General features: G+C 71.2%; 50 protein-coding genes, 1 tRNA gene and 1 pseudogene (1 of these 52 cut by a window edge). 34 read left to right on the forward strand and 18 right to left on the reverse strand.

The annotated features are described in order from the left end of the window. The first annotated feature begins 153 nt into the window (after nt 1-153). From trpC to Cba03nite_RS02310, 5 genes are all read left to right on the forward strand, one after another. A complete protein-coding gene (gene trpC, locus Cba03nite_RS02290; protein WP_203741395.1) occupies nt 154-1011 on the forward strand; it encodes an indole-3-glycerol phosphate synthase TrpC in 858 nt (285 codons plus the stop codon). Between the two features lie 64 nt (nt 1012-1075). After that, nucleotides 1076-2290, forward strand: coding sequence for a tryptophan synthase subunit beta (trpB, locus tag Cba03nite_RS02295; protein WP_203741141.1), 1215 nt, complete (start codon nt 1076-1078; stop codon nt 2288-2290). Further along, nucleotides 2287-3066, forward strand: a complete 780-nt coding sequence (gene trpA / locus Cba03nite_RS02300; protein ID WP_203741143.1) for a tryptophan synthase subunit alpha — start codon at nt 2287-2289, stop codon at nt 3064-3066. Before trpB ends, trpA begins: the two co-directional genes overlap by 4 nt. Before the next feature lie 161 nt (nt 3067-3227). After that, on the forward strand, nt 3228-4274 hold the full coding sequence (gene lgt / locus Cba03nite_RS02305; RefSeq protein WP_239125400.1) for a prolipoprotein diacylglyceryl transferase: 1047 nt from the start codon (nt 3228-3230) through the stop codon (nt 4272-4274). A 5-nt stretch (nt 4275-4279) separates the two neighbouring features. Then, nucleotides 4280-5482 (forward strand): FAD-dependent oxidoreductase, encoded by a 1203-nt coding sequence (locus Cba03nite_RS02310; protein WP_203741147.1) that lies wholly within the window; start codon nt 4280-4282, stop codon nt 5480-5482. Between the two features lie 394 nt (nt 5483-5876). Here Cba03nite_RS02310 and Cba03nite_RS02315 read toward each other — a convergent pair whose 3' ends face one another. Continuing rightward, on the reverse strand, nt 5877-6737 hold the full coding sequence (locus Cba03nite_RS02315; protein ID WP_239125401.1) for a mechanosensitive ion channel family protein: 861 nt from the start codon (nt 6735-6737) through the stop codon (nt 5877-5879). A 567-nt stretch (nt 6738-7304) separates the two neighbouring features. Here Cba03nite_RS02315 and gltB point away from each other — a divergent pair. Both gltB and Cba03nite_RS02325 read left to right on the forward strand, forming a co-directional pair. Continuing rightward, nucleotides 7305-11909 carry a glutamate synthase large subunit gene (gene gltB, locus Cba03nite_RS02320; RefSeq protein ID WP_373315714.1) on the forward strand — a complete coding sequence of 1535 codons (4605 nt, stop codon included), beginning with the start codon at nt 7305-7307 and terminating at the stop codon, nt 11907-11909. Next, nucleotides 11902-13371 (forward strand): glutamate synthase subunit beta, encoded by a 1470-nt coding sequence (locus tag Cba03nite_RS02325; RefSeq protein WP_203741151.1) that lies wholly within the window; start codon nt 11902-11904, stop codon nt 13369-13371. The genes gltB and Cba03nite_RS02325 overlap by 8 nt, the downstream gene beginning before the upstream one ends. A gap of 66 nt (nt 13372-13437) precedes the next feature. On the opposite strand, the gene Cba03nite_RS02330 is transcribed toward Cba03nite_RS02325, so the two are convergent. The 6 genes from Cba03nite_RS02330 to Cba03nite_RS02355 form a co-directional block, all read right to left on the reverse strand. After that, the gene (locus tag Cba03nite_RS02330; RefSeq protein WP_203741153.1) at nt 13438-13983 is read right to left on the reverse strand and encodes a hypothetical protein; all 546 of its coding nucleotides are present in this window, start codon (nt 13981-13983) and stop codon (nt 13438-13440) included. A 396-nt stretch (nt 13984-14379) separates the two neighbouring features. Next, nucleotides 14380-14523, reverse strand: coding sequence for a hypothetical protein (locus tag Cba03nite_RS02335; protein ID WP_203741155.1), 144 nt, complete (start codon nt 14521-14523; stop codon nt 14380-14382). An 11-nt stretch (nt 14524-14534) separates the two neighbouring features. Continuing rightward, the gene (locus Cba03nite_RS40195) at nt 14535-14873 is read right to left on the reverse strand and encodes a helix-turn-helix domain-containing protein (protein ID WP_275411529.1); all 339 of its coding nucleotides are present in this window, start codon (nt 14871-14873) and stop codon (nt 14535-14537) included. Continuing rightward, the gene (locus Cba03nite_RS02345; protein ID WP_203741157.1) at nt 14866-15120 is read right to left on the reverse strand and encodes a hypothetical protein; all 255 of its coding nucleotides are present in this window, start codon (nt 15118-15120) and stop codon (nt 14866-14868) included. Before Cba03nite_RS02345 ends, Cba03nite_RS40195 begins: the two co-directional genes overlap by 8 nt. Then, a complete protein-coding gene (locus Cba03nite_RS02350) occupies nt 15120-15599 on the reverse strand; it encodes a hypothetical protein (protein WP_203741159.1) in 480 nt (159 codons plus the stop codon). Before Cba03nite_RS02350 ends, Cba03nite_RS02345 begins: the two co-directional genes overlap by 1 nt. Further along, nucleotides 15596-16228: a sigma-70 family RNA polymerase sigma factor gene (locus Cba03nite_RS02355; RefSeq protein WP_203741160.1), complete on the reverse strand. Its 633-nt coding sequence runs from the start codon at nt 16226-16228 to the stop codon at nt 15596-15598. The genes Cba03nite_RS02350 and Cba03nite_RS02355 overlap by 4 nt, the downstream gene beginning before the upstream one ends. A 526-nt stretch (nt 16229-16754) precedes the next feature. Here Cba03nite_RS02355 and Cba03nite_RS02360 point away from each other — a divergent pair. From Cba03nite_RS02360 to Cba03nite_RS02385, 6 genes are all read left to right on the forward strand, one after another. Next, nucleotides 16755-17108: a hypothetical protein gene (locus tag Cba03nite_RS02360; protein WP_203741162.1), complete on the forward strand. Its 354-nt coding sequence runs from the start codon at nt 16755-16757 to the stop codon at nt 17106-17108. Between the two features lie 20 nt (nt 17109-17128). After that, the gene (locus tag Cba03nite_RS02365; protein ID WP_203741164.1) at nt 17129-18043 is read left to right on the forward strand and encodes an LLM class flavin-dependent oxidoreductase; all 915 of its coding nucleotides are present in this window, start codon (nt 17129-17131) and stop codon (nt 18041-18043) included. A 178-nt stretch (nt 18044-18221) separates the two neighbouring features. Continuing rightward, entirely contained in the window at nt 18222-19679 is a 1458-nt protein-coding gene (gene pyk, locus Cba03nite_RS02370) for a pyruvate kinase (RefSeq protein ID WP_203741166.1), read from the forward strand. Between the two features lie 53 nt (nt 19680-19732). Beyond that, nucleotides 19733-20611 (forward strand): acyl-CoA thioesterase, encoded by an 879-nt coding sequence (locus Cba03nite_RS02375; RefSeq protein ID WP_203741174.1) that lies wholly within the window; start codon nt 19733-19735, stop codon nt 20609-20611. A gap of 143 nt (nt 20612-20754) precedes the next feature. Further along, nucleotides 20755-21189, forward strand: a complete 435-nt coding sequence (locus Cba03nite_RS02380; protein WP_203741176.1) for an RrF2 family transcriptional regulator — start codon at nt 20755-20757, stop codon at nt 21187-21189. A gap of 115 nt (nt 21190-21304) precedes the next feature. Then, nucleotides 21305-22207: a sulfite exporter TauE/SafE family protein gene (locus tag Cba03nite_RS02385; RefSeq protein ID WP_203741178.1), complete on the forward strand. Its 903-nt coding sequence runs from the start codon at nt 21305-21307 to the stop codon at nt 22205-22207. Between the two features lie 115 nt (nt 22208-22322). Here Cba03nite_RS02385 and Cba03nite_RS02390 read toward each other — a convergent pair whose 3' ends face one another. Together Cba03nite_RS02390 and Cba03nite_RS02395 are read right to left on the reverse strand one after the other, a co-directional pair. Next, on the reverse strand, nt 22323-23078 hold the full coding sequence (locus tag Cba03nite_RS02390) for a transcriptional regulator (RefSeq protein ID WP_203741180.1): 756 nt from the start codon (nt 23076-23078) through the stop codon (nt 22323-22325). Nucleotides 23079-23127: 49 nt separating this feature from the next. Continuing rightward, a tRNA-Leu gene (locus Cba03nite_RS02395) sits at nt 23128-23201 on the reverse strand. 102 nt (nt 23202-23303) lie between these two features. On the opposite strand from Cba03nite_RS02395, the gene Cba03nite_RS02400 reads away from it, so the two are divergent. From Cba03nite_RS02400 to polA, 12 genes are all read left to right on the forward strand, one after another. Continuing rightward, complete coding sequence (locus Cba03nite_RS02400; RefSeq protein ID WP_155374664.1) at nt 23304-23915, forward strand: ANTAR domain-containing response regulator; 612 nt, start codon at nt 23304-23306, stop codon at nt 23913-23915. 34 nt (nt 23916-23949) lie between these two features. Continuing rightward, nucleotides 23950-25128 carry a hypothetical protein gene (locus Cba03nite_RS02405; RefSeq protein ID WP_203741182.1) on the forward strand — a complete coding sequence of 393 codons (1179 nt, stop codon included), beginning with the start codon at nt 23950-23952 and terminating at the stop codon, nt 25126-25128. A 174-nt stretch (nt 25129-25302) separates the two neighbouring features. Then, the gene (locus Cba03nite_RS02410; protein WP_203741184.1) at nt 25303-26463 is read left to right on the forward strand and encodes a branched-chain amino acid ABC transporter substrate-binding protein; all 1161 of its coding nucleotides are present in this window, start codon (nt 25303-25305) and stop codon (nt 26461-26463) included. Nucleotides 26464-26579: 116 nt separating this feature from the next. After that, nucleotides 26580-27533 (forward strand): branched-chain amino acid ABC transporter permease, encoded by a 954-nt coding sequence (locus Cba03nite_RS02415; RefSeq protein WP_203741186.1) that lies wholly within the window; start codon nt 26580-26582, stop codon nt 27531-27533. Next, entirely contained in the window at nt 27530-28681 is a 1152-nt protein-coding gene (locus Cba03nite_RS02420; RefSeq protein WP_203741188.1) for a branched-chain amino acid ABC transporter permease, read from the forward strand. Before Cba03nite_RS02415 ends, Cba03nite_RS02420 begins: the two co-directional genes overlap by 4 nt. Beyond that, nucleotides 28674-29453, forward strand: coding sequence for an ABC transporter ATP-binding protein (locus Cba03nite_RS02425; protein WP_203741190.1), 780 nt, complete (start codon nt 28674-28676; stop codon nt 29451-29453). Before Cba03nite_RS02420 ends, Cba03nite_RS02425 begins: the two co-directional genes overlap by 8 nt. Further along, complete coding sequence (locus Cba03nite_RS02430) at nt 29443-30153, forward strand: ABC transporter ATP-binding protein (RefSeq protein ID WP_203741192.1); 711 nt, start codon at nt 29443-29445, stop codon at nt 30151-30153. The genes Cba03nite_RS02425 and Cba03nite_RS02430 overlap by 11 nt, the downstream gene beginning before the upstream one ends. Nucleotides 30154-30296: 143 nt before the next feature. Further along, nucleotides 30297-31187, forward strand: a complete 891-nt coding sequence (locus Cba03nite_RS02435) for an ABC transporter substrate-binding protein (protein WP_203741194.1) — start codon at nt 30297-30299, stop codon at nt 31185-31187. Between the two features lie 3 nt (nt 31188-31190). Further along, on the forward strand, nt 31191-32168 hold the full coding sequence (locus tag Cba03nite_RS02440; RefSeq protein WP_203741196.1) for an amino acid ABC transporter permease: 978 nt from the start codon (nt 31191-31193) through the stop codon (nt 32166-32168). Continuing rightward, a complete protein-coding gene (locus tag Cba03nite_RS02445; protein WP_275411530.1) occupies nt 32165-32938 on the forward strand; it encodes an amino acid ABC transporter ATP-binding protein in 774 nt (257 codons plus the stop codon). The genes Cba03nite_RS02440 and Cba03nite_RS02445 overlap by 4 nt, the downstream gene beginning before the upstream one ends. A 110-nt stretch (nt 32939-33048) precedes the next feature. Further along, on the forward strand, nt 33049-33432 hold the full coding sequence (locus Cba03nite_RS02450) for a PPOX class F420-dependent oxidoreductase (protein ID WP_203741198.1): 384 nt from the start codon (nt 33049-33051) through the stop codon (nt 33430-33432). A gap of 191 nt (nt 33433-33623) precedes the next feature. After that, a complete protein-coding gene (polA, locus tag Cba03nite_RS02455; protein ID WP_203741200.1) occupies nt 33624-36293 on the forward strand; it encodes a DNA polymerase I in 2670 nt (889 codons plus the stop codon). Nucleotides 36294-36450: 157 nt separating this feature from the next. Here the strand turns inward: polA and Cba03nite_RS02460 are convergent, their stop codons facing one another. The 4 genes from Cba03nite_RS02460 to Cba03nite_RS02475 form a co-directional block, all read right to left on the reverse strand. Then, entirely contained in the window at nt 36451-36957 is a 507-nt protein-coding gene (locus Cba03nite_RS02460; protein ID WP_239125403.1) for a gluconokinase, read from the reverse strand. 170 nt (nt 36958-37127) lie between these two features. After that, a complete protein-coding gene (locus tag Cba03nite_RS02465) occupies nt 37128-38306 on the reverse strand; it encodes a S8 family peptidase (protein WP_373315716.1) in 1179 nt (392 codons plus the stop codon). Nucleotides 38307-38474: 168 nt separating this feature from the next. Further along, nucleotides 38475-39983 (reverse strand): amino acid permease, encoded by a 1509-nt coding sequence (locus tag Cba03nite_RS02470; protein ID WP_203741205.1) that lies wholly within the window; start codon nt 39981-39983, stop codon nt 38475-38477. A gap of 127 nt (nt 39984-40110) precedes the next feature. Beyond that, entirely contained in the window at nt 40111-40935 is an 825-nt protein-coding gene (locus Cba03nite_RS02475; RefSeq protein ID WP_203741403.1) for a class I SAM-dependent methyltransferase, read from the reverse strand. 353 nt (nt 40936-41288) lie between these two features. Here Cba03nite_RS02475 and rpsA point away from each other — a divergent pair, with 353 nt between their 5' ends. Then, complete coding sequence (rpsA, locus tag Cba03nite_RS02480; protein ID WP_203741207.1) at nt 41289-42770, forward strand: 30S ribosomal protein S1; 1482 nt, start codon at nt 41289-41291, stop codon at nt 42768-42770. A gap of 200 nt (nt 42771-42970) precedes the next feature. Next, a pseudogene (coaE, locus tag Cba03nite_RS02485) lies at nt 42971-43558 on the forward strand (dephospho-CoA kinase); the annotation flags it as partial. Between the two features lie 136 nt (nt 43559-43694). Here coaE and Cba03nite_RS02490 read toward each other — a convergent pair. After that, nucleotides 43695-45449 carry a hypothetical protein gene (locus Cba03nite_RS02490; protein WP_203741218.1) on the reverse strand — a complete coding sequence of 585 codons (1755 nt, stop codon included), beginning with the start codon at nt 45447-45449 and terminating at the stop codon, nt 43695-43697. Nucleotides 45450-45837: 388 nt separating this feature from the next. Between Cba03nite_RS02490 and uvrB the strand changes: the two genes are divergently transcribed. Further along, nucleotides 45838-47988, forward strand: a complete 2151-nt coding sequence (gene uvrB / locus Cba03nite_RS02495) for an excinuclease ABC subunit UvrB (RefSeq protein ID WP_203741220.1) — start codon at nt 45838-45840, stop codon at nt 47986-47988. Between the two features lie 87 nt (nt 47989-48075). Here the strand turns inward: uvrB and Cba03nite_RS02500 are convergent, their stop codons facing one another. Next, complete coding sequence (locus Cba03nite_RS02500; RefSeq protein ID WP_203741222.1) at nt 48076-48720, reverse strand: hemerythrin domain-containing protein; 645 nt, start codon at nt 48718-48720, stop codon at nt 48076-48078. A 192-nt stretch (nt 48721-48912) separates the two neighbouring features. Here Cba03nite_RS02500 and Cba03nite_RS02505 point away from each other — a divergent pair, with 192 nt between their 5' ends. From Cba03nite_RS02505 to Cba03nite_RS02515, 3 genes are all read left to right on the forward strand, one after another. Next, nucleotides 48913-50985: an endo-1,4-beta-xylanase gene (locus tag Cba03nite_RS02505; RefSeq protein WP_239125404.1), complete on the forward strand. Its 2073-nt coding sequence runs from the start codon at nt 48913-48915 to the stop codon at nt 50983-50985. A gap of 245 nt (nt 50986-51230) precedes the next feature. Beyond that, nucleotides 51231-52100 (forward strand): GNAT family N-acetyltransferase, encoded by an 870-nt coding sequence (locus Cba03nite_RS02510; protein WP_203741224.1) that lies wholly within the window; start codon nt 51231-51233, stop codon nt 52098-52100. 235 nt (nt 52101-52335) lie between these two features. Further along, nucleotides 52336-52509: a hypothetical protein gene (locus Cba03nite_RS02515; protein ID WP_203741226.1), complete on the forward strand. Its 174-nt coding sequence runs from the start codon at nt 52336-52338 to the stop codon at nt 52507-52509. A gap of 94 nt (nt 52510-52603) precedes the next feature. On the opposite strand, the gene Cba03nite_RS02520 is transcribed toward Cba03nite_RS02515, so the two are convergent. From Cba03nite_RS02520 to Cba03nite_RS02530, 3 genes are read right to left on the reverse strand one after another with little or no spacing between them, the layout of a single operon-like run. After that, nucleotides 52604-53245: a hypothetical protein gene (locus Cba03nite_RS02520; protein ID WP_203741227.1), complete on the reverse strand. Its 642-nt coding sequence runs from the start codon at nt 53243-53245 to the stop codon at nt 52604-52606. Between the two features lie 45 nt (nt 53246-53290). Then, nucleotides 53291-54031, reverse strand: a complete 741-nt coding sequence (locus Cba03nite_RS02525) for an alpha/beta hydrolase (RefSeq protein WP_239125405.1) — start codon at nt 54029-54031, stop codon at nt 53291-53293. Between the two features lie 10 nt (nt 54032-54041). Continuing rightward, nucleotides 54042-54341, reverse strand: coding sequence for an antibiotic biosynthesis monooxygenase family protein (locus tag Cba03nite_RS02530; protein ID WP_203741228.1), 300 nt, complete (start codon nt 54339-54341; stop codon nt 54042-54044). 57 nt (nt 54342-54398) lie between these two features. Between Cba03nite_RS02530 and pnuC the strand changes: the two genes are divergently transcribed. The 3 genes from pnuC to Cba03nite_RS02545 form a co-directional block, all read left to right on the forward strand. Further along, entirely contained in the window at nt 54399-55028 is a 630-nt protein-coding gene (pnuC, locus tag Cba03nite_RS02535) for a nicotinamide riboside transporter PnuC (RefSeq protein ID WP_203741229.1), read from the forward strand. Further along, the gene (locus tag Cba03nite_RS02540) at nt 55025-56098 is read left to right on the forward strand and encodes an AAA family ATPase (protein WP_239125406.1); all 1074 of its coding nucleotides are present in this window, start codon (nt 55025-55027) and stop codon (nt 56096-56098) included. Before pnuC ends, Cba03nite_RS02540 begins: the two co-directional genes overlap by 4 nt. 247 nt (nt 56099-56345) lie before the next feature. Further along, on the forward strand, nt 56346-57149 hold the 5' portion of the coding sequence (locus tag Cba03nite_RS02545) for a TerC family protein (protein WP_203741231.1). The gene runs 204 nt beyond the window's last position; only the first 804 of its 1008 coding nucleotides appear in the window; it begins with the start codon at nt 56346-56348; its stop codon lies beyond the right edge, outside the window.

A 57149-nucleotide genomic window follows, 5' to 3' on the forward strand; every position in this document is an offset into this window, starting at 1 on the left:
TGCATGCCTGAGCAGCCAGCGGGTCGTCCATCGCACGTCACCGGGTGCGGCATTATGCACTAGCCCATCAGGTGAGGCACGCCATACCCCGTTCACCTTGCGCGTGCGGCGGGTGCCTAGCATCTGCCCATGGCATCCGACGAGCTGAGCAGCATGGAGCCAGGCGAGCCGGCCCCGAGCGCATCGATGCGAGACCACGGCGGCAGCGTGCTCGACGAGATCATCGCGGGGGTCCGTGAGGACGTCGAGGCGCGCGAGCGCCTGGTCTCCATGGACGAGATCAAGAAGCGCGCGGCGGCGGCCCCGCCGCCCCTGGACGCGTACGCGGCGCTGCGCCGCGCGGGCGTCGGCGTGATCGCCGAGGTGAAGCGCTCGTCGCCCAGCAAGGGTGCGCTGGCGGAGATCCCCGACCCGGCCGAGCTGGCCGCGGAGTACGAGGCGGGCGGTGCCCGCGCGGTCAGCGTGCTGACCGAGGGCCGCTGGTTCGGCGGCTCCCTGGACGACCTCGCGGCGGTCCGCGCCCGCATCGGCATCCCGGTGCTGCGCAAGGATTTCGTCTGCTCGACGTACCAGGTGCACGAGGCGCGCGCGTTCGGCGCCGACCTGGTGCTGCTGATCGTCGCGGCGCTGGAGCAGAAGGTGCTGTCCGGGCTGCTCGACCGCATCGAGTCGCTGGGCATGACCCCGCTGGTCGAGGTGCACACCGAGGAAGAGGCCGACCGCGCCCTGGAGGCCGGCGCCCGCGTCATCGGCGTGAACGCCCGCAACCTGCGCACACTGGAGGTGGACCGGTCGGTGTTCGAGCGGATCGCGCCCGGCCTGCCCAACAGCGTCGTCAAGATCGCTGAGTCGGGCGTCCGGGGTCCGCTGGACCTGATCAAGTACGCCTCGGCGGGTGCCGACGCGGTCCTCGTCGGTGAGGGCCTGGTCACCCAGAAGAGCCCGCGCGACGCGGTCGCCGAGCTGGTCAACGCGGGCAACCACCCCGCGACGCCGCGCCCCGCCCGCTGACGCGGACACCCCTCGCCTGACCGCTGCTCGGCCGGAGCGGCGGCTGACGCCGAAGGAGGGGCACATGTTGCCCGACGACCGGGGCCACTTCGGCCCGTACGGCGGCCGGTTCGTCCCGGAGGCGCTCATCGCGGCGCTCGACGAGCTGGACGCGCACTACCGCAAGGCCATGGCCGATCCCGAGTTCACCGGCGAATTCGAGCGGATGCTGCGCGAGTACGCGGGCACCCCGTCCCTGCTCTACGACGCCACCCGGCTGTCGGAGCGGGTCGGCGGCGCGCGCATCCTGCTCAAGCGCGAGGACCTCAACCACACCGGCGCGCACAAGGTGCGCAACGTGCTCGGCCAGGCGCTGCTCACCAAGCGGATGGGCAAGACCCGCGTCATCGCCGAGACCGGCGCGGGCCAGCACGGCGTCGCCAGCGCCACCGCCGCGGCGTACCTGGACCTCGAATGCGTCGTCTACATGGGCGAGGTCGACACCAAGCGCCAGGCCCTGAACGTGGCCCGGATGAAGATGCTCGGCGCCACCGTCATCCCGGTCACCACCGGCTCGAAGACGCTCAAGGACGCGATCAACGAGGCGCTGCGCGACTGGGTCACCAACGTCGACGAGACGCACTACCTGCTGGGCACCGCGGCCGGGCCGCACCCGTTCCCGGCGATGGTGCGCGACTTCGTGCGCGGCATCGGCGTCGAGGCGCGGGCGCAGTGCCTGGAGAAGACCGGCGCGCTGCCGGACGCGGTCGCGGCCTGCGTCGGCGGCGGCTCCAACGCCATCGGCATGTTCCACGCCTTCGTGCCTGACGCGGACGTGCGCCTCTACGGCTTCGAGGCGGGCGGCGACGGCGTCGAGACCGGCCGCCACGCCGCCAGCATCACCGGCGGCAGCCACGGCGTGCTGCACGGCTCCCGCTCGTACCTGCTGCAGGACGAGGACGGCCAGACCATCGAGTCGCACTCGATCTCGGCCGGCCTGGACTACCCGTCGGTCGGCCCCGAGCACGCCTGGCTGCACGACCAGGGCCGGGCGCGCTACCAGCCGGTCACCGACGCCGAGGCGATGGACGCGTTCGCGCTGCTGTGCCGCACCGAGGGCATCATCCCGGCGATCGAGAGCGCGCATGCGCTGGCCGGCATGCTGCGCGAGCTGCCCGCGCTGCGCGCCGAGCTGGGCCGGGAGCCGACGGTCATCGTGAACCTGTCCGGCCGCGGCGACAAGGACATGCACACCGCGGGTGAGTACTTCGGGCTGTTCGACGGGGATGTGATCGGGTGAACGTCACGACTGCCTACGAGAAGGCGCGGGCCGAGGGCCGGGCGGCGCTGGTGGGCTACCTGCCCGCCGGGTTCCCGTCGGTGGCCGGGGGCATCTCCGCGGTCAAGGCGATGATCGAGGCCGGGGTGGACCTGGTGGAGATCGGCCTGCCGTACTCCGACCCGGTCATGGACGGACCCGTCATCCAGCGCGCCACCGAGCAGGCGCTGGCGGGCGGCGTACGCACCCGCGACGTCATCGCCACCGTCGAGGCCGTGTCCGGCGCGGGCGTGCCCGTGCTGGTGATGAGCTACTGGAACCCGATCGAGAAGTACGGCGTCGACGCGTTCGCCCGCGACCTCGCCGGGGCCGGCGGCGCCGGGCTGATCACGCCCGACCTCATCCCCGACGAGGCGGACGAGTGGCTGGCCGCCTCGGACCAGCACCACCTGGACCGGGTGTTCCTGATCTCGCCCTCGTCGACCGACGAGCGCATCGCGATGACCGTGCGGCACTGCCGCGGCTTCGTGTACGCCACCGCGGTCATGGGCGTCACCGGCGCCCGCGACGCCACCTCCACCGCCGCGCCGACCCTGGTCGCCCGCGCCAAGAAGGTCTCCGGCACCCTCCCCGTCGGCGTCGGCCTGGGGGTACGCAGCGGCGTCCAGGCCGCCGAGGTGGGCGCCTACGCCGACGGCGTCATCGTCGGCAGCGCCCTCGTCTCCGCCCTCGCCGACGGCGGCGAACCCGCCCTCCGCACCCTCACCCACGACCTCCGGGCGGGCCTCACCCCCTGACCCCCTCTGCGTTGATCATGAACTTAGGGGCGTGTTCGACGGCGTGTCGCCGCCCCTAAGTTCATGATCGATGTCCGTGGCCGTCCCGGGTCATGATCAGCGCAAAGTCGGGGCGGGCGGGGGGTGGGGATCGACGGGCTGGGACGGTAGGGTTTGCGCTCGTGAACCTCGCCTCCATCCCGTCCCCGTCCACGGCGGTCTGGCACCTCGGACCGGTGCCGCTGCGGGCGTACGCGCTGTGCATCATCGCGGGCATCGTGCTCGCCTGCATCGTCACCGACCGGCGGATGCGCAGCCGGGGTGCCCCGCCGTGGGCCGTGCTCGACATCGCCGTCTGGGCGGTGCCGTTCGGCATCGTCGGCGCCCGCATCTACCACGTGCTCAGCTCGCCCGACGCCTACTTCGGCGAGGGTGGCGACCTGGTCAAGGCGCTCTACGTCTGGGAGGGCGGCCTCGGCATCTGGGGCGGCGTCGCGGGCGGCGCGCTCGGCGCCTGGCTGGCCTGCCGCCAGCTCGGCATGTCGTTCAGCTTCGTGGCCGACACCATCGCGGTGGGCCTGCCACTGGCGCAGGCCGTGGGCCGGCTCGGCAACTGGTTCAACAACGAGCTGTACGGCGGCAAGACGGACCTGCCGTGGGGCCTGCAGGTCCACGTCATGTCGGACACCACCCCGGGCCAGGCCATGGTCGGCCCCGACGGCGAGCCGGAACTGCGCGAGGGCCTCTACCACCCGACGTTCCTCTACGAGCTGCTGTGGAACCTCGGCGTCGCGGGCGTCGTGTACTGGCTGGACAAGCGCTACAAGTTCGGCAAGGGCCGGGCGTTCGCGCTCTACGTGATGCTCTACACGCTCGGCCGCGGCTGGATCGAGGCCATGCGCACCGACCCGGCGACCATGATCGGCGGCCTGCGCCTCAACGTGTGGACCTCGATCATCGTGTTCCTGGGCGCGGCGGCGTACTTCTTCCTCGTCAAGGGCGTCCAGGAGTTCCTGATCCCGAACGTCGACGCCGCGGGCGAGCCCGTCAAGGGCTTCCAGACCGTCACCGAGGAGCAGTACCAGGCCTTCCTCGCCGACGGCACCCGCCCGGACGCGGTCGGCGGCCCGTCCGGCGACGCCGGTGACGAGCCGGGCGGCCCGGCGGACGACGCCGAGACGGACGGCCCGGCGGACCTGCCCGCGCAGAAGACCGCGGCGAAGGGCTGAGCCACATGCGCAGCGCGGTGGTGGTCGGAGCGGGCGTCGGCGGCCTCGCCACGGCGGGCGCCCTCGCCCGGACCGGGTGGCGGGTCACCCTGCTGGAGCGCGCGGACCGGCTGCGTGCCGAGCCCGCCGCGCTGCTGCTGTGGCCCAACGCCGTCGCCGCGCTCCGCTCTCTCGGCCTCGGCACCGGGCTCGGCGCCATCGCCACCCCGGTGCCGGTCGGCGGCCTGCGCCGCGCCGACGGGCAGTGGCTGGCCCAGCCCTCCGCGGCGAGCGCCACCGCCACCCCGGTCGTCGTACACGCTGAGGACCTGCACGACACGTTCATCGCCGGGCTCGGCGACCACATCGAGATCCGCACCGGCATCACCGTGCGCACCATGCACGCCCGCCCCGGTGACCGGCCCGCCGTCGGCGACGGCCGGCACACCTGGGAGGCCGACGTCATCGTCGCGGCCGACGGCGCCGACAGCACACTGCGGGCCCGGCTCGCGCCGCAGTCGATCGCGGTCAGCTCCGGCTACGCCGCCTGGCGCGCCGTCATCCCGTGGTATCGCGCGCCCAAGCTGCCCGAGGACCTGGTCCTGGCGGGGGAGACGCTGAGCGGCGGCTACCGCTTCCTGGCCGCCTCGCTGGGCGACCGGGGCAGCTCCGGCGCGTCCAGCCGGGGCGGCATCTACTGGACCGCCACCGTGGCCGGGGCCGCCCGGCCCGAGCCCAAGGCCACCCAGCTGACCCTGCTCAAGCGCTGGTTCGCGGGCTGGCACGCACCCATCTCGGACCTGCTCGCGGCGACCGAGCCGGACGACCTCGTACAGCAGGACGGGCGGCAGCTGCGGCCGCTGCCGTCCGAGCTGGCGTTCCCTGTCGGGACCGGCGGGTTCGCGCTGGTCGGCGACGCCGCGCACGCCATGCCGCACCACCTGGCCCAGGGGGCCGGGCTGGCGCTGGAGGACGCGGCCACGCTGCGCGCCCTGCTGCTGCCGGCGATCCCCGGACCGGGCTGCAACGCGGCGCTGGCGGCGTACTCCGCGGCGCGCCGGGCACGAGCGGCGCAGGTGGTCCGGCAGACCCAGCGCGTCGGCGCGGTGCTCGCCCCACGCGGCAACCTGGTCACCCGGGCTCGCGACCGCGCCTTCGGCGCGCTGGCGCCCCGCGTCCTCGACAAGGCCGCCGCCGTCGCCGCCGACTGGCAACCCCCCACCACCTGACCGGCCCACCCGGCGGCCCTCACCACCCGCCCTCCACCAGCCGCCGCACGATCCCCACGCCGCGCGCCACACCGCCACCCTCGCGCGCCCCGCGCCGTGCCACGCCGCCGCACCCTCGCGCGTCCGGCGCCGCCGCGCCACGCTCGCACGCCCTGCGGCGCGCCGCGCGCCATGATCGCGGGTTCGTGTCGGATTGTGGGGCCGGACCGCAGGTTGTGACACGAGACCGCGATCATCACCAGAACCCTGAGACCCGCCCGCCATGATCGCGTCGATCTTGCGTGAAGTGTTGCCCTTATGGGCGATATGGGCGTGTCGCACCCACAGTTCGCGCAAGATCGGCACGCCAGAGGTGGGGCGGGGTGGGGCTGCGCCGGTGGGAGTCGTTGTCGGGTCAGAGTTCGGGGCCGGGTTTCATGTCGTTGCGGAGGGCGGTGGCCTTTTTGGTGAGGCGGTCGGCGGCCTCCTCGGCGGTGACCTTGGTGCCGGGTTTGACGTCCTGCGGGGTCTCGCCGGGGTATTTGGGCTGGACCATGGTGTCGCCGCGGTCCTTGGTGAGGGCGGCGGCCGTCTGCTGCTCGGCGGCGCGGGCCTTGAGGTGTGCGGACACCCGGGTGCTCTCCTCCTCGATCCGGCCGAGGGCACGTTCCCAGCGGGAGCGCATCGGGCCGATCAGGCCGCCGCCCACGCCGACGATGAGGATGCCGGAGATGGTGGCGAGGATCGCGACGAGCACCGGCGTGGTGATGGTGGTGGCGATGCCGGCCTGGTTGAGCGCGGCGATGGCACCCAGCGCGATGATCGCGACCTGGGCGATCCGGCCCACGGCACGCCCGTACGAGAAGTGCGACAGGGCGTTGCTGATGACGTTGAAGACGGCGTTGGCGATGGCGACCGCCACCACGATGATCACGCAGGCGACGATGAGGCGCGGCAGCCAGGCGATCACGTCGTCGATCAGGTTGCTGATCGGGTTGGGCCCGAACACGCTGAACGCGAGCTGGAACGTGAACAGCAGCAGCGCGTAGTAGACCAGCATGCCCACCAGCCCGCTGGGGGTGTACCGGCCGGTCCAGCGGTCCATGCCGGTGCGCTGGGCCAGGTGGTTGAACCGGGCTTTGGCCAGGCCCTTGTCGACGAGTGAGCCGATCACCTTGGCGATGATCCAGCCGATGACCAGGATGGCGGCGCAGGCGAGGATCTTGAGGCCGATGTACGCCAGCGCACCCAGCGTGACCTGCAGAGTCGGGTTCACGGTCGTCCCCCTCCGTCCTAGCGGACGTGCTCAGCCGCAGACTACGGCGGGGCGGGGACCGGTGATCGCCGTTTCGGATCTAAACATCCATCGGAGCCGCATCCATCGGATGCCGCACTTCGCGGCACAGATCAGCGATCATCGAAGGGCGGCGGCGGGACGTCGCGCGGTTAACCTCTGCGACGCGCCCGACACGCGCGGGAAACGTTTCGGTCACGTGACCGGGCGCAGGTGATCAGCCTGCGGTGGTCCGTCCCTTTACCTACTAACTGGGAAGTAGCTTCTCACCATGTGGACGTGTGATCAATCTGTGTCTGGTGGACACCCAGGCCGTTTAACGTAGACTCAACACTCACAGACTCGTCCCCATACTCGTGCGAACCGCGCGAGGGAGTCCGTGCACCGCTGAACCTGCGGGTTCACTCAAGGGCCGACGTCGTCCCGCTCGGATAGGACCGTTAACGAACCCGGCACGCCCCCGCGCCATCGCCGTCGCGGCTTGCAGGCATTCCACCCGTTCGTGGCCGATACCGAATGATCTCTCTCCCCGTGACGACAGGAGGCCCGGTGGCATCGCCATACCCGCACCCCCTGCAGCCTGGTAAGCCGGCCGCGACGCAGCCTGCCCTGACGGCGGCCCCGGCCGCAGTGGGTCTCTACGACCCCGCCTTCGAGCACGACTCCTGCGGCGTCGCGTTCGTCGCCGACGTGCACGGCCGCCGCAGCCACGACGTGGTCGCCCGGGGCCTGTCGGCGCTGTGCCGGCTGGACCACCGCGGCGCCCGCGGTGCCGAGACCACGACCGGTGACGGCGCGGGCATCCTGCTGCAGGTGCCGGACGCGTTCCTGCGCGAGGTGGTGGACTTCCCGCTGCCGCCCGCCGGCCAGTACGCGACCGGCCTGGTCTTCCTGCCGGTCAACGGCGCCGACGAGGCCCGCGCGCTGACCGTGCTGGAGAAGTACGCACTCGTCGAGGGCGCGCAGATCCTCGGCTGGCGCGACGTGCCGGTGGACGCCGAAGGGCTGGGCGCCACCGCGGAGAACGCGCGCCCGCGCATCCGCCAGGTGTTCCTCAGCGCGCACAGCATCGCCGGGCACCGCTACGGCGAGCCGCTCAGCGGCCTGGAGCTGGAGCGCGTGGCGTACTGCGTGCGCAAGCAGACCGAGCGGGAGACCCGCGAGCGCGGCGTCCCGCTGTACTTCCCGTCGCTGTCCGGCCGGACCATGACCTACAAGGGCATGCTCACGCCGGACCAGCTGGGCACGTTCTTCCCGGACCTGTCCGACCCGCGCGTGGTCAGCGCGATCGCGCTGGTGCACTCGCGGTTCTCGACGAACACGTTCCCGAGCTGGCCGCTGGCCCACCCGTACCGCTTCATCGCGCACAACGGCGAGATCAACACGATCCGGGGCAACAAGAACTGGATGCAGGCCCGCGAGGCGCTGCTGGCCAGCCCGCTGCTGCCGGGCAACCTGCGCCGGCTGTTCCCGATCTGCACGCCGGAGGCGTCCGACTCGGCCAACTTCGACGAGGTGCTGGAGCTGCTGCACCTGGCCGGGCGGAGCCTGCCGCACGCGGTGCTGATGATGATCCCGGAGGCGTGGGAGAACGACCCGGTGATGGACCCCGCGAAGCGGGCGTTCTACCAGTTCCACGCGAGCCTGATGGAGCCGTGGGACGGCCCGGCGAGCGTCGCGTTCACCGACGGCACGGTGGTGGGCGCGGTGCTGGACCGCAACGGCCTGCGCCCGGGGCGCTGGTGGCGCACCGAGGACGGCCTGGTCGTGCTGGGCAGCGAGGCGGGCATGCTCGACCTCGACCCGGCGACCGTCGTCGCCAAGGGCCGCCTGGAGCCTGGCAAGATGTTCCTGGTCGACACCGAGGCAGGGCGCGTCATCTCCGACGAGGAGATCAAGAACGAGCTGGCGTCCGAGGCGCCCTACGCCGAGTGGCTGCACGGCGGGCTGATGCACCTGGAGGGCCTGCCCCAGCGCGAGCACATCGTCTACACGCACGACTCGGTGCAGCGCCGCCAGCAGACCTTCGGCTACTCGGAGGAGGAGCTGAAGATCCTGCTCGCGCCGATGGCGCGGGCGGGCGCCGAGCCGCTGGGCTCGATGGGCACCGACACCCCGATCTCGCCGCTGTCGACCCGGCCGCGGCTGCTGTACGACTACTTCCACCAGATCTTCGCGCAGGTCACCAACCCGCCGCTGGACGCGATCCGGGAGGAGATGGTCACCAGCCTCTCGCTGACCATCGGCCCCGAGGGCAACCTGCTGGACCCGAACGCGTCGAGCTGCCGCCAGATCGTCCTGCCGTACCCGATCATCGACAACGACGAGCTGGCGAAGATCCTCTCCATCGACGAGGACGGCAACCTGCCCGGCTTCAAGGCGGTGCGGGTCTCCGGCCTGTACCCGCTGCGCGACGGCGCGGACGGGCTGAAGGCCCGGCTGACCGAGATCCGCCGGCACGTGTCCGAGGCGATCGAGGACGGCGTGCGCATCCTGGTGCTGTCGGACCGCGACTCCACCGCCGACCTGGCCCCGATCCCGTCGCTGCTGCTCACCGCGGCGGTGCACCAGCATCTGGTACGCGAGCAGACGCGCACCCAGGTCGCGCTGATCGTCGAGTCCGGCGACTGCCGCGAGGTGCACCACGCCGCGGTGCTCGTCGGCTACGGCGCCGCCGCCGTGAACCCGTACCTGGCGTTCGAGAGCGTCGAAGACCTGATCACCACCGGCGCGCTGCCCAACATCGCGCCCGAGAAGGCCGTGCGCAACGTCGTCAAGGCGCTGGGCAAGGGCATCCAGAAGATCATGTCGAAGATGGGCATCTCGACCGTGTCGTCGTACTGCGGCGCGCAGGTGTTCGAGGCGGTCGGCCTGTCCGCGCAGCTCGTCGAGCGCTACTTCACCGGCACCCCGAGCCGCATCCAGGGCATCGGGCTGGCCGAGATCCACGCCGAGGTCGCCGCGCGCCACGCGGTGGCGTACCCGACCAACCCGGCCGAGCAGACGCACCGGCGCCTGGAGGTCGGCGGCGAGTACCAGTGGCGCCGCGAGGGCGAGATCCACCTGTTCAACCCGGAGACGGTGTTCCTGCTCCAGCACGCCACCCGCTCCGGCCAGTACGACGTGTTCCGCCGCTACACCGACAAGGTCGACGCGCTCGCCGCGCAGGCCGGGTCGCTGCGCGGGCTGTTCGCGTTCAAGGACGCCACCCCGATCCCGATCGAGGAGGTCGAGCCGGTCACCGAGATCGTGAAGCGGTTCGCCACCGGCGCGATGTCGTACGGCTCCATCTCGGCCGAGGCGCACGAGACGCTGGCCATCGCGATGAACCGGATCGGCGGCAAGTCGAACACCGGCGAGGGCGGCGAGGACGTCGCGCGCCTGTACGACCCGGCCCGGCGCTCGGCGGTCAAGCAGGTCGCCTCCGGCCGCTTCGGCGTGACCACGGAGTACCTCGTGCACGCCGACGACATCCAGATCAAGATGGCGCAGGGCGCGAAGCCCGGCGAGGGCGGCCAGCTGCCCGGCAACAAGGTGTGGCCGTGGATCGCCAAGACCCGGCACGCCACCCCGGGCGTCGGCCTGATCTCGCCCCCGCCGCACCACGACATCTACTCGATCGAGGACCTGGCGCAGCTGGTGTACGACGTCAAGTGCGTCAACCCCGGCGCGCGGGTGCACGTGAAGCTGGTCAGCGAGGTCGGCGTCGGCACGGTCGCGGCGGGCGTGGCCAAGCTCAAGGCCGACGTCATCCTGATCTCCGGCCACGACGGCGGCACCGGCGCGTCCCCGCTGAACTCGCTCAAGCACGCGGGCACCCCGTGGGAGCTGGGCCTGGCCGAGACGCAGCAGACGCTGCTGCTCAACGGCCTGCGCGACCGGGTCACCGTGCAGGTCGACGGCCAGCTCAAGACCGGCCGCGACGTGATCGTGGCGGCGCTGCTGGGCGCGGAGGAGTTCGGCTTCGCCACCGCCCCGCTCATCGTCGAGGGCTGCATCATGATGCGGGTCTGCCACCTGGACACCTGCCCGGTCGGCATCGCCACGCAGAACCCGGTGCTGCGGGAGCGCTTCACCGGCAAGCCGGAGTTCGTGGAGAACTTCTTCTGGTTCCTCGCCGAGCAGGTGCGCGAGCAGCTGGCGGCGCTGGGCCTGCGCAGCATCGACGAGGCCGTGGGCCGGGTCGACCTGCTGGACCTGGTGCCCGCGACCGAGCACTGGAAGGCGCACGGGCTGGACCTGTCGCCGGTGCTCGCGGTGCCCGGCTCGCCGTACGGCGACGCGCCCCGCAAGGTGCGCGAGCAGGACCACGGCCTGGACGCGTCGCTGGACAACGTGCTGCTGCGCCACGCCGAGCCGGCGCTGGTGGGCGGCACCCCGGTGCGCTTCGACGTGACCGTGCGCAACGAGCACCGCAGCGTCGGCGCGATGCTGGGCGGTGAGGTCGTGCGGCGCGCGGGAGGGGCGGGCCTGCCCGACGGCACCATCGACGTGACGCTGCACGGCACGGCCGGGCAGTCGTTCGGCGCGTTCGTGCCGCGCGGTGTCACGCTGCGCCTGATCGGCGACACGAACGACTACGCGGGCAAGGGCCTGTCCGGCGGGCGGCTCATCGTGCGCCCGGACGCGCGCAGCCCGTTCGCCGCGGAGGACCAGATCATCGCGGGCAACACCCTGCTGTACGGCGCGACCTCCGGTGAGGCGTACCTGCGCGGCCGGGTGGGCCAGCGGTTCGCCGTCCGCAACTCGGGCGCGACCGCGGTGGTCGAGGGCGTGGGCGACCACGGCTGCGAGTACATGACCGGCGGCACCGTGGTGGTGCTCGGCCCGACCGGGCGCAACTTCGCCGCGGGCATGTCCGGTGGCGCGGCGTTCGTGCTCGACCTGGACCCGCTGCTGGTCAACCGGGAGCTGGTGGACCTCGGCGAGGTGGACGAGGTCGCGGCGGAGGGCCTGTTCGAGCTGGTCGAGCGGCACTTCCAGGAGACGGGTTCGGCGGTGGCGGAGAAGCTGCTGGCCGACTGGGCGGGCAGCGCGGAGCGCTTCACCGCCGTGATCCCGCGCGACTACAAGCGCGTGATCGAAGCCATGCGGGCCGCCGAGGCTGCCGGCCGCGACATCGACGCCGCGGTCATGGAGGTGGCACGTGCCTGACCCGAACGGTTTCCTGCGCTACGGCCGGCGCATGCCGGCCCGCCGGCCGGTCCCGGTGCGCATCATGGACTGGCGCGAGGTGTATCCCTCCGCCGACGACGAGCTGATCCGCGAGCAGGCGGGGCGCTGCATGGACTGCGGCATCCCGTTCTGCCACGAGGGCTGCCCGCTGGGCAACCGCATCCCGGACTGGAACGACCTGGTCCGCACCGGCAACTGGAACGCCGCGATCCAGTCGCTGCACAGCACGAACAACTTCCCGGAGTTCACCGGGCGGCTGTGCCCGGCGCCGTGCGAGGCGTCGTGCGTGCTGGCCATCGCCGACGACGCGGTGACCATCAAGCAGGTCGAGGTCGAGATCATCAACCGGGCGTACGTCAACGGCCGGGTCCGCCCGCAGCCCGCGGCGACCCCGTCCGGCAAGACCGTCGCCGTGGTCGGCTCCGGCCCGGCGGGTCTGGCTGCCGCGCAGCAGCTCGCGCGGGCCGGGCACACCGTGACGGTGTACGAGCGCGACGACGCGATCGGCGGCCTGCTGCGCTACGGCATCCCGGACTTCAAGCTGGAGAAGCACCACATCGACGCCCGGGTCGAGCAGCTGCTGGCCGAGGGCGTCACCTTCCGCACCGGCGTGAACGTCGGGGTGGACGTGCCCGCCGCGCAGCTGCGCGCCGAGCACGACGCGGTGCTGCTGGCCACCGGCGCGCTGGCCGGCCGCGACACGGACACCCCGGGCCGCGAGCTGTCCGGTATCCACATGGCCATGGCGCACCTGGCGCAGTCCAACGTGGCCGTGGCCGGGGGAGCGCAGCCGGAGATCACCGCGGCGGGCAAGCACGTGGTCATCATCGGCGGCGGCGACACCGGCGCGGACTGCCTGGGCGTCGCCCACCGGCAGGGCGCCGCCTCGGTGCTCCAGCTCGACCGGTACCCGCAGCCTCCCGACGCCCGCGACGAGGCGCGCGACCCGTGGCCGACCTGGCCGTGGATCCTGCGCAACTACGCGGCGCACGAGGAGGGCGGCGAGCGGGCGTTCTCGGTCGCGGTGCAGCGCTTCGTCGGCGACGACCAGGGCCGCGTCCGTGCGATCGTGCTGGTGGACGTCATCGTCGAGCGGGTGAACGGGCGCGGCGTGGTGACCGAGGTGGCCGGCACCGAGCGCGAGGTCCCGGCGGACCTGGTGCTGCTGGCCATCGGCTTCGAGGGCACCGACGCGACCGAGGCGCTGGCGCAGCTGGGCCTGTCGCGCAGCCCGCGGGGCACGGTCGAGTGCGGCCCGGACTGGCAGACCCCGGCCGAGGGCGTCTTCGTCGCCGGCGACGCGCACAAGGGCGCCTCGCTGATCGTGTGGGCGATCGCCGAGGGCCGCAGCGCCGCCGCCGCGATCCACCGCTACCTCGGCGGCGAGGGCAGCCTCCCCGCCCCGGTGGCCCCCTCCTCCCGTCCCCTCATCCCCGCCTGATCCAGAAGGAAGGGCGCCTTCTCCACGGAATTCCGTGGAGAAGGCGCCCTTTTCGATTCTTCAGGTTCAGCGGTGCGCCGGGTCGCGGCCGTTGCCGTTGTTGCGGCGTACCGGGAGCACGGTGACGTTGTCGGCCTGCATCCGGGTCACCACCTCGAACAGCTCCTCCTGGTCCTCGCGCAGCAGTTCCACCATCGCGCTGAGCTTGCCCAGGTCTTCACGGACGTGCAGGTGGGGCACCTCGCCGCCCACGACGTCGCGGCCGGTCGCCTCCTCCAGGATCTTGCTGTACTGCGAGAGCTGCTGGACGATGTCGCTCAGCGCGGTGATCACGATGCGCATGTGCTCGCCGCGCTGGTGGTCGCGGGCCAGCTGGGCGATCTCGTGCTCGCGCAGCCGGTCGACGATGTGCTGGTTGGACAGCGCCACGGCGCCGGCCAGCATCAGCACGACCCCCAGGGCAGTGGCCGCGATGACCCGGGCCATCATGGCCATGTCTTGATCGACGTTCAGCGTGGCGGGCCACACGATCAGGTAGGCCACGAGCACCAGAACGAGGGTGAGGCCCCCCATGCACAGCCAGAACGCCCCACTCTTGACTTTGACAATCACCTGTCTTCCCTTCCGGGACAGCCGGGCGTCGGGCGTACGCGCCGAATATCTACGAGCACTCAGCGTGCGCTGAGAAGTGCCGCGTGCGCTAGTAACAGAGAGCGAATTCATTCACAGCGCCAAATTCTGGACTGCAGGACAACACGCCATCGTCCGGACGTCTCGACTCTGGGCGCTGAGGACATCACCGATTCAAAGAAGACGCATGTTGCAATTCGCACGTGCACGCTACAACTAAAAGTCCGTATAAAAACGACTGTATACCAACGATTCGCCCGTCGCTCATCGTGAGCAACTCAAAGGACATCGAAGCACATTAACGAGTTGTTACATCTAAACGGACAGACCACTGCTGTTTTCCGTCACGGTACGTGATAGTCGATCACTCTGAGGTGATCAGTTCATCAGCGCGAGCATGGTGGTGAACACTCCGAAGGAGACGAACACCCCCAGACCGAACACGACGCCCTCGGTGAACAGGAGCAGCAGCGCGACCATCCTGCGGCCGCCGTGCCGGCGGCGGTAGAGCTCCGTTGCCATGGCCCACCCTCTCAGCGTGGCACCCAGCCGTGCTTGACCAGCAGCGCCGCCACGTCCTCGCGCAGGTACCGGCGGTGCCCGCCGGCGGTGCGGGTGACGCGCAGCAGGCCGCGGTCGGCCCAGCGCTTGACCGTCTTGCGGTCCACCGGCAGCAGCGCGAGCACCTCGGCCGGCGTCATCATCTCGCGGCGGCCCACCCGCACCCCGGCCCCGTCGCGCAGCCCCGCGGCGTAGGTGGCGGCCAGCACCGCCTGCAGCTTCGGGGACAGCTCGTCGCCGTCGTACGCCCGCAACGCCAGCTCCCGCACGTGCGCGGGCAGCCGGGGGACCGGCGCCGTCTGCTCAGACACCGGCGTGCTCCTTCGCTCTGGGGCGGCCCGGCCCGCGTGCCGCGGCGAGTTCGGCATGCAGTGCCACCGCCTCGCCGCGGTAGCGGTCCCGCTCGCGGCACGCGCGCCGGGCCAGTTCCTCGGCCTGCCGTGCCAGCAGGCTCTCCGCGACCAGCGCCGTACGCAGCGCGCTGACCTCCACCCCCGACCGCATGGCCTCCCGGTCGCACAACCGGACCAGCCAGCGGATCCCCCATGTCCAGGTCATCACAGGTACGCCTGCCGCGAGGACGGGACCTGCGGGTACGCCCCGGTGGCGGTGTGCCGTCCGCGGTAGTCGACCGCCGGGTACGGCGGCACCGCGTCCAGATACGCGGTCACCTCGGGGTCGGCCTCCGGCCGGCGCAGCGCCGGCACCGCGGCCGAACCCTGCGCCGGCGCCTGCGTGGGGACCGGATCGCCGGCCGGGCCGGTGGAACGCCACCGGGATCCACCCGGCCGGCGCCGGTTCAGGGCGCGGCGCCAGAACGCGACCACCGCGCGCCGCCGCGCCGCCTGTGCCTGGTCGGGGTCGTCGGCAGCCCACCACTGCCCGTCCCCGTCCGTGACGCCGTCCACCCGGTCGAGGATCAGCTTCGCCTCCTCGACCATCGTCAGCCGCTCCCGTAGCAGGAACAGCGTGGCCGCGAAGCTCACCGCGATCACCGCACCGGTGTAGAGGGTGAGGAACGTCGGTGTGAGCGTCATGACCTGCTCTCCTCGAAACCGTCGGGGAGCAGCCGGCCCAGCATCCGCACCGCGCGGCACTGCAGCGCCTTGACCGCGCCCTCGCTCTTGCCCATGGACTGGGCGGTCTCCGCGGTGGACAGGCCGACCAGGAAGCGCAGCGCGATGCAGCGCTGCTGCGAGGGGTTGAGCTTCTTGACCGCCTCGAGCAGGGCGAGGTTGTTGACGTGGTCCATGGCGACCCGGTCCGGAGCGCCGTCGAGGCTGTACTCCTCCTGGTCGAAGTCGAGGACCTCACCGGTGATCTCGAAGCGGTACCGGCCGGACTTGTAGTAGTCGGCCACGATGTGCCGCGCGATGGTGATGAGCCAGGCGGCGAAGTCCCGTCCCTGCCAGCGCACGCTGCCGATCCGCTTGAGCGCGCGCAGGAAGGTGTCGGACGTCAGGTCCTCGGCGGTGGGGCTGTGCCGGACCCGGAAGTAGATGAAGCGGAAGACCGCGGGGGCGTACTGCGTGTAGATCTTCCCGAACGCCTCGGTGTCGCCCTGCTGTGCGCGCTCGACCAGATCCCAGACGTACGACTGCTCCTCGGGCACCGCCCCAACGGACGAGGTGGTGCGGCTGTCCGGCGTGACCGCGGTCGGGCTCATCCGCGCGACACCCGGCCTTTGTGTGTCATGAGCACGTAACTTGCTCCTCTTCTCAAACGGGGGGATCCCTCGATGGGGCCCGCCGGACCGGGGTTCACGATCCGGCGGGCCCGGGTGGGCCGCCCAGTGCCTTGGGCGGCCCACCGCGAGGGGGGCGCAGCGGCGAACCGCTGCGGCACGGCCGGCGGATCAGTGACGGTGACGCGGTCCGGGCGCGGACCACGTTGTTTGCGGGCGACGCACCGTCATCTGGATCTGTCGGTCCTGTGCTGGTCGTCACGATAACCGTCGTCCATAGGCGACGCAAGTGGCGACGTCCCTGAGCGTCTATTACGCCCTAACGGGTGACTGCTGAAAGCGCTGCCACCCGCTTTAACGGCGTGTTACCAGTACGTGAGACGTCATCTGATTGCGACGCCACGCCTGTAGAACCGCACCGGAATTCGCCGTTAACCTGTTAGGTATGGGCGACGCAGGACGACTGAGACCGCAACCGGTCAGCGAATGGGGCAGATACCTCCGGCGCATGTGCGACCGGCCGGAGTGGTCGGTGGCCAAGCTGGCCCGCGAGTCCGGCATCGCCCGGCAGACGATCTTCGACTGGATGAAGGCCCCCGACGGCGGCGACTCGGTGACCGTCGGCTCGGTGCGGCGCGTGGCCGACGCGCTCGGCGACGACCTGGTCAACGCGCTCGCCGCGGCGGCCGGCGTGCCCGACCGCGAGGCCGACGAGGAGCTGTCCCCGATCCTGCAGTCCGACCTCGATCCGCAGGCCAAGGCCGAGCTGGTCGAATACCTGCGCGGCCTGCGCGAGGCGCAGCGGCACGCCCGCCGCACCGAGATCAGCGCCATGCTCAACCGCCCCAGGAGAGCCGCCTAGCGGCAGGTAGGGTCGGTGCAATGCGAGTGTCGGCGTTGATCCTGCCCGTGTACCCCTGGCGCGAGGGCCGCCACATCTGGCGCGAGGCGGAGGAGCTGGGCTTCCACGCGGCCTACACCTACGACCACCTGTCCTGGCGCACGTTCCGGGACGGGCCGTGGTTCGGCGCGGTGCCGACGCTCACCGCCGCCGCGGCGGCCACGGGGCGGCTGCGCCTGGGCACGATGGTGACCTCGCCCAACTTCCGGCACCCGGTCACCCTGGCCAAGGACGTGATGACGCTCGACGACGTGTCGGACGGCCGGATCACCATCGGCATCGGCGCGGGCGGCGTCGGCTTCGACGCGTCCGTGCTCGGGCAGACCCCGTGGAGCACCGCCGAGCGCACCGAGCGCTTCGAGGAGTTCGTGCCGCTGCTGGACCGGCTGCTCACCGACGGGGACACCACCCACTACGGCAAGCACTACTCGGCGTACGAGGCCCGCATGCTGCCCGGCTGCGTGCAGCGGCCCCGGGTGCCACTCGCGATCGCGGCGACCGGCCCGCGCGGCCTGGCCCTGGCCGCCCGGCACGGGCAGGGCTGGATCACCACCGGCCCGGCCCGCAAGGGCGACGAGACCGACCCCGCCGAGATCCCCGGCATCATCGCGGGCCAGCTCGCGGGCCTGGCCAAGGCGTGCGCCGCGGCCGGGCGCGATCCGGCGGAGCTGTCGCACATCCTGCTGACGGGTTTCACGCAGGAGCACCCGCTGCGCTCGGTGGACGCGTTCGTCGACTTCGCGGGCCGCTACGCCGCGCTCGGCATCGACGAGATCGTCGTGCACCGGCCCGTGCCGGGCACCTGTTTCGACCCCGGCCAGGGCGTCTACCAGAAGCTGCCCGCCGCCGTCGCCGCCGCGTTCGGAACCGATGCGGAGCCTGCTCCGCGGCCTTAATCGGTGCCGGGCACCGAGCGGCCGCTCCGACAGGCTCCCGAGGGGGAGAGGGACAGCCCAGCAGGGCCGAAACCGGGCACTGAACGATCGATCAGTTTCCCGCGTGTATCGCGCATTTGTCGAGACAGTGTCGCCCCGTTGCAACGTAGGTCACATCAGAGGACTAGGCTTGCCCGTCGTGACACGCCGCGCAAAGATCGTCTGTACTCTCGGCCCCGCCACCTGGTCCCCCGAGCGCCTCCGCGGGCTCGTCGAGGCCGGGATGGATGTCGCCCGCATGAACTTCAGCCACGGCTCCCACGCCGACCACGAGCAGGCCTACCTGCGGGTCCGTGAGGTGTCGGCCGCCACCGGCAAGGCTGTCGCGACGCTGGCCGACCTGCAGGGCCCCAAGATCAGACTTGGCAAGTTCGCGGACGGCCCCCACGAGTGGCGTACCGGTGACAGTGTTGTCATCACCAGCGACGACATCCTTGGCACGGCCGACCGGGTCTCCTGTACGTATCGGAAGCTGCCGGCCGAGGTCAAGGTCGGCGACCGCCTGCTCATCGACGACGGCAAGGTCGCCGTCGAGGTGACCGGCGTCAACGGGCCGGACATCCGCTGCCTCGTCATCGAGGGCGGGCCGGTCTCCAACAACAAGGGCGTCTCCCTGCCGAACGTGGCCGTCTCCGTGCCCGCCATGTCCGACAAGGACGCCGAGGACCTGCGCTTCGCGCTGCAGCTCGGCGTCGACCTGATCGCCCTGTCCTTCGTGCGCTCGCCCGAGGACATCAAGCTGGTCCACGCGATCATGCACGAGGTCGGCGTCGTCCGCCCCGTCATCGCGAAGATCGAGAAGCCCGAGGCGGTGGACAACCTCGAGGCCATCGTGGACGCCTTCGACGGCCTCATGGTCGCCCGCGGCGACCTCGGCGTCGAGCTCCCCCTCGACCAGGTCCCGCTGGTGCAGAAGCGCGCCGTCCAGCTCGGCCGCGAGTACGCCAAGCCGGTCATCGTGGCCACCCAGATGCTCGACTCGATGATCGAGAACTCGCGCCCGACCCGCGCCGAGGCCTCCGACGTCGCCAACGCCGTGCTCGACGGCGCCGACGCCGTGATGCTCTCCGGCGAGACCAGCGTCGGCAAGTACCCGGTGCTCACCGTCAGCACCATGGCGAAGATCATCGCGACCACCGAGGCCGGGCAGATCTCCGTGCCCCGGCTGCAGCACGACCCCCGCACCCGCGGCGGCGCGCTCACCGTGGCCGCCTCGCAGATCGCGCGCGCCGTCGGCGCGAAGGCCCTGGTGGCCTTCACCGTCACCGGCGACACCGTGCACCGGCTCGCCCGCCTGCACTGCGAGCTGCCGCTGCTCGCCTTCACCCCCGAGCCGGCGGTGCGCGACCAGCTCGCGCTCTCCTGGGGCGTGGAGACCTTCCTCATGCCGTTCGTGCACCACACCGACGACATGTTCCGGCAGGTCGACGAGCGGCTGCTCAGCCTCGGCCGGGCCAACGTCGGCGACTACGTGGTGGTCGTCGCGGGCAGCCCGCCCGGCACCCCCGGCTCCACCAACACCCTGCGCGTACACCAGCTCGGCTCGCTGGCCATGCCGCAGACCCTGGCGCAGCCCGCGCAGCCTGCCCAGGGCTAGGGTGGGCGCGACCGGGGCGCGCGGCGCGTCCCGCCCGCGCGAACGGACGTGACATGACGGAGCCCATCACCGGCCAGGCCGCCGTGGACAACCTGGTCGAGCTGCTGGATCTGGCCCCGGTCGACGAACTCGTCTTCCGGGGCCAGAACCCGCCGATCGGCCCGCCCCGGGTGTACGGCGGCCAGGTCGCGGCGCAGGCCCTGGTCGCCGGCGGGCGCACCGTCGACCCGTCCCGCCACGTGCACTCGCTGCACGGATACTTCGTCCGGGCCGGTGACATGACCGAGCCCATCGACTACCACGTCGAGAAGATCCGCGACGGCCGCTCGTTCTCCGTCCGGCGCTCCGTGGCCATGCAGCGCGGCAAGCCGATCTTCCTGATGTCCGCCTCGTTCCAGGTGCGCGAGGAGGGGCTGGACCACCACGATCCCGCCCCGTCCGACGTGCCCGGCCCCGACGAGCTGCCCACCATGTCCGACCGGCTCGCGCCGTACCCGGAGCGCCTCGGGATCTGGAAGATCCTGCCCCGCCCCATGGACGTGCGCTACGTCGACGAGCCCGGCTGGGTCCGCCCCGGCAAGCGGGTGGCCAACGACCAGCAGCGCGTCTGGATGAGGCTCGACGGCAAGCTCCCCGACGACCCGCTGCTGCACGCCTGCACGCTCACCTACATGTCCGACCTGACCCTGCTCGACGCGGTGCTGTCCGTGCACGGCGAGGTCTGGGGCCCCGGCGGCGTCATCGGCGCCAGCCTCGACCACGCCCTGTGGTTCCACCGCCCCTTCCGCGCCGACGAGTGGTTCCTCTACGACTGCGCCAGCCCGTCGGCCTCGGGCAGCCGCGGCCTCGCCACCGGCCGCATGTTCACCCGCGACGGCCGCCACATCGCCACCGCGGCCCAGGAGGGCCTGCTCCGCCCCGTCGGGGCGTGAGGCTTCTCTGCCGCGTCGATCTTGCGTGAACTGTGGGTGCGACACGCCTAAACCGGGCAAATGGCTAACAGTTCGCGCAAGATCGATGTGATCATGGCGACGAGTGGGGCAGTGGAGTGATCCAGGCGGGCGATAATCGGGGGATGCGACTGTCCGCCCGCGTCGACTACGCGCTGCGCGCCGTGATCGAACTCGCCTCCGCCGGCGACGGCCCCGTCACCTCCGAGCGCATCGCCCGCGCGCAGGAGATCCCGCCGAAGTTCTGCGAGAGCATCCTGCTGCAGCTGCGCCGCGGCGGCATCGTGTTCGCCCAGCGCGGGCCGGAGGGCGGTTACTGGCTGGCCCGGCCCGCCGAGCAGATCACGCTCGTCGAGGTCATCGAGGTGATCGACGGGCCCCTCGGCTCGCCGCGCGCCGCGCTGCCCGACGCGCCCGGCGCGGTCCAGGCGCTGCAGCGGGTGTGGACCGCGGTGGACGAGTCCGAGCGCCGCATCCTGACGCGGGTCACCATCGCGCACGTGGTCACCGGGGAGCTGCCCGACGAGGTGGCCGCGCAGCTGCCGCTCGCGGCCGGCTGACAGCTACCCGACAGCGCCGGTTCGCCAGAAATTAACAACCGCATCTTGCTTCGCCTACCATTCCTATTAAACTGGTCGGAAATACCGGGTTCAGGGGATCAGTAGGAGGCATGGCGTGCGGAAACTGCTGATCATGGCGCTGGTGGGCCTGGCCGCCCAGCTCGTCGACGGCGCCCTCGGCATGGCGTACGGCGTCACCTCCAGCACTCTGCTCCTCGTCGCCGGCATCTCCCCGGCCACCGCCTCCGCCTCCGTACACCTCGCCGAGGTCGGCACCACCCTCGCCTCCGGCATCGCCCACTGGCGCTTCGGCAACGTCGACTGGCGCGTCGTACGCAACATCGCCCTGCCGGGCGCCGTCGGCGCGTTCGCCGGCGCCACCGTGCTCAGCAGCGTCTCCACCGAAGCCGCCATCCCGTGGACCGCCGGCATCCTGCTCGCGCTCGGCATCTACCTGCTCATCCGCTTCGCCCGGCCGCTGCGGCCCACCCGGCCCCGGCCCCTGCCCACCCGCTTCCTCAGCCCGCTCGGCCTGTTCGCCGGCTTCATCGACGCCACCGGCGGGGGAGGGTGGGGCCCCGTCGCCACGCCCACGCTGCTCGCCTCCGGCAGCATGGAGCCGCGCAAGGTCATCGGCTCGGTCGGCGCGTCCGAGTTCCTCGTCGCGGGTGCCGCGTCCGTCGGCTTCCTCATCGGGCTCGGGTCCGAGGGCTTCGTGCTGCCGACCGTCGCGGCGCTGCTGGTCGGCGGCGTCATCGCGGCGCCGCTCGCCGCCTGGCTGGTCCGGCACGTGCCCGCGCAGCTGCTCGGCGCGTTCGTGGGCGGGCTCATCATCCTGGTGAACACGCGCAGCCTGCTGCGGGTGGCCGGGGTGGAGGGCGAGCTGGGTGTGTACGCGTACCCGCTGGTGGTCATCGCGTGGGCGGTAGCGCTGTCCTTTGCGGTGCGGGCCTGGCGGCGTACCCGCGCAGTCGCTGCGGAGGTCACGCCCGAGCCGGAGCTGGTGCCAGCCGCCTGACCGGCGACAGCCCTTCGACGGGGCCACAGCTTTCGGACTGGATTCCTAGGAAGGTGTACGGGGTGTGCGCGGCGCCATGCCGTGCACACCCCGCCTCGGTAGGGACGCAGTTCTCTCAGGACTTGGGGCCGACGTGCTGGTCGAGCAGGGCGACGGCGTCGCGGCGCGCGACGGACAGCGAGTTGCGGCGGTTGAGCCGCCAGGCGACGCCGAGCAGGTCCAGCGCCCAGCCGGCCAGCCCGAGGATGTCGGCCGACTCGTTGGCGAGCAGGTAGCGCGCGTACTCGTAGGTCTTACCGCGCACGGTGACGCGGTTGATGGAACGGCAGCCGTCGGAGTGGAACAGACCCCGCACGAAGTGGCCGGGCTGCCCGGTGACTACATCGCGCTGCCACGGGTCCAGCGTGATCGGCCGCTCGTGCTTGCGTCCCCGGCCCGCCTGCGGCAGCAGGCACGGCCAGTGTTTGGCGACGCTCTGCACGGTCGTGCAGCCGATCGCGTGCACCCGGGACACGCTGCGGGCGAGCACGACCCGCATCGCTCGTTCGCATTCGTTCATGATCTGTGGGTACGCGTCAGCGCAGGCGATCCGCAGCACCGGCACCCGCGCGCCGATCGCCAGGTACCCGTCGCCTAGATACAGTCCGAGAAGGTAGGCGTAGGCGGCCGCGTCGCCGGGCGGTACGGGCGGCTCCTGGCACCGAGGGCAACGGTCGCGGCTGCGATCGGGCACCGCGTCGGTGGGCATCGACTTGCGGCACCAGACCGACACGGTGTGATAGCGCAGCCCGAGCCTGCGGGACACCTCAGCGATGGTCAGGCCGTTGCGATGGAGTTCGCGGGCAGTGGCACGCACGGACAGCGGATGCACGGACGTCAGTCTGGACGGTGGGTGCGACACGGCGCTGAACTGGGCAAAGTGCCCCCGGTGGGATTCGAACCCACACTGTCGGAGGTTTGAGCTCCGTTCCTCTACCGATTGGGATACGGGGACCGTGGAGTGCGGCAGGCATTAGCGTACCTACTAGGCTGATGCCAGTGACACCCGGATTAGGCGTGTCAAGGTTGGCTCGTTGGTGTGGGGGTAGTGGTTCCGGTGACCGAGAAGCAGGCTGGTGTCGCGCGCAAGCGCGTGCTGATCGCGGAGGACGAGGCGCTGATCAGGCTGGACCTGGCCGAGATGCTCGGCGAGGAGGGCTACGATGTGGTCGGCGAGGCCGGTGACGGCGAGACCGCGGTGAAGCTGGCCGAGGAGCTGCACCCGGACCTGTGCATCCTGGACATCAAGATGCCGATCATGGACGGTCTGGCCGCCGCCGAGCGTATCGCCGGCGCGCGCATCGCCCCCGTGATCATCCTGACCGCGTTCAGCCAGCGGGACCTGGTGGAGCGGGCCCGCGCCGCGGGCGCGATGGCGTACCTGGTGAAGCCGTTCCAGCAGAGTGACCTCGTGCCGGCCATCGAGATCGCGCTGTCCCGGTTCGCCGAGGTGGCGGCGCTGGAGGCGGAGGTCGCCGGGCTCAACGACCGGCTGGAGACCCGCAAGGCGGTGGAGCGGGCCAAGGGCGCGCTGATGACGCAGTACGGCATGAACGAGCCGCAGGCGTTCAAGTGGATCCAGCGCACCGCGATGGATCACCGCCTGACGATGCGCGAGGTCGCCGAGCGGATCATCGTCGAGGCCGCCGCCGCGGAGTCCGCCGAGTAGTGACTCGGGCGCCCGGCGCTCCTACGATCGAGCGATGCGCTTGAATCGGGGGATCGTCGCCGGTGCCGTCCTGCTGGCCGCGCTCGCGGCGTGCACGCAGGCACCGCCCGCGCCGCCGAAGCCGCTGCGCCCTACGTGGGAGGCGGTGTCGCTGCCGCCCGCCCCGGGTGCTCCGGGCCGGGCGCTGCTGCGTGACGCGGTGACCTGCGGTGGCCGCTGGTTCGTGGTGGGCGGGGTGCTGGACGCCGCGGGCGGGACCCGGCCCGCGGCCTGGACCAGCGGCGACGGGCGGGAGTGGGCGACGGTCACGCTCGCGCCGCTGCGCCCCGGCGGGTACGGCGAGCTGTCCGTCCTCTACGCGGCGGGCTGCGCGGACGGCCGGCTGGCCGCGATCGGCGCGAAGAGCGGCGGCGCGCACGGCAATCCCCGGGTGAGCAGCTGGTACACGGCCCAGGGCGGCGCGCTCACGGAGATGACGGCGGCGTACGTGCTGTACGGCGGCAACGACGCGGTGAACGTCGCCCGGGTCGCGGGCGGTCCGCGGGGCTGGGGGATCGCGGGCAACCGGAAGGCGGGTGCGGCGTTCTGGTCCTCGCCGGACGGGACGGACTTCGCCCTGCACGAGGGTGTGCCGGAGCTGGCCGCGGACGAGCGGGGCCGGACGGCGGCCGCGGACGTGCTGGCGGTGGACGGTGGCTGGCTGCTGGTGGGCTCGCTGTCCCGGCCGGGCCGGGTGGACCGGGATGCGCTGGGCTGGACGTCACCCGATGGGCTGACCTGGGCGCGGGTGCCGGGCCCGGCGACGGACGCGTACGAGGAGTTCCAGCGGGTGACCCGCGTCGATGGGGTGCCGTACGCGGCGGGCCTGCGCGGGGACGTGTTCGGGGCGTGGCGGCTGGTGGACGGCGGCTGGCAGGACGCGGGCGGGTTCGGCGTGACGGGCGGGCCGGTGGCCCGGGTGGCCGGGCTGGTCCCGGCGGATGCGGGGCTGCTCGCGCTGGTGGCCGATGAGCTGCGGTTCGGGCTGTGGCTGGGGTCGGCGGGCGGCCGGTGGACCGGCGTGGAGCTGCCGGGGGAGCTGCCCGCGCGCGGGGACGCGGCGGCGGCGGTGGCCGCGGCGGGGCGGCGGGTGGTGCTGCTGGCCGACGACGGGGTAAACAGCCGGGTGTGGATCATGGACCTGGCGCCGGATGTGACAGCTTCGAGCAGGTGACCGCCGTCGGCGACACAAGTAACGGTTGGGTCAACCTGCCAGCGGGGTCTTACCGATTGGGCTGTGACTGGGATAACGTCCCAGCCCAGATCGTGGTACACGGTCTGGTCCGGTGTCCCCGCAGCCACGTCGGCGCAGAGACGGCCGGATCTTCGATGGAGGAGGGTTCCAGCCTTGAGGCAGCAACTCGCACGGGTGCTCGGAGGCGTCGCCGTTCTGGCGCTCGTCGCCGGTGGTGCCGCGGCATGCAAGTCGGACGACGCCACTCCGGGCGCCGGTTCGAAGGTGTGCGACCTGAAGCTCGGTTTCTTCGGCGCCCTGACGGGCGACGCGGCCGGTCTCGGCATTCACATGCGCAATGGTGTCAAGCTCGCGCTTGAGCAGTACAACAAGGACAACGCCGACTGCAAGGTCGCGCTGGAGGAGTACGACTCCCAGGGTGACCCGGCCAAGGCCCCGGCGCTGGCCACCAAGGCCGCCGGCGACACCAAGGTCATCGGCCTGGTCGGCCCGGCGTTCTCGGGTGAGACCGAGGCGAGCCTGGACACCTTCAAGGGCGCCAACCTGCCGATCATCACCCCGTCGGCGACCCGCCCGTCGCTGAGCGACAAGGACTGGGGCGTCTTCCACCGTGGCGTGGGCAACGACCTGGCCCAGGGCCCGGCGGCCGGCCGCTACATCAAGGACGTCCTGAAGGCCGAGAAGGTCTACGTCGTCGACGACCAGTCCGCGTACGGCACGGGTCTGGCCACCGAGGTCGTCAAGGTGCTCGGCACCGTGGCCGGCCAGGACAAGGTCCAGGTCAAGCAGGTCGACTTCGCGGCCACCGTGGCCAAGATCAAGGCCTCGGGCGCGACCGTGCTGTTCTTCGGTGGTTACTACACCGAGGCCGGTCTGCTGCTCAAGCAGGCCAAGGCGGCCGGCTGGAACGGCGTCATGGTCGCCGGTGACGGCGTCAACGACGCGAACTTCATCAAGGTCGCTGGCGACGCTGCCGCCGAGGGCACCGTGCTGACCTGCCCGTGCGCCCCGGCCACCTCGGCCAAGGGCTCGTTCGTGGCGGACTACAAGGCTCTGATCAACGCCGAGCCGGGCACCTACGCCGACGTGTCGTACGACGTCGCCAAGATCTTCCTCGAGGGCATCAAGGCGGGCAAGACCACCCGCGCCGACATGCTGGCCTTCATCGACGGCTACAACGGCACCGGTTCCGCGACCGGTGTGACGTACAAGTTCGAGAAGAACGGCGAGCTCGACCCGACCCAGGTTCTGGTGTGGGCGTTCGAGGTCAAGGGCGGCGCTGTCGTGCCGAAGGTGGAGATCCCGAAGGGCTGACCCGTTCCGGTCGGCTGACCGGTTCGTAATGCCTACGGAAGTCTGATCGTCGTGGCCGGGTGCTGGTTTCACAGTCCCGGCCACGACCCCTTCGGCCCTCATATCAGGAGCACCACGTGGATTTCAGCGAGCTGTTCCGGAACTTTCCGGAGCTCACCACAACGGGGCTGACCCAGGGCGCCATCTACGCACTCGTCGCTCTCGGCTACACCCTCGTCTACGGCGTACTGCGCCTCATCAACTTCGCACACTCCGAGGTCTTCATGGTCGGCACCTTCGCCGCCATGTGGACCTGGAACGCGCTCGGGTTCAACCAGAACCTGTCCCCCTCCGGCGTGCTGATCAGCGCGGGCGTGCTGATCGCGGGCCTGCTGGCCGCGGTCGCGGTGTCGTCGGCGACGGCGGTCGCGGTCGAGCTGACCGCCTACCGGCCTCTGCGTAAACGCAACGCGCCGCCACTGGCGTTCCTGATCAGCGCCATCGGCGCCTCGTTCGTGATCATGGAGATCATCGGTATCGCGACCGACCGCGCGCCGTACGGCAACATGCCGGAACTGGTGTCGAACAAGCCGCTGTTCACGATCCTGGGCGCGGAGATCACGCCGGTGCAGATCGTGATCGTCGTGGGTGCCCTGGTGATGCTCGTCGGGCTGGACTGGTTCATCAACAACACCCGGCTCGGCCGGGGTGTGCGGGCCGTCGCGCAGGACCCGGACAGCGCCGCCCTGATGGGTGTGAACAAGGGCCGCGTCATCGGCCTGGTGTTCCTCCTCGGCGGTGTGATGGCCGGTGTGGCCGCGGTGTTCGCCAACCTCAAGTACGGCTTCACGAAGTTCAACCTGGGCTTCCTGTTCGGCCTGAAGGCCTTCACCGCCGCGGTGCTCGGCGGTATCGGCAACCTGCGCGGCGCCGTGCTCGGCGGCCTGCTGCTGGGCCTGGTGGAGAACTACGCGTCGGCGCTCGTCGGCACCCAGTTCCGCGACCTGGTCGCGTTCGTGGTGCTGATCGCGGTGCTGATGTTCCGTCCCACCGGCATCCTGGGTGAGTCGCTGGGGAGGGCCCGCGCATGACCGACGTGCAGATCAAGAACGGCGCGCCGGAGCCCAGGGGCTTCACCGGCAAGCTGAACGCGATGTCCAAGCCGGGCCGCTGGGCCGCGATCACCGCGCTGGTGGCGCTGTTCTACCTGATGCCGCTGGGCTGGTTCGCCGACCCGCCGGGCTTCTACAACCCGCTGGTGACGTTCAGCTCCGACTTCGGCACGGTGCTGTTCGACGCCGCGATCTTCGTGTTGCTGGCGATCGGCCTCAACGTGGTGGTCGGCTTCGCCGGCCTGCTGGACCTGGGCTACTTCGGCTTCTTCGCCGTCGGCGCGTACGCCATGGCGCTGCTGACCTCGCCGGCCAGCAAGCTGATCACGGACTACCACTGGCTGGACAGCCCGTGGCCGTGGCTGGCGGCGCTGCCGGTGGCGATCGTGATCACGGCGCTGACCGGTGTGCTGCTGGGCTGGCCGACGCTGCGGCTGCGCGGTGACTACCTGGCCATCGTGACCCTGGGCTTCGCCGAGATGATCCGCGTCATCGCGGTGCAGTCGGAGTGGGTGCTCGGCGGCGACCGGGGCATCTCGGCCATCCCGCACCCGCCGGGCGAGATCGGCGGCGAGCCGATCTTCGGCTTCGTCGACCCGAAGCCGTACTACTGGCTGGTGCTCACCGTCATCATCGTGGTGGTGTTCGGGGTGCGGAACCTGGCGCGCAGCCGGGTGGGCCGGGCGTGGGTCTCGATCCGCGAGGACGAGGACGCGGCCGAGCTGATGGGCGTGCCGACGTTCAAGTTCAAGCTGTGGGCGTTCGCGATCGGCGCCACCATCGGCGGCCTGTCGGGCGCGCTGTGGGCCAGCAAGGTCAACTTCATGAACTCGACGACGTTCAGCCTGGAGAACTCGATCCTGGTGCTGGCGGCGGTCATCCTGGGTGGTGCGGGCAGCATCCCGGGCGCGATCCTGGGCGGCTTCCTGGTGGCGTACGTGCCGGAGTGGCTGCGCGGGCTCGGCGGCTTCCTCGGCCTGGACATCAACACCACGGAGTACCGGTACCTGATCTTCGGTCTCGTGCTCATCGTCATGATGATCTTCCGGCCGCAGGGCATCTGGCCCAACCGCCGCCGGGAAGCCGAGATCAAGGACCGTCAGAAGGAGGTGGCCGTCGGTGAGTGAGCGCAAGCCTCTCCTGGAGGTCGACAACGTCACGCTCCGCTTCGGCGGCGTGGTGGCGCTGGATAAGGTGGACTTCACCCTCTACGAGGGCGAGATCCTCGGCCTGATCGGCCCGAACGGGGCCGGCAAGACCACCTGCTTCAACGCCATGACCGGCGTCTACATGCCGACCGACGGCGCCATCCGGTTCCGGGGGCAGCAGATCAGCGGCAAGAAGCGCCACAAGATCACGAAGATGGGCATCGCCCGCACGTTCCAGAACATCCGTCTCTTCCCGGAGATGACGGCGCTGGAGAACGTGCAGGTGGGCGCCGACGCGCACAACCGGGGCAGCGTGCCCAGCGCGATGCTGCGCCTGCCCCGCTTCTGGCAGGAGGAGCGCCGCGGCATCAAGCGTGCCGAGGAGCTGCTGGAGTTCGTCGGCATCAAGGGCCGCACGCACGAGCTGGCCCGGAACCTGCCCTACGGCGACCAGCGCCGCCTGGAGATCGCGCGGGCGCTGGCCACCGACCCGACCCTGCTCTGCCTGGACGAGCCGGCCGCCGGCTTCAACCCGGCGGAGAAGGTAGCGCTGCTCGAGCTGATCCGCAAGATCCGTGACTCGGGCGTGACCGTGCTGCTCATCGAGCACGACATGCGGCTGGTCATGGGCGTGACGGACCGGATCGTCGTGCTCGAGTTCGGCAAGAAGATCGCCGAGGGCACCCCGGCCGAGGTCCGGGACAACCCGAAGGTGGTCGCCGCGTACCTGGGAGTCCCCGATGCTGCTTGAGATCGACAATGTCACGCTGCACTACGGGCGGATCAAGGCGCTGCACGGCATCAGCATCCACGTCAACGAGGGTGAGGTCGTCGCGCTGATCGGCGCGAACGGCGCCGGCAAGTCGACGACGATGCGGGCCATCTCCGGCCTGCGGGCGATCTCGTCGGGCGCGATCCGCTTCCAGGGCGAGGACATCAGCAAGGTCCGCGCGGACCTGCGGGTGGTCAAGGGCATCTGCCAGTCACCGGAGGGCCGGGGCGTGTTCCCCGGTATGACGGTGAAGGAGAACCTGGAGATGGGCGCGTACATGCGCCGCGACAACGCCGCCATCGCCGAGGACATGGAGCGGGTGTTCACCCTGTTCCCGCGGCTCAAGGAGCGCATCAAGCAGGCGGGCGGCACCCTGTCCGGCGGCGAGCAGCAGATGCTCGCCGTGGGCCGGGCGCTGATGGGCCGGCCGAAGCTGCTGCTGCTCGACGAGCCGTCGATGGGCCTGGCGCCGATGCTGATCCAGCAGATCTTCAACATCATCACGGAGATCAACCAGCAGGGCACCACGGTGCTGGTGGTGGAGCAGAACGCCCAGCAGGCGCTGTCGCGCGCGCACCGGGCGTACGTGCTGGAGACGGGCAACATCGTCAAGGAGGGTTCGGGCGCGGACCTGCTGCACGACCCGGCGGTGAAGGCGGCCTACCTGGGCGTGGCCTGATCCGCGAGGACGACGGCGGCCCGTCGCCACGGCTCCGAGAGCCGTGGCGGCGGGCCGCCGCGCTGTGCGCGGTCATGGGCCGAACCGACCTGCCCTGAACTCACTTTGCGTTACCGTGAATCATCACACGGTACGCAAAGGGGATGGATGTGCTCAAGAGACTGATTCCGGTCGGAGCGATCGCTCTCGCGCTGGCCGCCGGCGGCTGCGGCGGCGGTGGCGAGCCGTCGGGCACCCCGACCGGCGCCGCCCCGTCCGTCTCGGTCAACCCGACCCTGGCGGCGATGGTCCCGGACGCGATCAAGTCCGACGGCAAGATCCTGGTCGGCACGGACGCCACCTACGCCCCGAACGAGTTCCTCGCCGAGGACGGCAGCACCGTGGTCGGCTTCGACATCGACCTGTTCAAGGCCGTGGCACAGACGCTCGGGCTGCAGGTCGAGGTGCAGCCCGCCACGTTCGGCGACATCATCCCGGGCGTGCAGTCGGGCAAGTACGAGGTCGGCGTCTCCTCGTTCACGGTCAACCCCGAGCGCAAGAAGCAGTCCCAGATGGTGACCTACTTCAACGCGGGCACGCAGTGGGCGGTCAAGACCGGCAACCCGGCCGGGATCGACCCGAACAACCCGTGCGGCAAGCGCATCGCCGTGCAGCGCGACACCGTGCAGGCCGAGGACATCGCCAAGCGCTCCGAGGCGTGCGTCGCGGCGGGCAAGCCGGCCGTGGCGATCAGCCCGTACCCGGGCCAGGACCAGGTCGCCAACTCCGTGGTCACCGGCAAGGACGACGCCATGCTCGCCGACTCGCCCATCACGGCGTACGCGGTCAAGCAGTCCAACGGCCAGCTCGAGGTCATCGGCGACGTGTACGACGCCGCGCCCTACGGCTACGTGGTGAACAACGACCAGGCGCAGCTCGCCCAGGCGCTGCAGGCGGCCGTCAACGAGCTGATCCAGAACGGCACCTACGGCAAGATCCTCGAACAGTGGGGCGTGCAGGCCGGCGCCGTGCCGAACTCGCAGATCAACCCGTAGGCCATGTCCGAGCCGACGCCCTCGGCCACGCCGGTGCCGCGGCAGGCCGACCCGATCAAGGCCGTTCCGGTCCGGCACCCGGGACGGTGGGTCGCCATCGCGGTGATCGCGGTGCTCGCCGCGATGTTCGTGCACATGCTGTTCACGAACAAGGCGTTCAACTGGCCGTTCATGTTCGAGAACATGTTCCGGCCGCCGGTCATCAAGGGCCTGTGGGGCACCGTCAGCATCACCGTGCTCGCCATGATCATCGGTGTGCTGCTGGGCATCGTGGTGGCGGTGTGCCGGCTGTCGGAGAACCCGATCCTGCGCGGCGCGTCGTGGGTGTACACCTGGTTCTTCCGGGCCGTGCCCCGCCTGGTCCTGCTGACCGTCATGGGAAACCTGGGGCTGCTGTGGCCGCGCCTGGAGATCGGCGTGCCGTTCGACGTGTACATCGGCAAGCTGTTCGGGGTCGAGGACGCCAACTGGCGCTTCCTCGGCTTCACCACGCGGGACATCCTCAGCGGGTTCGCGGTCGGCGTGCTCGGCCTGGCGCTGTCGGAGGCCGCGTACATGGCCGAGATCGTGCGGGCCGGCATGCTGTCGGTCGACCCCGGCCAGGAGGAGGCCGCCACGGCGCTGGGCATGAGCCGCGGCAAGGCGCTGCGGCGGGTCGTGCTGCCGCAGGCCATGCGCGTGATCATCCCGCCCACCGGCAACGAGACCATCGCCATGCTCAAGGACACCTCGCTGCTGATCGCCGTCCCGGTCACCGCCGAGCTGTTCTTTCAGCTCGACGCGATCGGCAAGCGCACCTTCCAGATCTTCCCGATGTACGTCGCCGCGATCCTCTGGTACCTGTTCCTGGTCAGCATCCTGCTGGTGGGGCAGTACTTCCTGGAGCGCCGGTTCGCCCGCGGCTACGGCCGCAGCGGCGCGGCCAAGCTGAAGCTCGAAGGCCTCGCCGCCGAGCACGGAGGAAAGCCGGAACTGCCATGACCCACTCCGCCGAGCCCATGGTCCGCACCGAGAACGTGCACAAGTCCTTCGGCCACGTGCAGGTGCTGCGCGGCATCGACGTCACCGTGCCGCGCGGCAACGTCTGCGTCGTGCTCGGCCCGTCCGGCTCCGGCAAGTCCACCCTGCTGCGCTGCATCAACCACCTTGAGAAGATCGACTCCGGCCGGATCTGGGTCGACGGCAACCTCATCGGATACCGCCAGAAGGGCGACAAGCTCTACGAGCTGCACGACAAGGACGTCGCCGCGCAGCGCCGCGAGATCGGCATGGTCTTCCAGCGCTTCAACCTGTTTCCGCACATGTGCGCCCTGGAGAACGTCGTCGAAGCCCCCACCCAGGTCAAAGGCCAGACCAAGGCCCAGGCCTGGCGCCGCGGCATGGAGCTGCTCTCCCGCGTCGGCCTGGCCGACAAGGCCGGCAACTACCCCTCCCAGCTCTCCGGCGGTCAGCAGCAGCGCGTCGCCATCGCCCGCGCCCTCGCCATGGACCCCAAACTGATGCTCTTCGACGAGCCCACCAGCGCTCTCGACCCCGAACTCGTCGGCGACGTCCTAGACGCCATGAAGGACCTCGCCCGCTCCGGCATGACCATGGTCGTCGTCACCCACGAGATCGGCTTCGCCCGCGAGGTAGGCGACCAGCTCATCTTCATGGACGGCGGCGTCGTCGTCGAATCCGGCCACCCCCGCGAAGTCCTCACCAACCCCCAACACCCCCGCACCCGCGACTTCCTGTCCAAGGTCCTCTGACCCCCCCGCGCCTCTCTTGGTTGATCATGAACTTATGGCACGGCTCGGCGGCGTGTCGTGGCCGCAGGCTCCTGATCGACTGCGCGCCAGGCGGCCGTTAGGGTGAGCGCATGCCTACCGTCGCGGATCTCGAATTCGGCAACTACCTGCTGGTCACCACCTTCCGCAAGGACGGGCGGGCCGTGCCGACCCCGGTGTGGGCGGTCCGCGACGGCGCCGACATCTACGTGTGGACGGTGACCGACAGCGGCAAGGTGAAGCGCCTGCGCCGCAGCAGCAAGGTCACCATCAGCGACTGCGACGTACGCGGCAAGGTCACCGGCCCCACCATCCCGGCCCGAGCCAAGCTGCTCGGCCCCGACGAGACCGCCGCCGTCCGCCACCTGCTGATCAAGAAGTACGGCATCCTCGGCCGCCTCACCCTCTGGGGCAGCCGCATCCGCCGCGGCCTCGACGGCACCATCGGCGTCCGCATCACCGCCCCCACCCCCTAACCCCCACCCCCTAACCCCCCCCGCCGCCACCGCCCCGCACCGGCTCGCCCAGTGCGTCGATCATGAAGTTGTGGCCATGACGCGCCGTCGAACCGTGCCATAAGTTCATGATCAACCGACGAGGGGGGCGCGGTGGGGTGGCGGGGGCGGCGGTGGGGGAGGGCGTCGGGGGGAGGGCATAAGCTCGTCGGGTGACTGAGACGCTGCTGCTGCTTGATGGGCATTCGCTGGCTTATCGGGCGTTCTTCGCGCTGCCGGTGGAGAACTTCAATACGACGACGGGGCAGCCCACCAACGCGGTGTACGGGTTCACGTCGATGCTGATCAACGTGCTGCGGGACGAGCGGCCGACGCATGTCGCCGTGGCGTTCGACGTGTCGCGGCAGTCGTTCCGGACCGAGCAGTACGCCGAGTACAAGGCGGGCCGGTCCGAGACGCCCACCGACTTCAAGGGTCAGGTGAGCCTGGTCCAGGAGGTGCTGGACGCGCTGCGGATCTCCCACGTGCAGCTGGCGGGATACGAGGCCGACGACGTCATCGCGACGCTGGCCCGGCAGGGCCGCGAGGCCGGCATGAAGGTGCTGATCTGCACCGGTGACCGCGACGCGCTGCAGCTGGTCACCGACGACGTGACGGTGCTGTACCCGCGCAAGGGCGTGTCCGACCTGGCCCGGATGGACCCGGCGGCGGTGCTGGAGAAGTACGGCGTGCCCCCGCAGCGTTACCGCGACCTGGCCGCGCTGGTCGGCGAGAGCAGCGACAACCTGCCGGGCGTGCCGGGCGTGGGCCCGAAGACCGCGGCCAAGTGGATCACGCAGTACGACGGGCTCGACGGCGTCATCGCGCGGGTCGACGAGATCAAGGGCAAGGCCGGGGAGAGCCTGCGCGAGCACCTGGCCGGGGTGATGCGCAACCACCAGCTCAACCTGCTGCGCGACGACCTGGAGCTGCCGCTGGCGGTGCCCGCCTCGCACTGGACCACCTGGGACCGGGAGGCCGTGCACCAGGTGTTCGACACGCTGCAGTTCCGCGTCCTGCGCGACCGGCTGTACCAGTACCTCGACACGGCCGAGCCGGAGGTCGAGGCGGGCTTCGAGATCGACGGCACCGTGCTGACCGAGCCGGGCGCGCTGGCCGCGTGGCTGTCCGAGCAGGCCACCGGCCCGGTCGGGGTGGCGGTGGCGGGCACGTTCGGCCGGGGCACCGGCACGCTGACCGGCCTGGCGCTGGCCGCCGACCATGCCGCGGTATGGGTCGACCCGGCGGCGCTGGACGCGGCCGACGACGCCGCGCTGGCCGCCTGGCTGGCCGACGCGTCGCGGCCCAAGGTGCTGCACGACGCGAAGCCGGTGCTGCTGGCGTTCGCGGCGCGCGGCTGGCAGCTGGCCGGGCTCACCCACGACACCGCGCTGGCGGCCTATCTGGCCCGCCCCGACCAGCGCTCCTACGACCTGGCCGACCTGGCCGTGCGCTACCTGCACCGCGAGCTGCGCGCGGAGAAGCCGGAGGACTCCGGCCAGCTCGCGCTGGACTTCGGCGACGGCACCCCGGACCACGCCGCCGAGCAGGCGCTGATGCTGCGCGCCCGCGCCACCCTCGACCTGGTCGAGGCGCTGGCGGGGGAGCTGTCGCGCGGCGACGGGCAGCGGCTGCTGGCCGACGTGGAGCAGCCGCTGGTGCCGGTGCTGGCCGCGATGGAGCGCACCGGCATCGCCGCCGACACCGAATACCTCACCGAGCTGGAGTCGCAGTTCGCCGGTGAGGTGAAGGCGGCGGCGCAGGCCGCGTACGCGGTGGTGGGCCGGGAGTTCAACCTGGGCTCGCCCAAGCAGCTGCAGGAGATCCTGTTCGGCGAGCTGGCCCTGCCCAAGACCAAGAAGATCAAGACGGGGTACACCACCGACGCCGACGCGCTGCAGTGGCTGTTCGCGCAGACCCAGCACCCGCTGCTGGAGCACCTGCTGCGCCACCGCGACGTGGCCAAGCTGAAGACGACGGTGGACGGCCTGCTCAAGTCGGTCAGCGACGACGGGCGCATCCACACCACGTTCTTCCAGACCGTCGCCGCGACGGGCCGGCTGTCCAGCACCGACCCGAACCTGCAGAACGTGCCGATCCGCACCGAGGAGGGCCGGCGCATCCGCCGCGCGTTCGTGGTCGGGCCGGGCTTCGAGTCGCTGCTGACCGCCGACTACAGCCAGATCGAGATGCGCATCATGGCGCACCTGTCGCGCGACGAGGGCCTGATCGAGGCCTTCGCGTCCGGCGAGGACCTGCACACCACGGTCGCGTCGAAGGTGTTCGCGACCGAGCAGGTCAGCGCCGAGCACCGCCGCCGGATCAAGGCGATGTCGTACGGGCTGGCGTACGGCCTGTCGGCGTACGGGCTGTCGCAGCAGCTGGGCATCTCCACGGCCGAGGCGACGGGCCTGATGGAGGACTACTTCGCCCGCTTCGGCGGGGTGCGCGACTACCTGCGCGAGATCGTCGACCAGGCGCGTAAGGACGGCTACACCGCGACGATCCTGGGCCGCCGCCGCTACCTGCCCGACCTGACCAGCGACAACCGGCAGCGCCGGGAGATGGCCGAGCGGATGGCCCTCAACGCCCCGATCCAGGGCTCGGCCGCCGACGTCATCAAGCTGGCCATGCTGAACGTGGACCGAGCCCTGCGCGAGGCGGGCATGGCTTCCCGGATGCTGCTGCAGGTGCACGACGAGCTGGTGTTCGAGGTGGCCACCGGCGAGCGGCAGGGGCTGGAGGAGCTGGTGCGCCGCGAGATGGGCGGCGCCGTCGAGCTGTCCGTGCCGCTGGAGGTGTCGGTCGGCTCCGGCCACGACTGGAACGAGGCCGACCACTGAGCCGCCTGCCGTGACCGCACTCCGCGCGCCCCACTGCGCCGCGCGGGAGCGTCACCGTTGATCGAAGCCCCGTTCCACGCCGCTGCCGACGTGGAACGGGGCTTCGGCCGTAGACGGCTCCCGGCTCACCCCGGCGGCGGCGCGGACGGGGGCTTGCTCAGGATGGCCGGGACAGCTCCGCGACCGCCCGGTCGACGATCTCGTCCGGGGTGAGGGTGATCGGCACGACGACGGCGTTCTCGTCGGCGCCGGGCGGCTGCAGGTCGGCCAGCTGCGAGTCGAGCAGGCGCGGGTTGAAGAAGTGGCCGGGGCGGTGCGAGAGCCGGGAGGCCAGCAGCTCGCGCGAGCCGTCCAGGTAGACGATGCGCAGGCCGGGTGCGGCCTCGCGCAGGATGTCGCGGTAGTACCGCTTCAGCGCCGAGCAGGCCAGCACCGCGTCGACGCCCTCGTCCTGCTGCCGGCCCAGCCACTCGGCGCAGCGGCGCAGCCACGGCTCGCGGTCCTCGTCGGTCAGCGGGATGCCAGCCGACATCTTCATGACGTTGGCCTGCGGGTGCAGGTCGTCGCCGTCGGCGAAGACCGCGCCGAGGCCTTTGGCGATCTGGGTGCCGACCGTGGTCTTGCCGCTGCCGGAGACTCCCATGACGAGGGTCGAGGTGCTCACGCCGTGACACTACCCACCCGCGCCCCGCCACACCCGCCCCGCCACACCCGCCACGCCCCCTCCTGTTGATCATGAAGTTAGGGCAGTGACACGCCGTCGAACACGCCCCTAAGTTCATGATCAACGGGGAAGGGGGGCCGGGTGGGAGGCCCGGCCCCGGGGGGTGGGGGTTAGAGGGCGCGTTTGTTGAGGAGGCGGTTGGGGGTGCCGGAGAGGGAGCCGGTGACGACGCCGGTGGTGGCGTTGTTGATGATCCAGGCGTGCAGGGTGGCCTGGGTGGTGTCGCCGTAGGTGGCCTTGTAGAGGACGGCTATGCCGGCGGCGTGGGGGGTGGACATCGAGGTGCCGTTGTAGCTGCCGGTGGTGTTGCCGGGCAGGGTGGACACGATGGCCGAGCCGGGGCCGTAGATGTCGACGCAGGTGCCGATGGAGGAGTAGCTGGCCCGCGCGTCGGTCTTGGTCGTCGCGGCGACGACGAGCGAGGCGGTGAGGTTGCGCGGCAGCCGGTCGCAGGAGTTGCCGCCGGTGTTGCCCGCCGAGGTGGCCAGGAAGACGCCGCTGTTCATCATGTTGGTCAGCGCGGTGGCCAGGGTGGAGCTGTAGGTCATGTTCCACGACGTGTTCGCCACAGCGGGCTTGACGTGGTTGTTGGTGACCCAGTTGACGGCGGCGACGGCGCTGGAGGTCGTGCCGCTGCCGGCGCAGTTGAGCCACTTCACACCGTGCAGCGTGGCCAGCTTGGCGACGCCGTACGAGGTGGAGCCGATGGTGCCCGCGACGTGCGTGCCGTGGCCGTTGCAGTCGGTGTTGTTGCTGTCGATCGAGTTGTAGTTGAACTGGGCGCGGTTGCCGAAGTTCGGGTGGGACGCGTCGACGCCCGAGTCGATGATGTACGCGTGCACGCCCGCGCCGGTCGCGGTGTAGGTGTAGCTGTTCGACAGCGGCAGCGCGGTCTGGTCGATGCGGTCGATGCCCCAGGCCGGCGGGTTGCTCTGGGTCGTGTCGAGCACGTTGTGGTGCCACGCGTCGCGCTCGATCGACTGCACGTCGGAGCTGTGCTGCAGCTCGCCCACCTGCTTGGCGGTCAGGTTCGCGGCGAAGCCGTTGAGCGCCCGGCCGAGGTCGAGCCGGGACGTGGCCTTCAGCGCCCGCAGCGCGACCTGGGGGTCCGCGCCGGAGCGGAAGGTGACCAGGTAGGCGCCGGGGATCACGGTGCTGGTCCCGTCGGCGGCGGGCGCCGTGATCGGCACCGGCACCGCGCGGTAGGGCGCGCCCGCGGCGAGCGCGGGGGACGGCAGGGCCACGGCGGTGGCCAGGGTGGTGGCGGCGATCGCGCCGAAGGTGAGCAGGCGGGCACGCCAGGGCCGTGAGGGTGACACGTCTTCCTCCCCATAACCAGGTGCCGCCCTGTTTGGGCGGCAACTGGCTCGGAGAGTACATAGACAGTGTTACAAGAATCAATGGATGCGGGCAAAAGAAAGGTGCCGCGCTGCGGAGCGCGGCACCGGAGTGGAGCGTCAGGATTTGGGGTCCTCGCCCTCCATGTACTCGCGGGCGTGGGCGGCGTCGTACTTCATGCCGGGCCGCTCGCGGCTGTGCTGGTAGCCGTACACGAAGTAGATGACGAAGCCGAGCAGCATCCAGACCACGAACCGGACCCAGGTGTCCACCGGCAGGTTGAGCATCAGGTAGAGGCTGGCCAGGGCGGCGAGGATCGGGATCACGGGCACCCACGGCACCCGGAACGGGCGGTGCAGGTCGGGCCGGGTCTTGCGCAGCACGATCACGCCGATCGCCACCACGAAGAAGGCGAACAGGGTGCCGATGCTGACCAGCTCGGACAGTTTCTCCAGCGAGATGAACGCGGCGAGCAGGGCGACGATCACGCCGGTGCCGATGGTGATCAGGTAGGGCGTGCCGTGCTTCGGGTGCACCTTGGCCATGCCGACCGGCAGCAGGCCGTCGCGGGACATCGCGAACAGCACGCGGACCTGGCCGAGCAGCAGCACCAGCACCACGGTGGTGATGCCGCAGATCGCGCCGAGCGAGATGAGCTTGGCCACCCACGGCTGGCCGACCACGTCGAAGGCGTGCGCCAGCGGCGCGTCCACGGCCAGCTGCGTGTAGTTCACCATGCCGGTGATGACCAGGGAGACCAGCACGTACAGCAGGGTGCAGATCAGCAGCGAGCCGATGATGCCGCGCGGCATGTCCCGCTGCGGGTTGCGCACCTCCTCGGCGGTGGTCGCCACGATGTCGAAGCCGATGTAGGCGAAGAACACGATCGCGGCCGCGGCCAGGATGCCGGGGATGCCGAAGTGCACCGGCTCGATGCCGAGCAGCAGCTGCGACAGCGGGGTGTGCCAGGTGCTCGCCCCGGTCTCCGCGGCGGGCTGGGTCGGCGGGATGAACGGCTTGTAGTTGGCGAACTTGATGAAGAACGCGCCCACGACGATCACCAGGATCACCACGGCCACCTTGATGGCGACCAGCACGCCGGAGACCCGGCTGGACAGCTTGGTGCCGATCACGCCCAGGGTGGTGACGGCCGCGACGATGAGGATCGCGCCGAAGTCCGGGATGGCCTTCTCGCCCGCCATCCAGGTGGGCAGGCTGAGCAGGTTCGCCAGGTACGCCGACCAGCCGCGGGCGACCACGGCCGCGCCGAGGCCCAGCTCCAGCACCAGGTCCCAGCCGATGATCCAGGCGACCAGCTCGCCCATGGTCGCGTACGAGTACGTGTACGCCGAACCCGCGACCGGCACGGTCGAGGCGAGCTCCGCGTAGCAGAGCGCCGCCAGGGCGCAGACGATGCCGGCCACCACGAACGAGATCACGATCGCCGGTCCGGCGTTGACCGCGGCCTGGCGGCCGGTCAGCACGAAGATGCCGGTACCGATGATCACGGCGACGCCGAAGATGATCAGGTCGAGTGTGGTCAGGTTCTTCTTGAGTCTGTGTTCCGGCTCGATGGTCTCGGCCATCTCGGCCTCGACGCGCTTTGTCCGGAATATCCCAGTCGCCACGCCCTGATCATGCGCCCGCCGCCCCGCCCCGCGCGCCCTTTCGCCAAAACTGCAATTTGCACGCAAGGAAGGGCACCTTCTTATCGCTATACGTAGCAGAAGGTGCCCTTCTTAACGCTGGCCGCGGTCAGCGCAGGACGGCGGCCTTCTCGGAGACGAAGACGGCGGTGCCGGGGAACAGACGGCCGCGCAGCGGGGACCACTGGCCCCAGATCTGCTCGTGGCCCTCGGGCCACTCCGGCTCGATCAGGTCGACCAGCGTGAACCCGGCGCCGACCAGCTCCCGCAGCCGGTCGCCCATGGTCCGGTGGTGCTCCACGTAGGTGGCCGCGCCCGTCTCGTCGTACTCCACGTACGGGCGGCGGTCGAAGTAGGAGTGCACCGCGTGCAGGCCGCCCTCGGTCGGGTCGTCCAGGAAGATCCAGCGCATCGGGTGGGTGACCGAGAACACCCACCGGCCGCCCGGCTTGAGCACCCGGTGCACCTCGCGCATGACCAGCGCCGAGTCCTCGACGAAGGGCACCGCCCCGAACGCGGTGCACACGATGTCGAACGCGGCGCCGGCGAACGGCAGCGCGGCCGCGTCGGCCTGCACCAGCGGCACCTCGATGCCCGTGGCCTTCGCCGCGTCGCGGGCGTGGCGCAGCATGCCCGCCGACAGGTCCATCGCCACCACGTGCGCGCCCTGCCCGGCCAGCCAGCGGGCCGACGCGGCGGCGCCGCAGCCCAGCTCCAGCACGCGGCGGCCGGCCACGTCGCCGAGCAGCTTCGCGTCGGCCTCGCGCAGGCCCTCCGGGCACCAGACGAAGTCCGCCTCGCCCAGGAAGCCGCCGTGCTCGGCCTGGTAGTTGTCGGCGTCGGCGTCCCACCAGCCGCGGGACGCGTGCCGGTTCTCGGCGGCGGTGACCACGCGGCGGGTCACCCCGGGACCGGTGTCGGCGTACCCTTCCATCTCGTCGAAGTCGTCGTCGAACGCGTCGTCACCGGCAGACTCGATCTCCACCGGATCAGCGTACGAGCCCCGGCCGGGGGACCCTCCGCCGGGTGTGACGCAGCAGACATTCCGCCCAGAATCCCCATGGATTCCCGCGAATCAGGAAGAGGGGAGCGTCACGGGAGGGGTGGGGTTGCGTCGTGTGGTAATGGGCACGGTAAGCTGTTCGATGCACTCGCACGTCCGCGGTTCTCGGCATGGAGCAGACCCGCTAGCGCGACGGAAATCAAGCGGAGCGTAGGCGAGCGGGAGCGGCAGTGGAACACCCACTGGGTCACACTGAACATCCATCCGACGGAGCAACAGTCCACATGACGAGCAGCATCGAGGCCACCTCGAGCGCCAACAGGGTCACCATCGACGATCTCGGCTCTGAGGAGGCTTTCCTCGCCGCGATCGACGAGACCATCAAGTACTTCAACGACGGCGACATTGTCGAAGGCACCGTCGTCAAGGTCGACCGGGACGAGGTCCTGCTCGACATCGGCTACAAGACCGAGGGCGTCATCCCCTCGCGCGAGTTGTCGATCAAGCACGATGTGGACCCTGCTGAGGTCGTCTCCGTCGGTGATCACATCGAGGCCCTTGTCCTCCAGAAGGAGGACAAGGAGGGTCGTCTGATCCTGTCCAAGAAGCGCGCTCAGTACGAGCGTGCCTGGGGCACCATCGAGAAGATCAAGGAAGACGACGGCGTCGTTCGTGGCTCCGTCATCGAGGTGGTCAAGGGTGGCCTCATCCTCGACATCGGCCTGCGGGGCTTCCTGCCGGCCTCGCTCGTCGAGATGCGCCGCGTCCGCGACCTGCAGCCGTACGTCGGCCGCGAGCTCGAGGCGAAGATCATCGAGCTGGACAAGAACCGCAACAACGTGGTGCTGTCCCGCCGGGCCTACCTCGAGCAGACCCAGTCCGAGGTGCGCACCGAGTTCCTGAACAAGCTCCAGAAGGGCCAGGTCCGCAAGGGCGTCGTGTCCTCGATCGTCAACTTCGGCGCCTTCGTGGACCTGGGCGGCGTGGACGGCCTGGTGCACGTGTCGGAGCTGTCCTGGAAGCACATCGACCACCCGTCCGAGGTCGTCGAGGTCGGCACCGAGGTCGAGGTCGAGGTTCTCGACGTGGACCTGGACCGCGAGCGCGTCTCCCTGTCGCTCAAGGCGACCCAGGAGGACCCGTGGCGTCAGTTCGCCCGCACCCACGCGATCACCCAGATCGTGCCGGGTAAGGTCACCAAGCTCGTTCCGTTCGGTGCGTTCGTGCGCGTCGAGGACGGCATCGAGGGCCTGGTGCACATCTCCGAGCTGGCCGAGCGCCACGTGGAGATCCCGGAGCAGGTCGTGCAGGTCGGCTCGGACGTCATGGTCAAGGTCATCGACATCGACCTGGAGCGCCGCCGCATCTCGCTGTCGCTGAAGCAGGCCAACGAGGGCTTCGTCGAGGGCGAGGAGCACTTCGACCCGACCCTCTACGGCATGGCCGCGACGTACGACAACGAGGGCAACTACATCTACCCCGAGGGCTTCGACCCGGAGACGGGCGAGTGGCTCGAGGGCTACGAGAAGCAGCGCGAGCAGTGGGAGCAGCAGTACGCTGACGCCCGTGCCCGCTGGGAGGCGCACACCAAGCAGGTGCAGACCTCGCGCGCGGCCGACGCGGCCGCCGCGTCGGAGGTTCCGTCCGGCAACGTGTCGACCTCGACCCCGGCCCCGGCCAAGGCGGCCGAGGAGCCCAGCGGCACCCTCGCCACCGACGAGGCCCTGGCCGCGCTTCGCGAGAAGCTGGCCGGCGGCAAGGCCTGAGGCATCGACCTCAACTGAGCCGAAGGAAGGCCCCCGACTCTCCGGAGTCGGGGGCCTTCCCTTTTCGCGTACGCCCGAAGATCGTCGGACTTGCCCGGCACCTGGGCGTATCTTGACCGCGCATTCGCCCGGTTGCCAGGCAAGCCGGGTGATCTAGGGCGGGCTCGGGCGGCACGGTCCCCACGTGGGAGCATGGGCGCGTGCGATGGGTGGGGTTGACCGGCGGGATCGGGTCTGGGAAGAGCGCCGTGGCGGCGCGGCTGGCGGAGCTGGGCGCGGTGGTGATCGACTCCGACCGGCTGGCCCGCGAGGTCGTCGCGCCGGGCACGGACGGGCTGGCTGAGGTGGTGGCCCGGTTCGGGCCCGAGGTGCTGGGACCGGACGGGGCACTGGACCGGCCCGCGCTGGGGAAGCTGGTCTTCGGCGACGACGCCGCCCGGCGGGACCTGGAGGCGATCATCCACCCGCGGGTGCGGGCCCGCGCGGCCGAGCTGGCCGCCGCCGCGCCGGACGACGCGGTCATCGTCAACGATGTGCCGCTGCTGGTCGAGGCGGGCCTCGCGGGTCAGTACGAGCTGGTCATCGTGGTGTTCGCCGACGAGGCGACGCGGGTGACGCGGCTGGTGCGCGACCGCGGCATGGCCGAGGCCGACGCCCGCGCCCGGATCGCCGCCCAGGCCACCGACGAGCAGCGCCGCGCCGTCGCCGACGTGTCCATCGTCAACGAGGGCACCCTGGAGCAGCTCCACGCCCAGGTCGACGACGTCTGGCACACCCGCCTGCACCCCTGACCGGCACCACCCTCCGGCGCCGCTCCGGCGCGGCGATCTTGCGCGAACTGTGGGTGCGACACGCCCTGAACGGGCAAATCACTAACAGTTCGCGCAAGATCGGCGGCGGGAGCGGCGTGCCGGCAACCCGGGGTTACTTGACCTTCGTGGGGAGGGTCGGCGGGCGCTTGTCGAGGGCGAGGTCGAGCTGGGCGAAGCCGCCGGTGGCGGTGCGCAGCTCCAGGCGCTTGAGCACGCCGGTGTTGTCGACCCAGTAGCGCATCCGGGCCAGGCCGGCCGGCACGTTCGCCTCGACGGCGGTGGGCAGCTCGAACACCCCGACCGGCTTGCCGTCCAGCAGGTCCACCCGCAGGCGGCGGCCGTGCTTGCGGATGTGCTCGGCGTCGTCGGGCACGTTGGCGGCCAGCGACAGCGCCTCGTACATGAGGTAGTCCAGGTCGGTGATCTCGCCGGAGGCGCTCAGCTCGACCCAGTCGGCCTGCTCCCACTTGCCGGTCGGCGCGGGCAGCGGCGGCTCCTCCGGTACGCGCTTGCCGTTCTTGCGTACGGCCACGCCGGTGCGGTCGGCGTGCATGAGCACGTCGTAGCTCTCGTCGTCGACGTCCCGGACGGCCAGGTAGGCCAGCCGGCGCGGCCAGTCCAGCCAGCCCTTCGCGGTGCGCAGCGCGCCGGGCATGACCGGCATGGTGACGGTGACCTCGCCGCCGCGCGCCTTCAGGTTGCGCTGGCGCAGCTGGGCCAGCACCTTCGCCTCCGCCTTGGTGATCTCCGACGGCGCGTTGTCGCGGCCGCCGATCGCGGCCGTGCGCACGAACTCCTGCCGCTGGCCGCGCTGCAGGTCGATCGTGGTGGGCAGGCCGCTGCCGAGCACGGTCTCCAGCCGCACCAGGGCCCCGTCGCCGTTCAGCCAGTAGCCGACGGCGCCGCCGTTGGCCTCCAGCGACTTCGGGTCCGGGGACGGCTGCGGGCTCGCGCTCGCCGCGGCGGGCGCCACCGTCCCGGCGGGGTCCGCCTGGCCGGTGGGGGAGGCGTCGCCGGTGGGGGCGGTGGTGGCCTCGGTACGCGGCGCGGTGGCCGCCGACGCCGACACACCCGCCGAAGCGCTGGGCTGGGCCGAGGCGTCCGCCGCGGCGCTCGCGGACGCCGGGGCGGCTGCCGACGGGGCGGCGGACGCGGGGGCCGGGCTGGGCGCGGCCTGCGGGGGCAGGGCCGGGCCGAGCAGCACGTCCACCGGGGCGCCGTCGAAGGTGTCCTTGCGTACCCACTGGTTGCGCAGCTCACCGAGCGGCCCGGCGGGGTCCGCCTCCTTGCGGGCGAGCAGGAACAGGAACGTGACCAGGTTGTCCAGCGGCCGCTGCTGGTCGTCGTCGAGCCGGATGGGGCGCACCCGCCAGCCGTCGGCGGGCGGGGTCAGCGGCGGCTTGCCCGCGGGCGCGGCCTGGGCGTCCGAGGGCGCCGCCGACGCGCCGGGGGCGGCGGAGCGGCGGGCGGACTCGGGCGCGGGCGCCGCGTCGGGCAGCGCCCCGGGGCGGATCGCGATCACCCCGGGGAAGGCCTGGACCAGGCCCTTGTTCGTGGCGCCGTCGGTCACCGACAGGTAGACGAGCTGGCGCTGCCAGTCGACCCAGCCGTCGACGGTGGTCTGCCGGTTCTTCGGGCCGACGGTGCCGTGCACCCCGACCCTGCCGTCGGCGAAGTTGCGGGCGCGCATCCCGGCCAGCCGGTCGAGTTCGGCCTTGGTCAGCGGCCGGGAGCCCGCCTGGGGGGCCTTCTTACCCGCTGAGCAGGAGGCGAGGCCTCCGGTCAGCGTCGCGGTGAGGCCCAGCAGCAGCCCGCCTGCGGCGAGGAGGTGGAGGATCCGGCGGCGTGCGATGGTCGAGGTTCCCACGGCAGGTGCAACGGGGCGAACGGGGTGAGGTGACGTGCCAGACCGGTCAGAAAAGCCGGAAGGCCCCGGGGCTGCCCGGATACGTCAAGACCGCCCGCGGCGGCCGGTCGGCGCACACATGGTGCGCGACCGCAGCGGTGCGCTCATCGATCCTGCGGTGGGGCGGATCGAGGCTGCTACCGGTGCGCCAGGGGTGGTAACCGGCCGGTGTGGAGGTCCGGTCTCCCCGGTACGGCCGCCGCGAACGGCCTACCACATGACGGTAACGCGGTGATTGATGACACACAATCGCAATATTGGAGCCGGTCACTCACCTACCGTCACAGTGGCACCGCAGCCTGCATGCCCGTCCGCGCGGTTGTCACACTCCGGGCGTAGGTTGGGGCACATGACCGAGCTTGCCGAGATTCCGCGCCTGGACGGGACGTTCCAGGTCATCAGCGACTACGTGCCGGGCGGTGACCAGCCGACCGCGATCGAGGACCTGGCCCGCAGGGTGCGCCGGGGCGACCGGCACTCGGTGCTGCTGGGCGCGACGGGCACGGGCAAGTCGGCGACCACGGCGTGGCTGATCGAGAAGCTGCAGCGCCCCGCGCTGGTCATGGCCCCGAACAAGACCCTGGCGGCGCAGCTGGCCAAGGAGTTCCGCGAGCTGATGCCCAACAACGCGGTGGAGTACTTCGTCAGCTACTACGACTACTACCAGCCCGAGGCGTACATCCCGCAGACGGACACGTACATCGAGAAGGACTCCTCGATCAACGAGGAGGTGGAGCGGCTGCGCCACTCGGCGACCATGTCGCTGCTCACCCGCCGGGACGTCATCGTGGTCGCGACGGTCTCCGCGATCTACGGCCTCGGCACCCCGCAGGAGTACCTGGAGCGTGCGGTCAAGGTCAAGATCGGCGAGGAGATCGACCGCGACAGGCTGCTGCGCCGGCTGGTGGACATCCAGTACGCGCGCAACGACATGGCCTTCAACCGGGGCACGTTCCGGGTGCGCGGCGACACGCTGGAGATCATCCCGGCGTACGAGGAGCTGGCGCTGCGCATCGAGTTCTTCGGCGACGAGATCGAGCGGCTGTCCTACCTGCACCCGCTCACCGGCGACGTGGTCCGGGACGTCGACCAGCTGCTGATCTTCCCGGCCACGCACTACGCCGCCGGGCCGGAGCGGATGGAGCGGGCGATCGCCGGCATCGAGGCCGAGCTGGAGGAGCGGCTGGCGGAGCTGGACCGGCAGGGCAAGCTGCTGGAGGCGCAGCGGCTGCGCATGCGCACCACGTACGACCTGGAGATGATGCGCCAGGTGGGCTTCTGCAACGGCATCGAGAACTACTCGCGCCACATCGACGGCCGCGAGCAGGGCAGCCCGCCGCACGCGCTGCTGGACTACTTCCCCGACGACTTCATCACCGTCATCGACGAGTCGCACGTGACCATCCCGCAGATCGGCGGCATGTACGAGGGCGACGCCTCGCGTAAGCGGGTGCTGGTCGAGCACGGGTTCCGGCTGCCCAGCGCGCAGGACAACCGGCCGCTGCGCTTCGACGAGTTCCTGGAGCGGGTCGGGCAGATGGTGTTCCTGTCCGCGACGCCCGGCCCGTGGGAGCTGAAGCAGGCGCAGGGCGAGTTCGTGGAGCAGGTGATCCGCCCGACGGGCCTGGTCGACCCGCAGGTGGTGGTGAAGCCGACCAAGGGCCAGATCGACGACCTGATGCACGAGATCCGGCTGCGCACCGAGCGCGACGAGCGGGTCCTGGTCACCACGCTGACCAAGAAGATGGCCGAGGACCTCACCGACTACCTGCTGGAGAACGGCATCCGGGTGCGCTACCTGCACTCCGAGGTGGACACGCTGCGCCGGGTCGAGCTGCTCAAGGAGCTGCGCATCGGCGAGTTCGACGTGCTGGTCGGCATCAACCTGCTGCGTGAGGGCCTGGACCTGCCCGAGGTGTCGCTGGTGGCGATCCTCGACGCGGACAAGGAGGGCTTCCTCCGCAGCGGCACCTCGCTGATCCAGACCATCGGCCGGGCCGCCCGTAACGTGTCCGGCGAGGTCCACATGTACGCCGACAAGATCACCCCGTCGATGGCGGCGGCGATCGAGGAGACCGACCGGCGCCGCGCCAAGCAGGTGGCGTACAACGAGGCCAACGGGGTGGACCCGCAGCCGCTGCGCAAGAAGATCCACGACATCCTGGACGACATCTACCGCGAGGCCGAGGACACCGATACCGCGCTGGCCGGGCACGGGCCCGGCGGGCACATCATCGGCGGGTCGGGCCGGCAGATGTCGCGCGGCAAGGCCCCGGTGCCCGGCACGCGCTCGAAGTCGCGTACCACCTCGGAGAAGCGCGGCGCGGTGGTCGCCGCCACCGAGGGCATGGCCCGGGTGGAGCTGACCAAGCTGATCGGCGACCTCAACGAGCAGATGCTCGGCGCCGCGGCCGAGCTGCAGTTCGAGCTGGCCGCCCGCATCCGTGACGAGATCACCGAGCTGAAGAAGGAGCTGCGGCAGATGGACGCCGCCGCCTGACGGCTGAACGAGATCGAGGCTCCGTTCACGAACTTCGGGAACGGAGCCTCGATCTTGCGGCGGGCCGGGGAGGGTGTCCGCCGCAGGTCACTTCGGGTTGAGCTGGTCGGGGTAGGTGGGGCGGCCGGTGACCGCGTCGCGGATCTTGTCCGCCACGCCGACGATCGGGTCCACCAGCTTGTTCCACGGCGGGGTGTTCGGGGTCTTCGGGTGCGGCCGGGTGCCGGCCGACTCCTCGGCGATCGCCGCGCGGTTGCCCAGGCGGATCAGCTCGTCGTCGTTGGCGAGCTCCTTCAGCCGACCGTGGATCTTGCGGTTGGCGGTGTGCGTGTGGCGGCGCAGGTGGGCGTCGACTTCCAGGGCGAGGCGCTGGAAGCCGTCGTCCTCGGCCGGCGTGACCGACAGGGTCTGCAGCACCTGCAGGATCGCGCCGTCCTCGGCGAGCTCCCGGTTGGCCAGGTCGTCGCCGTCGGGGAACAGCTCACGGACCGCGGGCAGCAGGTACTGCTCCTCGGCCGCGAGGTGCCGGCTCACGACGGCGGTCACCACCTCGGCGACCTGGCGCCGCCGGGACGGCGAGGCCGTCGCCGCTTCGGTGGCCAGCTCCGCCGAGAGGCGGGTGATCTGCCGGTGCTCGTCTGCCAGCATGTCGACGATGCTCTGGCCGGCGGGGGTGTACGCGGCCTCGGCCTCTGGGGACAGAGGCGGAAGCGGTGGCAGGTCAACGCTCATGGCCCGGCTCTACCCGGGCGCGCCGGGAGGCAAACCTGGGGCCGTTTGACGGGCGCTCGGCGCACCTCATAGCATCGACGGTGATCGCCTCCGGGCTTCGGCGGTCCTCATCCGGCGTGGTCGATCCGGCCGCCAAGGGCAGTGGTGTGTGTCGCGTCCACGCGTGTCTGCTCCCGGAACAGGATCCCCACAGTGTCCACACTCACCTCCAGAGCCGGGCGGTTCACGCTCGGCATACTCATGCTGACCCTGTCCGCGCTCGCGGTCGTGGTCGCCTCCATCCCCACCCCGTCCCGTGCCGCCGACCCGGTAACCGTGCTGACCAGCGGTTTCGAGGACGGCACCGTGCAGGGCTGGGCCCGCCGCGGCACCGTCGAGACCGTCGCGGTGAGCACCGCCGCCGCGCACGGCGGCACGTCCAGCCTGCTCACCACCGGCCGCACCGCGGCCTGGAACGGCCCCAGCAAGGACCTGCTGGCCACCGTCACCAAGGGCACCCGCTACACGTACTCGGTCTGGGCGCGGGCCGCGGCCGGCGCCGGGTCGGTGCAGGTGCGGATGAGCGTCGAGCGCCGCTGGCAGGGCACCGCCAGCTACGAGCAGGTGGTCAACAGCACCACCGTCAGCGAGAGCGGCTGGACCCAGCTGACCGGCGGCTACACGCTGGCCAACGACGCCGACTTCTTCGCCGTGTACGTAGAGACGGTCAGCGGGACGGCGTCGTTCCACATCGACGACTTCACGCTGTCGTACCAGCCGCCGGACCCGATCCAGACCGGCATCCCGTCGCTGAAGACGGTGTTCGCGAACGACTTCCCGATCGGCGCGGCGGTGGGCCGCCCGCAGCTGCTCGGCGAGCGCGGCCAGCTGCTGGCCAAGCACTTCAACTCGGTCACCGCGGGCAACGCGATGAAGTGGGACACCATCCAGCCCGTCGAGGGCACGTTCAACTACACCGACGCCGACGCGATCGTGGCGTTCGCGCGGGCCAACGCCATGAAGGTGCGCGGGCACACGTTCGTGTGGCACAACCAGACCCCGGCCTGGGTGTTCAACGACGCGAACGGGCAGCCGATGACCGCGACCGCGGCCAACAAGACGCTGCTGCTGGCCCGCCTGGAGGCGCACATCCGCGCCCTGGGCGCCCGCTACGCCGCCGACATCTCGGCGTGGGACGTGGTCAACGAGGTCATCGACGAGAACCAGTCCGACGGCCTGCGCCGCAGCACCTGGTACAACATCACCGGCCTGGACTACATCCGCACCGCGTTCCGGGTGGCCCGGCAGGTCGCGCCCAACGCGAAGCTGTTCATCAACGACTACAACACCAACGTCACCACCAAGCGGGACAAGCTCTACGACCTGGTCGCGCTGCTCAAGGCCGAGGGGGTGCCGATCGACGGGGTCGGCCACCAGCAGCACGGCAACATCAGCTGGCCGACCGGGGCCGAGACCGACGCGATGATCGCCAAGTTCATCCCGCTCGGCGTCGAGCAGCAGATCACCGAGATGGACACCAGCATCTACACCAGCTCCTCGGAGAGCTTCACCACCCCGCCCGCGGACCGGCTGACCAGCCAGGCCGCGCGCTACAAGGCCTGGTTCGACGTGTACCGCAAGTACAAGGCCAACATCACCTCGGTGACGCTGTGGGGCCTGGCCGACGACGAGACCTGGCTGGACAGCTACCCGGTGAGCCGCAAGGACTTCCCGCTGCTGTTCGACGTGCAGCTGCAGGCCAAGCCAGCGTACTGGGCGATCATCGGCAGCGCCTCGCCGACCGCGTCCGGCCCGCCGTCGCCGTCGGCCAGCGCGTCGCCCAGCGCTTCGCCGAGCCCGTCGGCCTCGCGCAGCCCGTCGGCCAGCCCGAGCCCGTCGCCGAGTGCTTCGCCGAGCGCCTCGGCCAGCCCGAGCCCGGTCCCGAGCGGGTCCACCATCCCCTCGGGCTGCCGGGTGAAGTACACGGTCACCAACCAGTGGAACTCCGGGTTCCAGGGTGACGTGGTGATCACGAACGCGGGCGCGGTGGCGGTCAACGGCTGGCAGCTGCGCTGGACGTTCGCCAACGGCCAGGTGATCAACCAGTCCTGGAGCAGCACGTACGCGCAGAGCGGCGCGAACGTGACGATCACCAACGCGTCCTGGAACGGCACCATCGCCGCCAACGGCGGCACCGCGTCCTTCGGCTTCCTGAGCAGCTGGAGCGGCACCAACGCCAAGCCGGCCACGTTCACACTGAACGGCACGGTCTGCGCGATCGTCTGATGTCCTACCCCGGCTCACAACTTCTGAGTTGTAGGTACAACTCAGAAGTTGTGAGCCGCCCGTGGACACCTGTCGCGGCTGGGGAGGCGGCCTCACCCCGCGCCGCGATCGCAGGGCAGGCCGGCGGCACACTCGCGGCCTCTGCCGGAGCCGGACGGACGGCCGTCCTTCCTGTGCCCACCACGCCTGTCGGAGCCATGCAAATACGGTGCCGACGGACCCGTGCCCGGCTAGGCTCGCGTCCCGTGACCGATGCCGACGCCCTCTTCGCCCCGCTGGCCGCCGACGCCGTCCCGGCCGTCGCCCGCCTGGCCGCCCGCTGCCTCGCCGCCGACGGCGGGCTCCCGCTGGCCGCGGGTGAGGGCTTCACCGCCCGGCGCTACGCCGCCGAGGGCGGGCTCGCCATCGGCGCGTACGGCCCGGACGGCACGCTGCTCGCCGCCGCCGCGATCCGGCCCACCGGCAGCACCGTCACCGGCACCGCGCTGGTCGACCCGGCCGCACGCGGGCGCGGCCTGGGCGCCGCCGCGCTGGACTGGTGCCTGGGCGGCGCTGACGTGATCGAGACCGAGTCGCTGACCGGCGGCGCTGCCGCGCTGTTCGCCGACCGCGGCCTGACCATGTCGTTCGCCGAGGACGTGATGCGCCACGACCTCAAGGAGATCCCGGACGTGCCGCTGCCGGCGGGAGTGAGCCTGGCCGGCTGGGCGCCGGACACGGTGAGCCGCTTCCACGCGGTGTACCGGGCGGCCTTCGCGGAGCGGCCGGGCTTCCCCGACTGGGACCAGCAGCAGTGGACCGCATGGCTGGTCGATGACGACTTCCGCCCGCCGTGGTCGCTGCTCGCCGTAGACGCGTCCGGCGCCGACCTCGGCTTCGTGGCGTGCGGCGACGGCTGGCTGGTGCAGGTCGGCACGACGCCCGCCGCCCGCGGCCGGGGCGTGGGCGCGGCGCTGACCACGGCCGCGCTGCGGGCCGCGGCCGCCGACGGCGCGTCCGAGATGCTGCTCGACGTGAACGTCGACAACCCGGTCGCGGCGGAGCTCTACCGGCGTCTCGGGTTCACCGTCCTGGGCAGACGGGCCCGCTTCACCCGCCCGGCCTCGGCAGGCTGACCGGCGCGACGCCGCCGCGCGTTCCGGCACGGGATCGAGGGTTATCGCGGCGGCGACCCGGTAATAGGAGGGTGGAGGGGCCGTCTGGTTCCGCGACGAGCGGTCGATGGGGACCGCCCGCCTCCCCTTGCGGAACGGGCGCGACGCCCACGAACAGTGGGGCGGTTCGCGACAGTGCTCTCCGGGCTGCTTCGCTGCCGGTGTCCTCGCCTCTCGGCACCACCGAGGAGGTCCGATGCACGAAACCAGGCACCGAGGTGCCATGTCGCCGGATGCCGAACAGGCCGCGCGGTCGCTGCTGGCCGAGGAGCGGCGGATCACGGTGGAGACGGGCTGGTCCACGTCCACCGCGGTCGTCACGGCCATCCGCGAACGCCTGCTGGTCAACATGCTGGCGGCGACTCGATGACCGGTGCGCGGCCGGCCGCAGGGCCGGGACGCGACCGGGACCGCCGGCGCGGGCGCTGCACGGACCAGCGCCCGCGCCGACAAACCTGCGGCGGTCAGGCCCGGCTGCGGGCCGCGTCGATCCAGGCGAGCACGCCGTGGGCCCGGCTGCGGGCGGCCACGTCGCGCGCCTCGGCCAGCAGCGCGGCGCCCTCGTCGTCGCGGTCGTCCTCGTAGGCCAGCTGCGCCAGCGCGAGCAGCGCCGCCGCGAGACCGGGCTGGAAGTCCAGCTCGCGGCGCAGCCGCGCGGACTCCTCCAGCTTGGCCCGGCCCGCCTCGCGGTCGCCCGCCTCCAGGTCGGCGAAGCCGAGGTGGCGCACGGCGTACGACATGGTCAGCTCGTCCCCAGTGGCCCGCGCCAGCCGGTATGCCCGCTCCAGCAGCGGCACCGCGACGGCCGCGTCGTCGCGCACCACCTGGTGGAAGCAGCCGAGCCAGAACAGCGCCTCGCCCTCGCCGCGCCCGTCGCCGAGCCGCCGGTACAGCTCGGCGGCGCGCTCGAACGAGGCCAGCTCGGCCGGGTCTTCCTGGCGCTGATGCAGGTAGTCCGCGTGCAGCAGGCGGCCGCGGGCCAGCGCGAGATCTGCCTCCAGGCTGTCGAGGTCGCCGTGGGCCGCGGTGGTCGCCGTGGTGTCGCCGCCGAACACGGCGGTCTCGTAGCGCTCGCTCGCACGGGTGAGGCGTTCGTCGCCGTACATGCCGACCAACCTAACCGGACGGGCGAGCCGCCGCAGCCCGGTCGGCTAGCGCTTCGCGGCGTGCGCGGCGGCCCAGCCGCCGATCCGGGCCAGCAGGTCGGCGGAGGCGGCGTTCTCGGCGTGGCCGAAACCGGGCTCCAGCCACAGCTCCTTCGGCTCGGCGGCGTTGTCGAAGATCTGATGCGCGTGCTCGACCGGGAAGTACGCGTCGGCGTCCCCGTGCACCACCAGCAGCGGCGTGGGGGAGATGAGCCCGGCCACGGCGTACGGCGGCTCCGGGACCGGGTCCCAGCCGCCGCGCGCGATACGGGTGCGCAGCGCGACCCGGCCGACCAGGCGGCCCAGCCGCCGCTCCAGCACCCAGTGCACCCGGCGCATCGGCGGGGTGCCCCGGTAGTACCAGCGGGCCGGGCCGCTGACCGCGACGGCGGCGTCGACGCCCCGGATCAGGGCGGCATGCCGCACCACGATCGAGGCGCCCATGGAGAAGCCGACCGTGACGATGCGGCGGTAGCCCAGCTCACGGGCCCAGGCCACGGCCGCCTCGACGTCGTGGATCTCCAGGTCGCCGACCGTGGACAGGCCGCCGGAGCGGCCGTGCCCGCGGAAGTCGAAGCTGATCACGCCGCCGTGCCGGCCCAGGACGCCGGCGGCGCGGCGCACCGACTCGCGCCGCCAGGAGCCCGTGAAGCCGTGCGCGATCACGATCGCCAGCGCGCGGTCACCCTCGTCGTGGTGGGCGTCGATGGGCACGCCGTCGGACGCGGTGAGCACGCGGTCGGTCATGAGCGGAGGATCAGCCGTTGGCCGGTACGTCGGTGAAGTGCTCCACGACCGGCGGCTTCGCGAAGAACGGGCCGATGATGCCGCGCCACTGGTCGAACCGGTCGGTGGCGCGGAAGTTCTTCTCGTGCGCCTCGATCGAGTCCCACTCGACCAACAGCACGAACCGCGACGGCGACTCCACGCCGCGGGTCATCCGGACGGTGATGCAGCCTTCTGTGTCCGCGAGCCACGGGCGGGCCTGCGCGTACGCCGAGGCGAACGCGTCCTCCTGGCCGGGCTGGACGTCGATCAGGGCAACCTCGAGCACCATGGTGATGATCCTCGCACGCCCACGGCGGGGTGGTGCGGGTGCCCTAGGGTGGCGCCCATGCTCGACTGGCTCCTCAGCACCGCGTTCACCGTCCGCGACACGCCGATGACCTGGGCCGAGGTGCTCGGCTTCCTGACCGGCGTGCTCAACGTCTGGCTGCTGGTGCGCCAGAACGTGGCGAACTGGGCGGTCGGCATCCTCAACGTGCTCCTGCTGCTGGTCGTGTTCTGGACCTACGGCCTGTACGCCGACGCGAGCCTGCAGCTGGTGTACGTGGCGCTGGGCCTGCTGGGCTGGTGGCAGTGGCTGCGTCGGGGCACGGACGGCGCCCGGCTGGAGGTGTCGCGCACCACGCGCGCCGAGTGGACCGTGCTCGCCGTGGTGGGCATGCTGGCGACGGTCGCGCTGTGGCTGCTGCTGGACCGGGCCACCGACTCGACGGTGCCGCTGCCCGACGCGCTGACCACGGTGCTATCGCTGGCCGCGACGTACCTGCAGACCCGAAAGAAGCTGGAGAGCTGGTGGATCTGGATCGTGGCCGACCTGATCTACATCCCGCTCTACCTCTACAAGGGCCTCTGGCTGACCGGCGCGCTGTACGTGGTGTTCCTGGGCCTGTGCGTGGCGGGGCTGCTGTCCTGGCAGCGCGCGCTGCGGGGGCGCGCGGCCGAGCCGGTGCCGGCGTGACGTACCGGCACGGCATGGTGGTGGGCAAGTTCTACCCGCCGCACGCCGGGCACCATCACCTGATCCGCGCCGCCGCCGCGGCCTGTGCCCGGGTCACGGTCGTGGTGGCGCCGTCGAGCGGGGAGTCGATCCCGCTGGAGACGCGGCTGGCGTGGCTGCGCGAGGAGCACGCGGACACCCCGTGGGTGCGGTTCGCGGGGCGCTACGACGACACCCGGATCGACTACGGCGACCCGGCCGTGTGGGACGCGCACTGCGCCGTGTTCCGCGAGGCGGTCGGCCCCGACCCGGTGGACGCGGTGTTCAGCTCCGAGAAGTACGGCGACGAGCTGGCCAGGCGGTTCAACGCGGTGCACGTGGAGGTGGACGCGCCGCGGCTGGCGTACCCGGTCTCGGGCACGGCCGTGCGGGCCGACCCGGTGGCGCACTGGGGGCTGCTGTCCGCGCCGGTGCGGGCCTGGTTCACCCGGCGCGTGGTGGTGCTCGGGGCGGAGTCGACGGGGACCACGACCATGGCGGCGGCGCTGGCCGGGCATTACGCGGCCCGGGGCGGGGCGTGGGCGGACACCCGTTGGGTCCCCGAGTACGGCCGGGAGCTGACCGAGCGCAAGCTGGCCGCGCTGCGCGCCGCCGATCCGGGCGCGACCGTGTTCGGCGTCACCTGGGACCGGGCCGACTTCACCGAGGTGGCCCGGGAGCAGTCCGCCGCCGAGGACGCCGCGGCGCGGGCCGGCTCACCGCTGCTGGTCTGCGACACCGACGCGCTGGCCACCCAGGTTTGGGAGGAGCGCTACCTGGGCAGTTCGTCACCGGAGGTCCGGGCTGCCGCCCGGCATCCCGATCTGTACCTGCTGACCTCGCCTGCCGGGGTGCCGTTCGACGACGACGGCCTCCGCGACGGTGAGCACCTGCGGGAGTGGATGACCGGCCGGTTCCGCGAGGTGCTGGCCGCGTCCGGAGTGCCGGTCGTGGAGTTGAACGGATCACACGGGGCCCGGCTGCGGATGGCGGTGGAGGCGTGCGACAGGCTGTTGAGCGCGGGCTGGGGCCTCGCCGCACCACTTGGCTGACCTGCGCGGACGCCCCGGCTGACCCGGTGGCTCGTCCATGCGGGCGACCCTGGCTGGGCAGTGCGCGCGGCGTGGTAAACAATAGAGAGACGCGGGAGGGGAGTATCCCTCACGACGGTGTCGTCAGCACGGCTCCCCCCGGCCAGCACAGGCCTGGTGTGATCCCGGCACCGTCGGTCATCGGTGTTGCACCGGTGGCAGGAGAGACCTCCGGGGCAAGAATCATGCCGACCGGAGGTCTGTTCATATGAACGTGTCCACTTGGGAATGGGCCGCCACCCTCATCGGGTTGCTGGCGCTGCTGACCTTCGACTTGTTGATCATCGGGCGTCGGCCGCATGAGCCTTCGATGAAGGAGGCCACCGGTTGGGTGGTCTTCTATGTGGCACTGGCCTGCGCGTTCGGTGCGTGGATCTTCTACAGCCACGGTACGCAGTACGGGCAGGAGTTCTTCGCCGGCTGGGTGACCGAGTACAGCCTCTCCGTGGACAACCTGTTCGTCTTTGTGATCATCATGAGCAGGTTCGCGGTGCCCCGCATCTACCAGCAGAAGGTGCTGCTCATCGGCATCGTGCTGGCGCTGGTCATGCGCGGTGCGTTCATCGCGGCGGGCGCCGCGCTGGTGTCGCGGTTCGTCTGGGTGTTCTACATCTTCGGCGTGTTCCTGATCTACACGGCGTGGACGCTGACCAAGCACGGTGAGAGCGACGAGTCGGACTTCAAGGAGAACGCGCTCATCCGGTGGAGCCGCCGGGTGCTGCCGATCAGCAAGGAGTACGACGGCGCGAAGATGACCACGGTGCAGGCCGGCAAGCGGATCTTCACGCCGATGCTCATCGTGATGATCGCGATCGGCACCACCGACCTGATCTTCGCGCTCGACTCCATCCCGGCCATCTTCGGCCTCACCAAGGAGCCGTTCCTGGTCTTCACCGCCAACGTGTTCGCCCTGATGGGCCTGCGCCAGCTCTACTTCCTGCTGGGCGGCCTGCTGGACCGGCTGGTGTATCTGTCGCTGGGCCTGGCCGCGGTGCTCGGCTTCATCGGCGTC

Origin of the sequence: Catellatospora bangladeshensis, from assembly GCF_016862575.1 — a bacterium.
In the GTDB taxonomy this organism is placed as follows: domain Bacteria; phylum Actinomycetota; class Actinomycetes; order Mycobacteriales; family Micromonosporaceae; genus Catellatospora; species Catellatospora bangladeshensis.

What these genes read in the sequence shown, in the direction of transcription:
- Cba03nite_RS02360 (WP_203741162.1), top strand. Translation starts at nt 16,755, where the DNA reads ATGTGCGACCGGCCGGAGTGGTCGGTGGCCAAGCTGGCCCGCGAGTCC.
- Cba03nite_RS02365 (WP_203741164.1), top strand. Translation starts at nt 17,129, where the DNA reads ATGCGAGTGTCGGCGTTGATCCTGCCCGTGTACCCCTGGCGCGAGGGC.
- Cba03nite_RS02440 (WP_203741196.1), top strand. Translation starts at nt 31,191, where the DNA reads ATGTCCGAGCCGACGCCCTCGGCCACGCCGGTGCCGCGGCAGGCCGAC.
- Cba03nite_RS02520 (WP_203741227.1), bottom strand. Translation starts at nt 53,245, where the DNA reads ATGTACGGCGACGAACGCCTCACCCGTGCGAGCGAGCGCTACGAGACC.
- Cba03nite_RS02525 (WP_239125405.1), bottom strand. Translation starts at nt 54,031, where the DNA reads ATGACCGACCGCGTGCTCACCGCGTCCGACGGCGTGCCCATCGACGCC.
- Cba03nite_RS02515 (WP_203741226.1), top strand. Translation starts at nt 52,336, where the DNA reads ATGCACGAAACCAGGCACCGAGGTGCCATGTCGCCGGATGCCGAACAG.
- Cba03nite_RS02375 (WP_203741174.1), top strand. Translation starts at nt 19,733, where the DNA reads ATGACGGAGCCCATCACCGGCCAGGCCGCCGTGGACAACCTGGTCGAG.
- Cba03nite_RS02475 (WP_203741403.1), bottom strand. Translation starts at nt 40,935, where the DNA reads ATGGAAGGGTACGCCGACACCGGTCCCGGGGTGACCCGCCGCGTGGTC.
- Cba03nite_RS02500 (WP_203741222.1), bottom strand. Translation starts at nt 48,720, where the DNA reads ATGAGCGTTGACCTGCCACCGCTTCCGCCTCTGTCCCCAGAGGCCGAG.
- Cba03nite_RS02405 (WP_203741182.1), top strand. Translation starts at nt 23,950, where the DNA reads ATGCGCTTGAATCGGGGGATCGTCGCCGGTGCCGTCCTGCTGGCCGCG.
- Cba03nite_RS02350 (WP_203741159.1), bottom strand. Translation starts at nt 15,599, where the DNA reads ATGACGCTCACACCGACGTTCCTCACCCTCTACACCGGTGCGGTGATC.
- Cba03nite_RS02445 (WP_275411530.1), top strand. Translation starts at nt 32,165, where the DNA reads ATGACCCACTCCGCCGAGCCCATGGTCCGCACCGAGAACGTGCACAAG.
- uvrB (WP_203741220.1), top strand. Translation starts at nt 45,838, where the DNA reads ATGACCGAGCTTGCCGAGATTCCGCGCCTGGACGGGACGTTCCAGGTC.
- pnuC (WP_203741229.1), top strand. Translation starts at nt 54,399, where the DNA reads ATGCTCGACTGGCTCCTCAGCACCGCGTTCACCGTCCGCGACACGCCG.
- Cba03nite_RS02355 (WP_203741160.1), bottom strand. Translation starts at nt 16,228, where the DNA reads ATGAGCCCGACCGCGGTCACGCCGGACAGCCGCACCACCTCGTCCGTT.
- trpC (WP_203741395.1), top strand. Translation starts at nt 154, where the DNA reads ATGGAGCCAGGCGAGCCGGCCCCGAGCGCATCGATGCGAGACCACGGC.
- Cba03nite_RS02420 (WP_203741188.1), top strand. Translation starts at nt 27,530, where the DNA reads ATGACCGACGTGCAGATCAAGAACGGCGCGCCGGAGCCCAGGGGCTTC.
- Cba03nite_RS02530 (WP_203741228.1), bottom strand. Translation starts at nt 54,341, where the DNA reads ATGGTGCTCGAGGTTGCCCTGATCGACGTCCAGCCCGGCCAGGAGGAC.
- Cba03nite_RS02310 (WP_203741147.1), top strand. Translation starts at nt 4,280, where the DNA reads ATGCGCAGCGCGGTGGTGGTCGGAGCGGGCGTCGGCGGCCTCGCCACG.
- Cba03nite_RS02450 (WP_203741198.1), top strand. Translation starts at nt 33,049, where the DNA reads ATGCCTACCGTCGCGGATCTCGAATTCGGCAACTACCTGCTGGTCACC.
- trpB (WP_203741141.1), top strand. Translation starts at nt 1,076, where the DNA reads ATGTTGCCCGACGACCGGGGCCACTTCGGCCCGTACGGCGGCCGGTTC.
- Cba03nite_RS02380 (WP_203741176.1), top strand. Translation starts at nt 20,755, where the DNA reads ATGCGACTGTCCGCCCGCGTCGACTACGCGCTGCGCGCCGTGATCGAA.
- rpsA (WP_203741207.1), top strand. Translation starts at nt 41,289, where the DNA reads ATGACGAGCAGCATCGAGGCCACCTCGAGCGCCAACAGGGTCACCATC.
- Cba03nite_RS02435 (WP_203741194.1), top strand. Translation starts at nt 30,297, where the DNA reads ATGGATGTGCTCAAGAGACTGATTCCGGTCGGAGCGATCGCTCTCGCG.
- Cba03nite_RS02345 (WP_203741157.1), bottom strand. Translation starts at nt 15,120, where the DNA reads ATGACCTGGACATGGGGGATCCGCTGGCTGGTCCGGTTGTGCGACCGG.
- Cba03nite_RS02335 (WP_203741155.1), bottom strand. Translation starts at nt 14,523, where the DNA reads ATGGCAACGGAGCTCTACCGCCGCCGGCACGGCGGCCGCAGGATGGTC.
- Cba03nite_RS02430 (WP_203741192.1), top strand. Translation starts at nt 29,443, where the DNA reads ATGCTGCTTGAGATCGACAATGTCACGCTGCACTACGGGCGGATCAAG.